This is a genomic window from Megamonas hypermegale (genome assembly GCF_900187035.1).
GTDB classification, from domain to species: Bacteria; Bacillota; Negativicutes; order Selenomonadales; family Selenomonadaceae; genus Megamonas; species Megamonas hypermegale.
The window spans coordinates 692,057-749,727 of the sequence record NZ_LT906446.1 but is presented as its reverse complement, the minus strand read 5'-3'; the positions used below and the strand labels follow the sequence as shown (position 1 = coordinate 749,727).

General features: G+C 31.8%; 57 protein-coding genes, 1 pseudogene and 1 CRISPR repeat array (2 of these 59 running past the window's edge). Of the genes and pseudogenes, 17 read left to right on the top strand and 41 right to left on the bottom strand.

Features of this window, described 5'->3' with window-relative positions:
• The 7 genes in view from CKV65_RS03540 to CKV65_RS03510 are tightly spaced (at most 52 nt apart) and all read right to left on the bottom strand, a layout consistent with a single transcriptional unit that may run on beyond the window.
• Positions 1–354, bottom strand: partial view of a polyprenyl synthetase family protein gene (locus tag CKV65_RS03540; protein WP_027889637.1) — the start only. The gene continues 525 nt to the left of window position 1, outside the view; 354 of the gene's 879 nt are visible here — the first part of the coding sequence; its start codon is at positions 352–354; the stop codon falls past the left edge of the window.
• A gap of 4 nt (positions 355–358) precedes the next feature.
• The gene (xseB, locus tag CKV65_RS03535) at positions 359–598 is read right to left on the bottom strand and encodes an exodeoxyribonuclease VII small subunit (protein WP_027889638.1); all 240 of its coding nucleotides are present in this window, start codon (positions 596–598) and stop codon (positions 359–361) included.
• Positions 599–617: 19 nt separating this feature from the next.
• Positions 618–1,826, bottom strand: a complete 1,209-nt coding sequence (gene xseA, locus CKV65_RS03530; RefSeq protein WP_027889639.1) for an exodeoxyribonuclease VII large subunit — start codon at positions 1,824–1,826, stop codon at positions 618–620.
• Between the two features lie 52 nt (positions 1,827–1,878).
• Positions 1,879–2,274 carry a transcription antitermination factor NusB gene (gene nusB / locus CKV65_RS03525; protein WP_027889640.1) on the bottom strand — a complete coding sequence of 132 codons (396 nt, stop codon included), beginning with the start codon at positions 2,272–2,274 and terminating at the stop codon, positions 1,879–1,881.
• 19 nt (positions 2,275–2,293) lie between these two features.
• On the bottom strand, positions 2,294–2,548 hold the full coding sequence (locus CKV65_RS03520) for a DUF2273 domain-containing protein (RefSeq protein WP_027889641.1): 255 nt from the start codon (positions 2,546–2,548) through the stop codon (positions 2,294–2,296).
• Positions 2,549–2,567: 19 nt separating this feature from the next.
• Positions 2,568–3,143, bottom strand: a complete 576-nt coding sequence (amaP, locus tag CKV65_RS03515; protein ID WP_027889642.1) for an alkaline shock response membrane anchor protein AmaP — start codon at positions 3,141–3,143, stop codon at positions 2,568–2,570.
• A gap of 14 nt (positions 3,144–3,157) precedes the next feature.
• Positions 3,158–3,550 (bottom strand): Asp23/Gls24 family envelope stress response protein, encoded by a 393-nt coding sequence (locus tag CKV65_RS03510; RefSeq protein ID WP_027889643.1) that lies wholly within the window; start codon positions 3,548–3,550, stop codon positions 3,158–3,160.
• 336 nt (positions 3,551–3,886) lie between these two features.
• Between CKV65_RS03510 and hrcA the strand changes: the two genes are divergently transcribed.
• From hrcA to dnaJ, 4 genes are all read left to right on the top strand, one after another.
• Positions 3,887–4,912, top strand: coding sequence for a heat-inducible transcriptional repressor HrcA (gene hrcA / locus CKV65_RS03505; protein ID WP_027889644.1), 1,026 nt, complete (start codon positions 3,887–3,889; stop codon positions 4,910–4,912).
• 41 nt (positions 4,913–4,953) lie between these two features.
• The gene (grpE, locus tag CKV65_RS03500) at positions 4,954–5,544 is read left to right on the top strand and encodes a nucleotide exchange factor GrpE (protein ID WP_027889645.1); all 591 of its coding nucleotides are present in this window, start codon (positions 4,954–4,956) and stop codon (positions 5,542–5,544) included.
• 76 nt (positions 5,545–5,620) lie between these two features.
• A complete protein-coding gene (gene dnaK, locus CKV65_RS03495; protein ID WP_027889646.1) occupies positions 5,621–7,477 on the top strand; it encodes a molecular chaperone DnaK in 1,857 nt (618 codons plus the stop codon).
• 101 nt (positions 7,478–7,578) lie between these two features.
• Positions 7,579–8,724 carry a molecular chaperone DnaJ gene (dnaJ, locus tag CKV65_RS03490; RefSeq protein ID WP_051177578.1) on the top strand — a complete coding sequence of 382 codons (1,146 nt, stop codon included), beginning with the start codon at positions 7,579–7,581 and terminating at the stop codon, positions 8,722–8,724.
• A 90-nt stretch (positions 8,725–8,814) separates the two neighbouring features.
• Here the strand turns inward: dnaJ and CKV65_RS03485 are convergent, their stop codons facing one another.
• The 3 genes from CKV65_RS03485 to CKV65_RS03475 all read right to left on the bottom strand — a co-directional run bounded on the left by CKV65_RS03485 (position 8,815) and on the right by CKV65_RS03475 (position 11,950).
• Entirely contained in the window at positions 8,815–9,687 is an 873-nt protein-coding gene (locus tag CKV65_RS03485; RefSeq protein ID WP_095197684.1) for an IS3 family transposase, read from the bottom strand.
• Positions 9,663–10,169, bottom strand: a complete 507-nt coding sequence (locus CKV65_RS03480) for a helix-turn-helix domain-containing protein (protein ID WP_157738444.1) — start codon at positions 10,167–10,169, stop codon at positions 9,663–9,665. The genes CKV65_RS03485 and CKV65_RS03480 overlap by 25 nt, the downstream gene beginning before the upstream one ends.
• Positions 10,170–10,252: 83 nt before the next feature.
• Positions 10,253–11,950: a DUF262 domain-containing protein gene (locus CKV65_RS03475; RefSeq protein ID WP_036255025.1), complete on the bottom strand. Its 1,698-nt coding sequence runs from the start codon at positions 11,948–11,950 to the stop codon at positions 10,253–10,255.
• A gap of 215 nt (positions 11,951–12,165) precedes the next feature.
• Here CKV65_RS03475 and CKV65_RS03470 point away from each other — a divergent pair, with 215 nt between their 5' ends.
• From CKV65_RS03470 to CKV65_RS03435, 8 genes are all read left to right on the top strand, one after another.
• A complete protein-coding gene (locus CKV65_RS03470; RefSeq protein ID WP_027890920.1) occupies positions 12,166–14,169 on the top strand; it encodes a phospholipase D-like domain-containing protein in 2,004 nt (667 codons plus the stop codon).
• Positions 14,170–14,329: 160 nt separating this feature from the next.
• Complete coding sequence (locus tag CKV65_RS03465; protein WP_027890919.1) at positions 14,330–14,668, top strand: hypothetical protein; 339 nt, start codon at positions 14,330–14,332, stop codon at positions 14,666–14,668.
• A gap of 219 nt (positions 14,669–14,887) precedes the next feature.
• A CRISPR array of direct repeats spans positions 14,888–16,497; the repeat unit is 30 nt; unit sequence GATTAACCTTAACAAGAGTTGTATTTGAAT.
• Positions 16,498–16,563: 66 nt separating this feature from the next.
• Positions 16,564–16,785: a hypothetical protein gene (locus CKV65_RS03460; protein WP_027890918.1), complete on the top strand. Its 222-nt coding sequence runs from the start codon at positions 16,564–16,566 to the stop codon at positions 16,783–16,785.
• A 317-nt stretch (positions 16,786–17,102) separates the two neighbouring features.
• Positions 17,103–18,083: a 5-bromo-4-chloroindolyl phosphate hydrolysis family protein gene (locus CKV65_RS03455; protein WP_027890917.1), complete on the top strand. Its 981-nt coding sequence runs from the start codon at positions 17,103–17,105 to the stop codon at positions 18,081–18,083.
• Positions 18,084–18,102: 19 nt separating this feature from the next.
• On the top strand, positions 18,103–19,257 hold the full coding sequence (locus tag CKV65_RS03450) for a toxic anion resistance protein (RefSeq protein WP_027890916.1): 1,155 nt from the start codon (positions 18,103–18,105) through the stop codon (positions 19,255–19,257).
• Between the two features lie 190 nt (positions 19,258–19,447).
• Positions 19,448–21,505: an elongation factor G gene (fusA, locus tag CKV65_RS03445; protein WP_027890915.1), complete on the top strand. Its 2,058-nt coding sequence runs from the start codon at positions 19,448–19,450 to the stop codon at positions 21,503–21,505.
• A gap of 223 nt (positions 21,506–21,728) precedes the next feature.
• A complete protein-coding gene (locus CKV65_RS03440) occupies positions 21,729–22,538 on the top strand; it encodes a MerR family transcriptional regulator (protein ID WP_027890914.1) in 810 nt (269 codons plus the stop codon).
• Positions 22,539–22,675: 137 nt separating this feature from the next.
• Positions 22,676–23,218, top strand: a complete 543-nt coding sequence (locus CKV65_RS03435; protein WP_027890913.1) for an ECF transporter S component — start codon at positions 22,676–22,678, stop codon at positions 23,216–23,218.
• A 59-nt stretch (positions 23,219–23,277) separates the two neighbouring features.
• Here the strand turns inward: CKV65_RS03435 and CKV65_RS03430 are convergent, their stop codons facing one another.
• From CKV65_RS03430 to CKV65_RS03415, 4 genes are all read right to left on the bottom strand, one after another.
• Positions 23,278–24,087 carry a DUF805 domain-containing protein gene (locus CKV65_RS03430; RefSeq protein ID WP_027890912.1) on the bottom strand — a complete coding sequence of 270 codons (810 nt, stop codon included), beginning with the start codon at positions 24,085–24,087 and terminating at the stop codon, positions 23,278–23,280.
• Positions 24,088–24,167: 80 nt separating this feature from the next.
• Complete coding sequence (gene fabV / locus CKV65_RS03425) at positions 24,168–25,340, bottom strand: enoyl-ACP reductase FabV (protein WP_027890911.1); 1,173 nt, start codon at positions 25,338–25,340, stop codon at positions 24,168–24,170.
• A 207-nt stretch (positions 25,341–25,547) separates the two neighbouring features.
• Positions 25,548–25,910, bottom strand: coding sequence for a hypothetical protein (locus CKV65_RS03420; RefSeq protein ID WP_027890910.1), 363 nt, complete (start codon positions 25,908–25,910; stop codon positions 25,548–25,550).
• Between the two features lie 15 nt (positions 25,911–25,925).
• Positions 25,926–26,369 carry a hypothetical protein gene (locus CKV65_RS03415; RefSeq protein ID WP_027890909.1) on the bottom strand — a complete coding sequence of 148 codons (444 nt, stop codon included), beginning with the start codon at positions 26,367–26,369 and terminating at the stop codon, positions 25,926–25,928.
• 169 nt (positions 26,370–26,538) lie between these two features.
• On the opposite strand from CKV65_RS03415, the gene CKV65_RS03410 reads away from it, so the two are divergent.
• Positions 26,539–27,045, top strand: coding sequence for a helix-turn-helix domain-containing protein (locus CKV65_RS03410; protein WP_169711911.1), 507 nt, complete (start codon positions 26,539–26,541; stop codon positions 27,043–27,045).
• Positions 27,021–27,893: an IS3 family transposase gene (locus tag CKV65_RS03405; RefSeq protein ID WP_095197681.1), complete on the top strand. Its 873-nt coding sequence runs from the start codon at positions 27,021–27,023 to the stop codon at positions 27,891–27,893. The genes CKV65_RS03410 and CKV65_RS03405 overlap by 25 nt, the downstream gene beginning before the upstream one ends.
• A 54-nt stretch (positions 27,894–27,947) precedes the next feature.
• On the opposite strand, the gene CKV65_RS03400 is transcribed toward CKV65_RS03405, so the two are convergent.
• From CKV65_RS03400 to CKV65_RS03380, 5 genes are all read right to left on the bottom strand, one after another.
• The gene (locus tag CKV65_RS03400) at positions 27,948–29,099 is read right to left on the bottom strand and encodes a S41 family peptidase (RefSeq protein ID WP_027889730.1); all 1,152 of its coding nucleotides are present in this window, start codon (positions 29,097–29,099) and stop codon (positions 27,948–27,950) included.
• Between the two features lie 25 nt (positions 29,100–29,124).
• Entirely contained in the window at positions 29,125–30,216 is a 1,092-nt protein-coding gene (locus CKV65_RS03395; RefSeq protein WP_036254462.1) for a murein hydrolase activator EnvC family protein, read from the bottom strand.
• Between the two features lie 13 nt (positions 30,217–30,229).
• Positions 30,230–31,117, bottom strand: a complete 888-nt coding sequence (gene ftsX, locus CKV65_RS03390; RefSeq protein WP_027889728.1) for a permease-like cell division protein FtsX — start codon at positions 31,115–31,117, stop codon at positions 30,230–30,232.
• Positions 31,107–31,793 (bottom strand): cell division ATP-binding protein FtsE, encoded by a 687-nt coding sequence (ftsE, locus tag CKV65_RS03385; RefSeq protein WP_027889727.1) that lies wholly within the window; start codon positions 31,791–31,793, stop codon positions 31,107–31,109. Before ftsE ends, ftsX begins: the two co-directional genes overlap by 11 nt.
• A 111-nt stretch (positions 31,794–31,904) precedes the next feature.
• A complete protein-coding gene (locus CKV65_RS03380; RefSeq protein WP_027889726.1) occupies positions 31,905–32,777 on the bottom strand; it encodes a methionyl aminopeptidase in 873 nt (290 codons plus the stop codon).
• 195 nt (positions 32,778–32,972) lie between these two features.
• Between CKV65_RS03380 and hpf the strand changes: the two genes are divergently transcribed.
• On the top strand, positions 32,973–33,518 hold the full coding sequence (hpf, locus tag CKV65_RS03375) for a ribosome hibernation-promoting factor, HPF/YfiA family (RefSeq protein WP_027889725.1): 546 nt from the start codon (positions 32,973–32,975) through the stop codon (positions 33,516–33,518).
• 59 nt (positions 33,519–33,577) lie between these two features.
• On the opposite strand, the pseudogene CKV65_RS10900 reads toward hpf, so the two are convergent.
• From CKV65_RS10900 to CKV65_RS03305, 17 genes and pseudogenes are all read right to left on the bottom strand, one after another.
• Positions 33,578–33,794, bottom strand: a pseudogene (locus tag CKV65_RS10900) (IS3 family transposase); the annotation flags it as partial.
• Between the two features lie 110 nt (positions 33,795–33,904).
• Entirely contained in the window at positions 33,905–36,442 is a 2,538-nt protein-coding gene (locus tag CKV65_RS03370; protein WP_027889724.1) for an autotransporter outer membrane beta-barrel domain-containing protein, read from the bottom strand.
• A 224-nt stretch (positions 36,443–36,666) separates the two neighbouring features.
• Positions 36,667–37,119, bottom strand: coding sequence for an N-acetyltransferase (locus CKV65_RS03365; protein ID WP_027889723.1), 453 nt, complete (start codon positions 37,117–37,119; stop codon positions 36,667–36,669).
• Between the two features lie 23 nt (positions 37,120–37,142).
• A complete protein-coding gene (nth, locus tag CKV65_RS03360) occupies positions 37,143–37,781 on the bottom strand; it encodes an endonuclease III (protein WP_027889722.1) in 639 nt (212 codons plus the stop codon).
• Positions 37,782–37,870: 89 nt separating this feature from the next.
• A complete protein-coding gene (locus CKV65_RS03355) occupies positions 37,871–38,716 on the bottom strand; it encodes a metal ABC transporter permease (protein ID WP_027889721.1) in 846 nt (281 codons plus the stop codon).
• Positions 38,717–39,502, bottom strand: coding sequence for a metal ABC transporter ATP-binding protein (locus CKV65_RS03350; RefSeq protein ID WP_027889720.1), 786 nt, complete (start codon positions 39,500–39,502; stop codon positions 38,717–38,719).
• Between the two features lie 102 nt (positions 39,503–39,604).
• Positions 39,605–39,766, bottom strand: a complete 162-nt coding sequence (rd, locus tag CKV65_RS03345; RefSeq protein ID WP_027889719.1) for a rubredoxin — start codon at positions 39,764–39,766, stop codon at positions 39,605–39,607.
• A 138-nt stretch (positions 39,767–39,904) separates the two neighbouring features.
• Positions 39,905–42,925 (bottom strand): type III restriction-modification system endonuclease, encoded by a 3,021-nt coding sequence (locus CKV65_RS03340; protein ID WP_027889718.1) that lies wholly within the window; start codon positions 42,923–42,925, stop codon positions 39,905–39,907.
• A gap of 15 nt (positions 42,926–42,940) precedes the next feature.
• Positions 42,941–44,536 (bottom strand): site-specific DNA-methyltransferase, encoded by a 1,596-nt coding sequence (locus CKV65_RS03335; RefSeq protein WP_197695391.1) that lies wholly within the window; start codon positions 44,534–44,536, stop codon positions 42,941–42,943.
• 61 nt (positions 44,537–44,597) lie between these two features.
• Positions 44,598–44,789, bottom strand: a complete 192-nt coding sequence (locus CKV65_RS10850; RefSeq protein WP_197695389.1) for a hypothetical protein — start codon at positions 44,787–44,789, stop codon at positions 44,598–44,600.
• 136 nt (positions 44,790–44,925) lie between these two features.
• A complete protein-coding gene (locus tag CKV65_RS03330) occupies positions 44,926–48,699 on the bottom strand; it encodes a YobI family P-loop NTPase (protein WP_231922710.1) in 3,774 nt (1,257 codons plus the stop codon).
• A 15-nt stretch (positions 48,700–48,714) separates the two neighbouring features.
• Entirely contained in the window at positions 48,715–49,101 is a 387-nt protein-coding gene (locus tag CKV65_RS03325) for a DUF4391 domain-containing protein (RefSeq protein WP_051177585.1), read from the bottom strand.
• The gene (locus CKV65_RS10770; RefSeq protein ID WP_155909551.1) at positions 49,067–49,240 is read right to left on the bottom strand and encodes a phospholipase D-like domain-containing protein; all 174 of its coding nucleotides are present in this window, start codon (positions 49,238–49,240) and stop codon (positions 49,067–49,069) included. Before CKV65_RS10770 ends, CKV65_RS03325 begins: the two co-directional genes overlap by 35 nt.
• A 31-nt stretch (positions 49,241–49,271) precedes the next feature.
• Entirely contained in the window at positions 49,272–49,772 is a 501-nt protein-coding gene (locus CKV65_RS03320) for a hypothetical protein (RefSeq protein WP_027889716.1), read from the bottom strand.
• A 129-nt stretch (positions 49,773–49,901) separates the two neighbouring features.
• A complete protein-coding gene (locus CKV65_RS03315; protein WP_027889715.1) occupies positions 49,902–50,774 on the bottom strand; it encodes a PHP domain-containing protein in 873 nt (290 codons plus the stop codon).
• A 15-nt stretch (positions 50,775–50,789) separates the two neighbouring features.
• Complete coding sequence (uvrC, locus tag CKV65_RS03310) at positions 50,790–52,607, bottom strand: excinuclease ABC subunit UvrC (RefSeq protein WP_027889714.1); 1,818 nt, start codon at positions 52,605–52,607, stop codon at positions 50,790–50,792.
• A 17-nt stretch (positions 52,608–52,624) separates the two neighbouring features.
• Positions 52,625–53,389: a YdcF family protein gene (locus CKV65_RS03305; RefSeq protein ID WP_027889713.1), complete on the bottom strand. Its 765-nt coding sequence runs from the start codon at positions 53,387–53,389 to the stop codon at positions 52,625–52,627.
• Between the two features lie 111 nt (positions 53,390–53,500).
• Here CKV65_RS03305 and CKV65_RS03300 point away from each other — a divergent pair, with 111 nt between their 5' ends.
• On the top strand, positions 53,501–53,956 hold the full coding sequence (locus tag CKV65_RS03300) for a MarR family winged helix-turn-helix transcriptional regulator (RefSeq protein WP_231922709.1): 456 nt from the start codon (positions 53,501–53,503) through the stop codon (positions 53,954–53,956).
• A 60-nt stretch (positions 53,957–54,016) separates the two neighbouring features.
• On the opposite strand, the gene CKV65_RS03295 is transcribed toward CKV65_RS03300, so the two are convergent.
• From CKV65_RS03295 to CKV65_RS10800, 5 genes are all read right to left on the bottom strand, one after another.
• A complete protein-coding gene (locus CKV65_RS03295; protein ID WP_027889711.1) occupies positions 54,017–54,676 on the bottom strand; it encodes a coenzyme F420-0:L-glutamate ligase in 660 nt (219 codons plus the stop codon).
• A 49-nt stretch (positions 54,677–54,725) separates the two neighbouring features.
• Entirely contained in the window at positions 54,726–55,274 is a 549-nt protein-coding gene (locus tag CKV65_RS03290) for a hypothetical protein (RefSeq protein WP_027889710.1), read from the bottom strand.
• Positions 55,275–55,292: 18 nt separating this feature from the next.
• Positions 55,293–56,105, bottom strand: coding sequence for a glutamate racemase (gene murI / locus CKV65_RS03285; RefSeq protein ID WP_027889709.1), 813 nt, complete (start codon positions 56,103–56,105; stop codon positions 55,293–55,295).
• A 31-nt stretch (positions 56,106–56,136) separates the two neighbouring features.
• Positions 56,137–56,544, bottom strand: coding sequence for an acyl-CoA thioesterase (locus CKV65_RS03280; protein WP_027889708.1), 408 nt, complete (start codon positions 56,542–56,544; stop codon positions 56,137–56,139).
• Between the two features lie 117 nt (positions 56,545–56,661).
• Entirely contained in the window at positions 56,662–56,817 is a 156-nt protein-coding gene (locus CKV65_RS10800) for a hypothetical protein (protein WP_169449328.1), read from the bottom strand.
• Between the two features lie 250 nt (positions 56,818–57,067).
• Between CKV65_RS10800 and secA the strand changes: the two genes are divergently transcribed.
• Positions 57,068–57,671, top strand: the 5' portion of a protein-coding gene (gene secA, locus CKV65_RS03275) for a preprotein translocase subunit SecA (RefSeq protein WP_027889707.1). The gene runs 1,910 nt beyond the window's last position; only the first 604 of its 2,514 coding nucleotides appear in the window; the start codon lies at positions 57,068–57,070; the stop codon falls past the right edge of the window.

The window sequence follows — 57,671 nt, the reverse complement described above, 5'->3', positions numbered from 1 at the left end:
TGTAAGCAGTGCATCACCTGCTAGAACAGCTACACCATCACCAAATACCTTATGATTAGTCAACTTTCCTCTACGATAATCATCATTATCCATAGCTGGTAAATCATCATGAATTAGCGAATACGTATGAATCATTTCAATAGAAGTCGCTAAATGCACAAAATTTTCACCATTTGCTCCCACTGCATCAGCTGCCGCCATCAATAAAACAGGGCGTAATCTTTTTCCACCTGCCATTAAACTGTAATTCATGGATTTTGCCAAAGTAGAATTTAAAGCATCTTGTTCTAAATAAATACTATCGAGTTCCTTATTTACTAATTCGATTTTTCTTTGTAAATATTCTCTCATCATCTATTTATTCACCTTCTAAATTTAATTTTGTTTCAACTATCTTATTATCTTTATCTACAGTTATTTCAGTATTGATTATCTGTTCTGCTCTACTTAACTCAGATAAACAAAACGCAGATAATTTCATTCCTTCATTATATTTATCTATCAATTCATTTAATGGAATATCTCCAGTTTCCAACTGTTGTACAATTTCTTCTAAAGATTCCATAGCATTTTCAAAAGTTAATTTTTTTCTACCCATAAAAATTCCCCAAAATATATCATTTATCCTGCTTGTCTATATCAATTACCTTTACCTTTATTGTACCGTCAGCTAAAACTATTTGCAAAAAATCATTTTGCTGTACATCTTTTACCGATTTTATAAATTGATTTTGCTTCTTCGTTAAACTATAACCGCGTTTTAATATATTAATAGGATTTAATGTCTGTAATTTTTCATTTAATAACGTTGCTTGATGAAGTTTATCTTTAAAGCTTATTTGCGCACTTTTATATAACCGTTCTATCAATAAGTCCATTTGCTGTTGCTTTGATATCAATAATTTATCTTTATGCATTAGCAAACTATTTTGTAAAAGCATTTGTAATTGACTTTTTTTGCTTTCAATTTGTTTATAGTATTTATAATTGAGCTCTTTTTGCAAAGTATCTATATAATTGATTAAACCATCACGTTCCGGAACAGCAAGTTCTGCCGCCTGTGAAGGTGTAGCAGCTCGCACATCACTGACTAAATCTGATAGCGAATAGTCTGTTTCATGACCGACAGCCGATATTACAGGGATTTTGGAATTAAAAATAGCTCTAACGACTTTTTCCTCATTAAAAGCCCATAAATCTTCCATAGAACCACCGCCACGACCAACGATAAGCACATCTACAGGATATTTTTCATTAAAAAAATTTATACCTTCACAAATCTGTGTGCTTGCTTCTTCGCCTTGAACTAATACAGAGTAAAGAACTATTTTAACCAAAGGATTACGCCTTTTCGCTACATGACAGATATCTCTAATGACAGCACCTGTACGAGAAGTTACCACACCTATTTTTTTAGGATAAAAGGGCAATGGCTTTTTATATTTACTATCAAAAAGTCCTTCTTTGCTCAATTTTTCCTTCAATTGTTCTAAAGCAAGGCTTAATTCACCGATGCCTTCAGGCACTAATCCTTGCACGTATAATTGATATGCACCATCTCGCTCATATATGGAGACATATCCCTTTGCAATGACTTTCATTCCATTTTGAGGAGCAAATCTCAGTCTCATAGCGAATGAGCGAAATGCCACACATTTAATACTAGCGGAGGTATCTTTTAAAGTAAAATAGCAGTGCCCTGAAGTATGAACCTTGAAGTTAGAAATTTCACCTCTTATCATCACACTATTTAGGATAATATCATCTTCAAAACGCTGCTTTATATATTTATTTAATTGACTTACAGTATAGATTTTATCCGACATTTTTAGCCTCGCATAAAAAATGCCAGGCTAATCAGCCTGGCAATAAATAGTGTTATTTAATCATTGAACCTAAAATACCATTAACAAAACGGGCAGAATCATCTGTACCAAATTTTTTTGCCAACTCAACAGCTTCATTGATTGCTATATTAGGCACTAATTTATCTGAACTGAAATTCATTTCAAATATAGCTAAACGAACAATATTTCTGTCAATGCCTGACATGCGTTCAACTTTCCAATCTTTGGATTTATCTGCTATCATTTTATCAATAGCTTCTAAGTTTTCTCTAGTACCATTAACTAATAAATTTACATAATCACAGTCACCAGATGAAATTTTTGTATGCTCTAAAGCATGATTTATAGCTTCTTCATTACTGCTTGCATTAAAATCCAATTGAAACAGTGACTGCAATGCGATTTCTCTCGCTTGTCTGCGACTCATAAATATATTTTATCTCCTTTTACCAACGACGAGAAAATGGTGATAACAATCGTTGAATTCGATAAACTAGGTCTTCAAAAAATTCACTATCGCTCTTATCTATTTTGTTACCGATAAACAGTCCTAGTCCCATACAGATTATCACAAATAATGTAGAAAAGAAACCGAATACCAATATAGATAATGCAATAATAAAACCTATAACAATACCAATTGTTCTACCACAATGCTCTTTTAGTTGATATTTAATAAAATTTAAGATATCTTCCTTCATTGTGCCACCTCTAAAACTTTTATACTACGTGTCTTTTGCCTTCAGAAGGATCATCCGATATACTCTTAACATCTATCTCTATTTTAGTATTTTCAATACCAATGTATTTAGATAAATAATCATTAAGACGATATCTGATATCATCACTTATTGTTACGATATTATACGTTTCACTAACAACTAAACGCAATTTAAAACTAGGTATTAAAGTTTTATCCTTGGTAGCTGCCTTAGTCATTTTTATTCTAACTTTTACGTCGCGGACGCCTGCAGTGGAAACGGCAATCTTATCAGCCATATTCTTTAAAGCCACTAAAGAGATACGCACTTGTCCCATTTTTCCTTGCACTATAACAGCTTCGTTAGCTGTTACATCATTGCTGTGCGAAGAAATACTCTGTAACCATAGATATAAACTACAGATTAACACGACGATAGCTACGGCAAGTGTTTCCCATCTACTGCATAAATATAAGAATTCATTCCAAACTTGCGCATCAGAAAAAATTCTTGTATATAACGCTATTACTAGAAGTGAAACAGCACCAAATGCCAAGGCGTAAAAGAATAGGATGATACGATTTATAACGTTCATACTAAGCCTCTTTCTTAGCGGACACGTACTTCTTCTTCTTTTACATCTTCAGGGAAGCCTACACCCTGTACATGAACGTTTACTTCTACAGTATTAAGACCTGTCATATTTTCAATGGCATTTTTTACACTTTCCTGTACATTAAGAGCAACGTCTGGAATACGTGAACCATATTTTACGATAATATATAAATCCACAGCTGCTTCTTTTTCGCCAACTTCAACTTTTACACCTTTAGAGAAATTCTTACGACCAAGTGTTTCTGCAATACCACTTGCAATGCCGCCGCTCATGCCAGCAACACCTTCAACTTCTGTAGCTGCGAGACCAGCAATAATGCTAACAACTTCGTCAGCAATACGGATAGTACCTAATTCGTTACTTGTTCCTTTTGTAGTTTCAGACATAATTAAATCCTCCTTTAAAACTAAAATAGTTTAGTTTTCATGTTAAACTAATTATAACAAATAATTTATAAATATAAAAGGGAAAAATATTTTCTTTTATGAAAGTTCATATAATATAAGAAGATGCCTTATTTATTAATATCCTAGCCATTTTCTTTTCCCATCACAAAATAAATTCTATCTATGCACCCTGCATTTTTATTTATAAAACTGCCTAATATAAAGTTTTTAGAAAAATTATTAAAAAAACCTTGACTTTTTGTCCTAATAGTGCTACTCTCTTAATTAGAAGTTAGCACTCACTAATATAGAGTGCTAACAACAGGGGTGAAAAAAATGCTAGATGAAAGAAAACAACGCATTCTCCGAGCCATTGTAGATGATTATATATCTACAGCAGAGCCTATCGGCTCCCGAACAATCGCCAAAAAATACGGTTTGGGAATTAGCCCTGCTACTATTCGTAATGAAATGGCTGATTTGGAAACGCTTGGTTATATCAAGCATCTCCATACATCATCGGGGCGCATCCCTTCATCAAAAGGTTATCGTTTTTATGTAGATGACCTCTTAACGTTGGAACAATTGTCGGAGGATGAGAAAAATCTTATCAACCATTGGTATGCCACTAAAGCACGTTCAGTAGAAGGAATTTTTCGTGAAACAAGTCGCATAATTTCTCAATTAACCAAAAATATTTCTTTAGTTTTGGCACCGCAATTATCTCAAACAGCTTTCAGATATCTACGTTTTCTGCCACTCGACAGCTCTCATGTCATAGCAATTATAATGACAGATGCAGGCTTTATTAATAATAAGGTTATCGCAGTTCCAAGCGGTGTAACTTTTAAGGATTTTGAAAACATCGCGAATGTTTTTAACTCTTATTTAAAGGGTCGCAATCTTCGTGATATCAGCATGGCTTCAATTCGCAAAATTCGTGGTGAAACAGTAAATACCACAGTGTTCAATGCCATAATCAATATAATTGATGAGGCTATGGCTCAAGACAAAAAAAATCGCCTTTATTTAGGCGGAGCTGGACAACTGATGGAACAACCAGAATTTCACAATATAGATAATGTAAAACGAATTTTATCCATGCTAGAGCAAGAAACCTTACTTTGTAACATCTTACAAGAACAACGCAACAAAGGATTAGCTGTTACGATTGGGCAAGAAAATAAATATAATGATATAAAAGATTGCAGTATCATAAGTGTAACATATCATTTAGATGGCAAACCCGTTGCAACCTTAGCTGTTTTAGGTCCGACGCGTATGGATTACGGCAAAATTATTTCATTGCTAGAATTTATGAATACAAATCTTGCCGATATATTTCATCGCTTACATTTGTAGCTGAAATAGCTATTTTAAAATATAAGAAGGTGGTTTAATTTATGACATCTCCAGAAGAAAATAAAAATACAGTAGCCAAAGAAACAGAAGTTAATGAAAATGTCACTGATACTACTGCTGATAATACTGATAATGATGCCAAAGAATCTCCTGCTGAACAAGCAACTGATGATTTAGAAGCTATAAAAAAAGAACTTGAAGCTCAAAAAGCTTTATTACAGGAAAGTGAAGAACATTACAAAAGACTGCAAGCAGATTTTATGAACTTCCGTCGTCGTAATGAAAAAGAACGCGAAGATTTATCCAGTGTAATTCTTCAAGGTCTTATAAAAGATTTACTTCCTATCATAGATAATTTTGAACGTGCTCTTGCTGTTGAAGAAGCCAAGGGCAGTCCACTTCACGATGGTATTTCCATGGTTTACAATCAGCTTATTACTTCTCTTCAGAAAAATGGTCTTGAAGAAATTAAAGCTGTCGGTGAAAAATTCGACCCTAATTTCCATCAAGCAGTAATGCGTGTAGAAGACCCTGAAAAAGAAGATAATACAGTTGAAGAAGTATTACAAAAAGGTTACATGGTACAAGGACGAGTAATTCGCCCAAGTATGGTAAAGGTTGTAGCTAACTAATCAATAGTTAGTTTAAATATTAATATTTGATAACACTTATATTTATATATAGATGTTTTTTTAGGAGGAATTTTAAATGTCCAAAGTAATTGGTATTGACTTAGGTACTACTAACTCTGTAGTAGCTGTTATGGAAGGCGGCGAACCTACCGTTATCACAAATCCAGAAGGTAGCAGACTTACTCCTTCAGTTGTAGGTTTCACAAAAGATGGTGAACGCCTCATCGGTCAGCTTGCAAAACGTCAAGCCGTATCCAATCCAGATAGAACAATCGCTTCAATCAAACGTCATATGGGTGAAGTTGATTATAAAGTAAATATTGATGGTAAATCTTATACACCACCTGAAATTTCTGCTATGATTTTACAGAAATTAAAAGGCGATGCTGAAAAATATCTCGGCGAAACAGTAACTCAAGCAGTTATCACTGTTCCTGCTTACTTCAACGATAGCCAGCGTCAAGCAACTAAAGACGCAGGTAAAATCGCAGGTCTTGATGTACTTCGTATCGTAAACGAACCAACAGCAGCAGCTCTTGCTTATGGTCTTGATAAAGGCGAAAACGGCACAATCCTCGTATTCGACCTTGGCGGTGGTACATTTGATGTATCTATCTTAAACCTCGATGATGGTATGTTCCAGGTTGTTGCTACAAATGGTAACACTCATTTAGGTGGCGATGACTTCGATAACGCTGTTATGAACTGGATGGTTGAAGAATTCAAAAAATCCAACGGCATTGATTTATCTCAAGATAAAATGGCTGCTCAGCGTCTTAAAGAAGCTGCTGAAAAAGCAAAAATCGAATTATCCAGTATGACTTCTACTAACATCAACTTACCATTCATCACAGCTGATGCTACTGGTCCTAAACATCTTGATTTAACACTTACTCGTGCTAAATTCGATGAACTCACAGCAGACCTCGTTGAAGCAACTGTTGAACCAACTCGTAAAGCAATGGCAGATGCTGGACTCTCTGCTTCTGAAATTGATAAAATCATCCTCGTTGGTGGTTCTTCTCGTATCCCAGCTGTACAAGAAGCTATTAGAAAATACTTCGGTAAAGAACCTAGCCATGGTGTAAACCCTGATGAATGCGTTGCAGTAGGTGCAGCTATTCAGGCTGGTATCTTATCCGGTGAACTCAATGATAAAAACATCGTATTACTCGATGTAACTCCACTTTCTCTTGGTATCGAAACTCTCGGCGGTATCTGCACTCGCATGATTGAAAGAAATACTGCAATTCCTACATCTAAGAGCCAAGTATTCTCCACTGCAGCAGATAATCAGCCAGCTGTTACAATTCGCGTATTCCAGGGCGAACGTGAAATGGCTGCTGACAACAAATTACTCGGTACTTTCGAATTAACTGATATTCCACCAGCTCCAAGAGGAGTTCCTCAGATTCAGGTTACATTTGATATCGACTCCAACGGTATCGTTCATGTATCCGCAAAAGACCTCGGTACTGGTAAAGAACAAAATATCACAATCAAATCCGATAGCGGCATGAGCAAAGAAGATATCGACCGCATGGTTAAAGAAGCTCAAGCTCATGAAGCAGAAGATAAAAAACGTAAAGAAGCTGTAGAAACAAGAAATAATGCAGATGCTTTAGTATTCCAAGCAGAAAAAACTATTAAAGATTTAGGCGATAAAGCTGACGCTGGTACTGTTTCTAAAGTTAAAGACGGCATCGAAGGCGTTAAAACTGCATTAAAAGGTAATGACACTGAAGCAATCAAAAAAGCTATGGAAGAATTACAAAAACCACTTTATGAATTAAGTGCAGCAGCTTATCAACAAGCTCAACAGGCACAACAACAAGCAGGCGGCGCTAATGCTGGTGCAGGTGCACAACAACAAAGCCAACCAAAAGATGATGGCACTGTTGATGCTGAATTCAAAGATGTAACAGACAAATAATAATTAGAGAAATTCAATTTGCATAACTCCAGTTAACTCTTATTAGCTGGAGTTATGTCAATTAAGCATAAATTTTCGTTATTAAATTCAGGTGGTGCAAAGTGAGTACAAAACGCGATTATTATGAAGTGTTAGGCGTTGATAAAAATGCTTCAGAAGCAGAAATAAAGAAAGCTTTCCGTAAAATGGTTTTAAAATACCACCCAGACCGCAATCGTGATAATCCAAAAGAAGCCGAAGAAAAGATGAAAGAAGTAAACGAAGCTTACAGCGTATTATCCGATCCGAAGAAGAAAGCACAGTACGACCAATTTGGTCATGCAGCTTTTGACGGAACAGCCGGTGCTGGTGCAGGCGGTTTCGACGGCTTTGGTGGATTTAGTCAAGGCGGTGGCTTTGATGGCTTTGGCGATATCTTCGATATGTTCTTTGGCAGTGGTGGCGGTCCTCGCGGTGGCGCACGCAAACGTGGCCCAGAACGCGGTGCTGACCTTCGCTATAATTTGACAATCACATTTGAAGAAGCTGCTTTTGGTAAAACAGAAACACTTAACATTCCAAGAACACAACAATGTCCAGACTGCCACGGTACTGGTGCAGCTGCTGGTTCACATCCAGAAACTTGCCCAGATTGCCATGGTACAGGTACAGTACAATCCGTACAAAATACGCCATTTGGTCGCATGGTTAACCAACATCCTTGCTCTCGTTGCAGTGGTACTGGTCAAATCATCAAAAATCCATGTAAAACTTGTGGCGGTAAAGGCGTAAAATCCATTCGTTCTAAAGTTGAAGTTAAAATCCCAGCAGGTGTTGATACAGGCAACCGTATCCGCGTAGCTGGTGAAGGTGATGCAGGTGTTCGCGGTGGTTCTACTGGTGACTTATATGTATATATTACAGTAAAACCAGACAAGTTCTTCCAGCGTGAAGGCTCCGAAGTAATTTGTGAAATGCCAATCACTTTTGTTCAGGCAGCTCTCGGCGATACTATCGAAGTACCTACTCTCGATGGTAAAGTAGAAATGAAAATACCAGCAGGCATACAATCTGGTACAGTTATGCGCTTAAGAGGTAAAGGTATTCCTTATCTCAGAAGCACAGGACGCGGTGACCAACATGTACGTATCAAAGTTTTAACACCGCAAAAACTCACAGAAAGACAAAAAGAATTGTTGCGTGAATTTGCAGGTATGACAGATGATAAAACTGCTACTGGAACTGGAAAAACTAAAAAAAAACAATAATCAGTGAACTAAAAGATAAATTCGATAATTTCTTTAAATAAACGAAAAGAACAGATTAATGATATGCACCCAAAATATTGGACATATTAATTAAGCTATTAATTGAGACTTAGTTCTGTATTCTACGGGACTAAGTCCTTTTAGTTTTATCTTTATTCGTTTTGTATTATAATATTTTATATAAGATTTTAACTCTTTTATAAAATCTTCAACGGATTTAAATTTTTTTAAATAGAACAATTCGCTTTTTAGCAAACCAAAGAAATTTTCTATTACGGCATTATCTAAGCAATTTCCTTTTCGGCTCATGCTTTGGATAATGCCTTTTTCTTTTAATAACTCCTGATATCTTCTATTCTGATACTGCCATCCTTGGTCTGAATGTAGAATTATTCCTTTTGTTTCTTTTATCTTTCTTGTTGCATCTTTTACCATATCTAATACTTGCTTTAGTATTGGTCTTTTCGATATTTTATAACTTATTATTTCTCCGTTATATAAATCTATTATTGGTGATAAATATATTTTTTCATTGCATAATGCAAATTCTGTTACATCTGTTGCCCATTTTTCGTTTGGTTTTTCTGCTTTGAAATTTCTATTTAATATATTTTTAGCTATTTTCCCTTCTTGCCCTCTATATGATTTATATTTCTTTGCTCTTACTTTACATGTTAAATTTTCTTCTTTCATCAATCTCATAACTACTTTATGATTGACTTTTATTCCTTGTTTATGCAGCTGCAAAGTTACTCTTCTATATCCATATCTTCCATGATTTTTATTACAAATATTATGAATTAATGTTTTTAATCCTTTATATTTGTCTTCTTTTGATAATTTTTTTAATGCATCATAATATGTGCTTTTAGCTAATTTTGTATAGTTTAATAGGGCTTTTAGAGTATATTTTTTCCTTAATTTAGCAATTACTAGAACTAGTGTCTTCCTTCCTTTTCCCATTGCTTCATTAAGGCATGCCACTTTTTTAATAGGTCATTTTCCATCCTTAATTGATAATTTTCTTGTTCTAATTTTTCAACATAAGAAAGTTCTTTTTTAGGTTTGTTAACTTTGTTTTTAGATTTTTTCATAGATGGTCTACCTCGTTTCTTAGCAAGCAAACCAGAAAATCCATAAGAGCTATACAACTTTTCCCATGTAGAAATTGTACCAGTATTAGGAATGGAAAATTTGGCTGCTGTTTGATTTAATGATAAATGATGTAGCCATTTATATTCAATAACTTTTTGTTTAAAGATAGGAGTATATTTACGATTTTTATGAAGAAGTTGTGAGATGCCACCATTTTCATAATGAAATATCCATCTACGAAGAGGAGCTGTATTTGGCATGTTTAGAATTTTAGCTACATGATAAATAGAATCTCCTTTTAAAACCATTTTAATTGCTTTAACTTTAAATTCATTTGAGTATTTAGTCATAAAAAAACTGCACCTCCAAAAGTTGTTTTTTTGTCCAACTTTTGGGGTGCAGTTCATTTTAATCTGTTCTTTTTATTTTATATTCATTTGTTTTTAAAAACGGGATACGACCAGATTTTAAGTATTAAATCTGTCAATAAACTTGTTCGTTGTTGAATGCTCTTCTTGTTCCAAGCTTCACAACTTGCAACATATTGATTTAATTTTAAATGACTGTGTTTAAAACCATTTTCACCATTTAATTTTTCTTCAAAAGACTTATTGCCCATTTCACTATTGTAACCTGTAAGCGTGAGATTGCCCAAAGTATGCAAATAAATCTTTTGTACTTCTCGCCAATTTTCACCAAGCATTTTTTGCCAAGTCGTATTGAGTTCTGGCGATTGAGGCATTATGTGTTCAATGGTGTAATTGTCCCGCACAATATCAATCGGTTCTTTATGATAATAATTTTCGAGCATTTCCAAAAGATAATTTTTTAATCTAAAATGATAGATATCCTTTGTTTGCAATTTTTCTCGCACTTCATAATCTGTTGGAAAAGCTCTGTATGCAGTCTTTAGAATATATTCTTTCAATACGCTATTTACATAATCTTGTTTATTGATTTTGTTGTAAAAAACAGCGAAAGTTTTATTCAATGAATTTGTTGGAATTTCGCATATGGCACGCCGCACAATATAACTAATCGTCGTTTTTATGATTAAAATAAAATCTTCTTTAGCTAAATTTTTTTGTTCATAATCATGGTATAATTGCAAGAAAAATGGATACGCTACATGGCAATCTATCATTCTAATTTGTCGCCAGTACATGCGCAAATCTTTATCTTTTTCTCTATCCAATTCTATAGCAGCATAATATTTAGCATAGATGAAAATTTCCTTTAAAATATCCTCTTTCGTCAAATTCTGCTCTATATAATAGCGCTTGAATTGTTCATATACATCATTTACTTTACAAATATGACCGTTATTCTGTTTTATCGTCAAAAAATCACGGATAAAATAATCAAATTTTTCCAGATAAGCATATTGACCAAAAGCGTCTTCCATCGGCTTCCAATATGTCGTATAAAGTCTATTTTGTTCCCTTGTGGATAAATCCATCAATAAATAATTGCGCAATAAATCCGATTGAGCTAAATCTTTCCCAGTGGAATTCATGCTTTCAAAAATGAGCTGTGGATTATCCTTATCTTTATCAAGTGAAATCGCTACTAAACTCAAATTTAAAATTCCCAGAAAAATGCTATTTAAATCATCAGCACATTTTTCTATTTGCTGATAAAAATACTCATAGCAATTCATTATTCTTTTTGATGGCGTATTCACTGTAAATTCTGTCTGCTCTAATAATTTTATATACGTTTCTCTATCTTGTGCATTCAATAGCAATTTATATTTATCATCGCCCATTTCATCGCTATTGAGCAAGAATTGATTGTCTATCTTTTTCGTTTTTATCAAATTCGTTTCTACATCATTTTTTTGAACATATCTCTTTAAAGCACATAAGAGCAATGATAATGTTGTAAGGCGCTGCTGCCCATCAATCAACATTAATTGTTGCGGTCTTCCAGCAGGCGTTCCCATATCTATATATACAATCGAACCGATAAAATGTGTCCGTTCTCTTGTAAATTTGCTCGCACGTTGTATATCAGTCCATAACTGCTTAAATTGCTTTTTCTCCCAACTGAAATTGCGTTGAAAAATCGGTATAATAAATTGACGGGACGTATTTAAAATCTTTTGTAGTGTAGCTTCTCCAGCTTTCAAATTCTACATCTCCTCATATTATTTAATTAAGTCAATAATCAGTACAATGTATATATTATAACGCAAAATTTATTTAAAATATGCTTATCTTTGTATTTTAAGCGGTGTTATGTTAAAATAATATCGTCTACAAAGCCTTATATAATAAGGTTTTTTTATTATTGAAATCATTTTCCCATATATTTATAAATTAACGACAACAAGGAGGCACTTTTATGGCTCACCGCAAAACTAAACAACATACAGTAAATGTCATAACAGCTAATTTTACAGCCCCAACTAATATCTCTTATCTTGATTTATTTGAAGGTTATGATGAACTTTACGCTATCAACTTCATCACTAATCTTGATTTTTTAGCAGAAATCATGCAGTTTTTCACTAAAATAGAAATAATATTCGGCAACCCTTCGATTATTCCGACTCGCTTGGATACGACTTTTGCCATGCAACGCGATGCTTTATACGAACTATATAAAAATGAACATTATGAACAACTCGCTCAGCGCATAAATGATGATAGTTTAAAATTTTTCTTAGCTGATGCACCGCTTTATCCAGAAAAATTATTTTGCTTAAAAAATAAAGAAGGCAAAACGCGTGTAATTTTAGGCTCTAGCAATTTTGACCAATTACCATCTAACTGCGACAAAAACGCTTCTATTATTTGCTTTGATGATGAAGTTGCTTATACTTATTACATTGATTTATTTGAACAATTTAAAAATGAACATAGCTATATCTTAGACAAAACAGCAGCGCAAACAACTTTTGAAGATAAGCAAATTTTGGAAAATCTGCCTATTTTACACAAAGCTGAAGCGGATAGTGAACATATTTATCAATCTGCCCCTAAATCCACTATCGTAAAAATGACTGAATACATGGCAGATATTGACCGCTTAGCTAAAGACTTCGTAGAATTGCCAAAAGCTGACCGCAAAGGACAATCTCGCATAACCTTTGATAAAATTGATACGATTAAGACAAAAACACTGGATAATATGGCAGCGCGCCGTGCTAAATTTGAAAAATTCATGCCACAACTCGTCATTGAACCAGATAAAGAGCGCGCTTTTTACAATGACCGCGAATACAATTTGCACCCCCTTCGCGCTGATATTAAACAAGATGCCGAACTTTATCTCAAATACATGGAAGGCTTTGACACTGCTGTACCAAGTAAAAATGTTCAGCCACTCAAATTTGAATACTTTAAATTGATGTCATGGTGCTTCTTATCCCCATTTTTAGCGCGCATTCGCACTACCATTCGCGAAGCCACTGTTACAGATGAAGTATTCACTTATCCAATAGTTGCGCTTTTATGCGGTCAATCCAACGCAGGCAAAACAATTTACGCTTCACTTTTAATAAAAATGATGACTGATTCATCTTTATATAAAGCATTTGGACAAAGTAACTTCACAAAAACGCGCACAGACGCATTATTATCCGATATAAAGGGATTGCCAATTTTAATCGATGATATAACGCAAACTCAATTCACGAACAATAGCGGTAATATCATTAAACAAGAAGAACGCGTCATTCGCGAAAACAAACCTGAAAACTTAAATTATTATCCAGCTATGTTGCTCACAGCTAATAAAGATTTAAATAGCTTAAAAAATGAATTGACAAAACGTATGGTTATATTCCATGTAAATGCTAGCTGGAACAATGAATTCACTCGCCAGCAAAAAAGCCCATGCTCTGAAATAATCAAAAAGATGCGCAATGCTTTTTACAGTGAATATCTTCGCCGCATAATGCCTCATATTAATGAATATTTGAGCGAAATAACCGATATCGGTTCTAGCACCACTGATTTATACAACACTAGTTCAGAAGTTATTTTGTCCATATTCAAAGATTGCAGATTGGATATTCCATCTTATATGCGCCCGTTGACAATGAAAGATTACTTCGATAGCAAAGCTGTTAATGAAATCATGATAAAATTCTTCCAGCGTCAATACCGCTTAAACCGCGATTTCTTTGAAATCAACAAGAAAAATAATCAATTGATTTTTGAAGATAAAAGCTCTTCCACTGTAGGAAAAATGACTCCAATGAAAATTGTAGAGTCCTTACCTCCAGAACTAGAAGCTGATGTCGTTGGCGATAAAATCATCATGCGCTTAGATAGTGCTATCAATTTCTTTGGTATCAACTTTAAAGAACAAAGCCTTTTAGGAAAATTATTTAATCGTTAATATCTATTTATTATAAAATCATCATAACAGAGCATTTTTTGCAATATTTTTCATCATTTTAGCAAAGTTTTTTTCAAATCCATAGATTATAATATAATCAATTTCTGGAAAGCAAATAATCAAATTGAAATAAAAACTTTTTATTATGGAGGAACGCACAATGCCTACTATAATGACAAAATATAAATATAACGACAATCTTTTCTTAATTTATAATACAAACTTATTAAACAATAATTTTTCTGCTGATGAATTACAATGCTTATCCCGTGATATACAAACTGATTACATCATCATTTTTAACGGTGGTAAAATCAATTTTTATAATGCACAAGGCGAAGAAATTTCCGCTGATACAGATATGAATAAAATCGCTTTATACCATCAAACTAAAGATGTAAATATCGATATCACCCGCGAAATCGAAGTTCGCTTCACTGATTCTTATATCAATCGTATTATGACTAGCAATAATATATTTCAATCTTATATAGCTTGAAAACGATAAACTAAAAGAGCCTTTAAAGGCTCTTTTTTTATGCATTTTACCAGCCATAAAATAAACCTCTTATGCTAAAACCCTTTAGTTATAGGCGTTTATCGCTTTTTTTTAATAAATATGAAAAGATAACCAATCACTTGGTAAAAATAGATAAAAACATTGATAAATAAGGCTTTTTAGGATATACTAGAAAAAAGAAATCCAATATTTACATGGGATTAACCTTAACAAGAGTTGTATTTGAATATTAATTCTGTAGCCGTAGAAGCCTTTTCAGCGTTTGATTAACCTTAACAAGAGTTGTATTTGAATTAATAATTACCACCCATTATGCAGCTATACTATCAGATTAACCTTAACAAGAGTTGTATTTGAATTAATCTCGCTGTTGGTTTGCGTCTGAAAAAGAAAAAAGATTAACCTTAACAAGAGTTGTATTTGAATGCTGTTCCTGTAATAGGTAATGTAGGTGGTAGTTTGATTAACCTTAACAAGAGTTGTATTTGAATCTGGATAAGATTTATAAGAATGAAGAACTATATGAGATTAACCTTAACAAGAGTTGTATTTGAATCAGGCAAACATTGATAGAGCGTTATTATTAGAATTTGATTAACCTTAACAAGAGTTGTATTTGAATCCTAAAATAAAGAAATTGCGTTCTGTAGCTGGTGGGATTAACCTTAACAAGAGTTGTATTTGAATGGAGGCTCATTATCAATATTAACATCTTCTTGATTAGATTAACCTTAACAAGAGTTGTATTTGAATTCATCAGCAGCAGTATAATAAGTAATAATTGCCTCTGATTAACCTTAACAAGAGTTGTATTTGAATTCATTTTTGCTTAATCGTGCAAATACACTTGCTAGTGATTAACCTTAACAAGAGTTGTATTTGAATTACAAATTCTCTATCCACTCATTATCCATTTTTATTGATTAACCTTAACAAGAGTTGTATTTGAATCTATTTCTTGTGTTAGTGGTGTTTGTCTGTAGATTAGATTAACCTTAACAAGAGTTGTATTTGAATGGAAATGGAAAGACTCAGAAAAATTCATAGACCATGGATTAACCTTAACAAGAGTTGTATTTGAATTTGTTTAAATCTAATTTATAAATCATTGCAAAATTTGATTAACCTTAACAAGAGTTGTATTTGAATTTTTCTTGAATGTGCTGCTAGAACCATAACCATAAAGATTAACCTTAACAAGAGTTGTATTTGAATTGTATTTAGCAAGGTTAGGGTCGACAAGATTTTCTTGATTAACCTTAACAAGAGTTGTATTTGAATACAAAAAACGCCAACACAAGCAGAAGTTAACGAAGCGATTAACCTTAACAAGAGTTGTATTTGAATCTGTTAAAAATTGTGCTGCCGAAGATTTAGAAACCTGATTAACCTTAACAAGAGTTGTATTTGAATATGGGGAATTAATAATATAAATTATGCAACATCCAAGATTAACCTTAACAAGAGTTGTATTTGAATGTCATCAAGATGTTAATTTCTTTGACTGATACAACGATTAACCTTAACAAGAGTTGTATTTGAATTTTTCCGAACAAATAAGGATTGAAACGATAAACACCGATTAACCTTAACAAGAGTTGTATTTGAATATAGTGCAAAAGATAGATAGATACTATCCAAGTTCGCGATTAACTTTAACAAGAGTTGTATTTGAATTAACTCAAGAATTAAAAAACTACTGGACTGCTCACGATTAACTTTAACAAGAGTTGTATTTAAATCCATAATTAAAGCAATGTAGTATATAATATAAACAAAATTAACCTTAGCAAGAGTTGTTTTTGAATTTTTCTAGCCATTTATATATAATTGTTATATTAACAAATTATATATAAAAAATACGAGGTGTTATAATGGAAAATGTAACAGATATTAGGAAAGTTATAATGGATATATGTTACCAAGATGGTATTACACGTAGAAAAATACTAGCAACGTATAATGAAAAATATAATAAAAAAATGTTAGAATCTGTGTTTAACAAAATGATAAATAGTAATAATATTAAGTTTAATACCTTAGTAGATATATTAGATAGTATCGGTTATAAAATAGATATAAAGAAAAAAATCTAATAATTTTATTGGATTTTATGAATACTTTATATGGCATTTTTTATTATCATATTATTAACAATAACAACTATTATTTATACAAAAAAACTACTGGAAGTATAATATTTATTTTTATAAGTATTGTACTTCTATTTTTTTATATAGTTTTGTTATAATCTCATTAAAATTAGATTAAGTTTAGATTATATTTTGCGTTAAACGTAGAAAAGCATATTAAGGGTTTTGTATAATAGGCGTATAAGTAAAATTATATAAGCAGGATTTTTCCATAAGTATTTAGAATTTAACATATATATTAATGAAGGAGAATTTTTATCATGTTTACTTTTATATCAATAATAATTGTGCTTTTCTTCGTTGCGGCATTTGCTGGATTTTTAACTGGCTTAAATATTTTAAATGATTTTTTGCCACTTATCGCTATAGCTTTTGGTGCTGGAGTCGTTTCTTACGCTATATTTAAGCCTAAAGATAAAAAATTAAAGTTGGATTTAGATGACAATGATAATAATAAAATGCTTGAAGAAAGTTTTGAAAACGCTCTTGAGGATTATAATTATATTAAAAGTTCAACTAAATATATCAAAGATACTGAACTTAAACGATTAATCCAAAATATGCAAAAAACAGCATGGAATATTTTAACTTATTTGCAAAAACATCCAGAAAAAATTCCTACAGCTAGACGTTTTATTGATTATTATCAAGACTCGGCTGCTGGACTTTTGGAAAAATATATCGAAATTGAAAACACTCAGCTCACAACAGATAATGTACGTGAAATTAAAGAACGTACAAAAGAAACATTATATGGCCTCAACAATGCTTACACTGAACAATTTGAAAAAATCATTAATGAACAATTATTGAATATGGATGCTGAATTAAAAGTCATGGAGCAATCCATAAAGGCTGATGGTTATACTACAGAAAAAACAACACCAAAAAATTCTCAAGACATTCCATCTATAGATAATCTTGATTCATTCTGTGGAAAACGCAAAGGACGTCATAATATGGGCTTTAACCAAATGAAAAAACATATGTCTAATGTTCCTCAAGCATTATTTGAAAGTAGTAACACTTCCATTTTAAAGCGCAAACTTACTGCTGGCGCACTAGGAATTTTCTTTGGTAGTTTTGGTGCTCATAAATTTTATTTAGGCAAAACTTTCTGGGGTGTTTTATATTTACTATTCTGCTGGACAGGCATTCCTTTTATTGTCGGTCTTGTAGAAGGTGTTCGTTATATTTTCATGAGTCAAGATGAATTTTTTGACAAATATATTTCAAAATGATAAATAGGGGTTGATTTTTATGGCAGATATTAGTTTAGATGATTTATTAAAAGCAAAAGAACGAGAATTCAATGCCCAAACACAGACACAAATTCAAACTGTAGAACCGAGCAAAGAAATAGCTAAAGTTACACAACAAACAGAACTCATTTCACCAGAAGACCGTAAACGTATTGATGAAATAAAAAACGCCATTGATTTAACTGATTCACAGGCTTCTGTCCAATACGGTGTCAACGCTCAAAGAAATATCGCTGAATTCTCAGATACAATTTTAAATAACATTCGCAGCAAAGATAGTGGCTACGTAGGCGAATTGCTCAGCAATCTCGTAGTGAAAGTAAAAGGTTTTGAAGTTGATGGTAGCAGTAATGGTAGCTTTATTAAAAAAATACCAATTCTCGGCTCACTCGTCGGTAAAGCTCAAAATATGATGGCTGAATACGATAAATTATCCGTTCAAGTGGATAAAATTCAAGCTGAATTGGATAAAGCACGCATGGTAATGCTCAAAGACATCGTTATGTTTGATACCATGTACGATAAAAACGTAGAATACTTTAAAGAATTACAGCTGTATATAAGAGCTGGCGAAGAAAAAATTCAAGAATTGCAAACACAGACAATTCCTAGATTGCGCCAAGAAGCCGCTAATTTACAAAATCAAATGGCAGTACAACTCGTCAGCGATTTTGAAAATGCTGTAAGTCGCTTTGAAAAGAAAGTCCATGACTTAAAACTCAGCAAAACAATTGCCATTCAAACAGCTCCTCAAATTCGTCTAATTCAAAATAATGATAAAGTACTTGTGGATAAAGTGCAAAGTGCTATCTTTAACACAATTCCACTTTGGAAAAGTCAGATTGTCATAGCGCTTGGTTTATCCCGCCAACAAAAAGTTTTGCAAATGCAACGTGAAATCACCAACACAACAAATGAACTTTTGCGTCGCAATGCAGAAATGCTCAAACAAAGCACACTTGAAACGGCTCGCGAAACAGAACGTGGCATCGTTGATATTGAAACAGTAAAAAAAGTCAATGATGATTTAATCAGCACTATTGAAGAAACGATTAAAATTCAGCAAGAAGGACGCCAAAAACGCAAAGCTGCTGAAGCTGAACTCGTTCAAATTGAAGACCGCTTAAAACAAACATTATTAGCTCATAGATAAAATTCGTTATTTTAATGAATATCAAGCTTCATGAAAAGTAAAATTACTCTTTCATGAAGCTTTTTTATTACCATAAAAACAGATATTTTAAAAATATTTTTAACAAATTAAAGGTAATTAGCAATTTTCAGAGAATATTTATAAATATAGATAAATTGAAAAAGATTTTATATCCAGGAGGGATTTTTATATGACAGAATTTAATAGTATTCAATTGAGAAACTTAGCTTTAGTAGGACACGGAAAATCTGGAAAAACATTGATTGCAGAAAACTGTTTATTTAAAAGTGGCACTGTTAATCGTGTTGGTAAATCAGAAGACGGAACATCTGTCCTCGATTATGAACCAGAAGAAATCAAACGCAAAATGACGATTGACACTTCACTTGCCTCTTGCCAATGGCAGGGTTATAAAATAAACTTGTTGGATACTCCTGGATATCCTGATTTTACAGGAGAGGTAAAATCCGCTTTAATGGCTTGTGAAGCTGCTATTGTAGTAGTATCTGCTGTTTCTGGTGTAGAAGTTGAAACTGATAAAGCATGGCAATATGCAGAAGAACTTTCTCTTCCTCGTGCAATTTTTATCAATAAAATGGATAGAGAACATGCTGATTTCAATAAAGTTGTAGAAGAACTTCGCGCTAAATACGGTAAAGGCGTTGTACCTATTCAGCTTCCAATCGGTAGTGAAGACAGCTTCCAAGGTGTAGCAGACCTCATCACAATGAATACAAAAGTTTTAATTAAAAATAAAGATTTGATTTATGAAATTCCAGAATATATGGAAGAAGAAGTCGATGAAGCTCGCCATATGCTCATGGAAACTTGTGCGGAATTCAATGATGAACTTTTGGAAAAATATTTAGAAGGCGAAGAAATAACTGAAACAGAAGTTGCTGCAGCATTGATTGAAGGTATCGTAAATGCACGTATTTTCCCTGTACTTTGCGGTAGTGCTGCAAAAGGTATCGGCTTTAGACAACTCATGAACAGTATTGTTGAATATATGCCTACTCCATATTTCCGTTCTTCTATGGGCGTAAATCCAAAAACAAATGAACTCATCGAACGCAATACAGAAGATGCATTCTCTGGTTATGTATTTAAAACAGTAGTTGACCAATTTATCGGTCGTATAAGCTATTTGAAAGTTTTATCTGGAACATTGCAAGAAAATGCCATGGTATACAATAGCGTATGCGATAAAACTGAACGCGTAGCTAATTTCTATACTGCTTGTGGTAAAAATCAGCAAGCACAAAAAATCGCTCATGCTGGCGATATCGTGATTGTAACTAAATTACAATCCACAAAAACAGGCGACACTCTTTGCGATGCTCAAAGCCCTATTCGCTATGAACCAGTTGAATTTGCTGATTCTATGTTTACAATGGCAATCAAAGCTGATAAGAAAACTGATGAAGATAAAATCGGTAACGCATTAAATCGTTTGATTGATGAAGACCCTACATTGAAATTAGAAAAAAATACAGAAACTGGCGATTTATTAATCAGCGGCGTTGGCGAAGCTCATTTGGATATCGCATTAGAAAAACTTTTAAATAAATTCGGCGTAACTGCTAAACTTTATAAACCAGAAATCGCTTATCGCGAAACAATTCGTGGCACTAGCAAAGTTGAAGGTAAACACAAAAAACAAAGTGGTGGTCACGGTCAATATGGCGATGTATGGCTTGAATTCTCACCTGGTGAACAGGGCAGTGGCGTTACATTTACAGAAACTATCGTAGGCGGTGCTGTACCACGTCAATACATTCCAGCTGTAGAAAAAGGCGTGCGCGAAACATTGCAAAATGGTATTTTAGCTGGCTATCCAATGGTGGATATCAAAGTAAATTTATATGATGGTTCTTATCATACAGTAGACTCTTCTGAAATGGCATTTAAAACAGCAGCAGCTATTGCAATTAAAAAAGGTGTTCCAGAAGCAAAACCTGTACTTTTAGAACCATATTGCAATTTGAAAATTACTATTCCAGAATACTACATGGGCGATGTAATCAGTGGTATCAATACAAAACGTGGCCGTATTTTGAGCACAGAAAGTCCTTCCCATTCTGTATGTATCATTGAAGCACAAGTACCACAAGCTGAACTTTATAAATATGCTACAGACCTTCGTTCTGCAACACAGGGACGCGGTAGCTACACAATGACCTTCTCTCATTATGAAGAAGTTCCAGCTAAAATCAGCGAAAAAATTGTAGCAGAAAGAAATAAATAATAATTAAATATAATAAAGGATATGTAGAGCTACAACTTTGCATATCCTTTTTTTATAAGACTTATTTGTAAAAAATAACGTTCATTTTATTAAAATTTTATTAAATAGGAGCAAATAAAAATATATGGTATAATGCTTTATTAGTGATAAAAATTCATGGAAGTTATATTGTAACTTCCATTTTTTAGGGTTTAACAAAAAATGTACAGAAAGGATAAATACCATGTCGCAAACGTATTTTAAAACAGGAGAATTTGCCAAACTGTGCAATACAACAAAAGATACATTATTTCATTACGATACTATCGGTTTATTAAAGCCAGCCAAGGTTGGCGAAAATGGCTATAGATATTATTCTGTCAATCAAGCTTATTTATTTGATATGATATCGCTTTTAAAAGAAGTTGGCATGAATTTAATAGAAATAAAAAATTATATGGATAAAAGAAATACCACTATTTTTCTAAATATGCTCAAAGAAAAAGATAAGAAAATGCGCGAAGAGATTGAGCGATTAAAACGATTGCGCAGTTTACTAAAAAACACCATAAATATCACACAAAATGCTTTTGATGTAGAAACGGATAAAATATCTTTCGTCAATAGAGAAGAAGAATATTTTATCGTTACACCAGGTGAAGAAAAATATACAGAAAAATTAGTTTGTGAAGCTATCTTCAACCATATAAACTACTGTGTAAAACACAATTATTCGTATACATTTATGATTGGAGAAATTATCAGTAAAGAAAATATCGATAATAAAACTTTTAAAACAACTTTTTATAGTACAAAGATAGATAAAAAAGTAAATAGCAAACAACTGCATACAAAGCCAGCGGGAAAATATGCAGTCAAATACGTTTATGGTTCATATAGCGATTTAATCGAAAAATACATGATTTTTATTGATGAACTTACTCAAAGTGGCTATAAAGTCATCGGCAATATATATGAAGAAGATTTACTAAATTATTTATCTGAAGCAGATTTCAATGATTATTTAATGAAAATAGAAGTTCAAATCGCTTAATGTTGCCAATACAAGACAAAATATATTATTATATATTTTATAAAGCTTTATGATAAAAATTTTATTATTTATGAATAAGTGATAATTATTGTATAAAATATAAATTGATTTTATCATTTTATGTTAGGAGATTTTAAATGTTAACAAATAAAACACGTACTTTAACTGGCATGGGAATGCTTACCGCATTATCTTTAGTGTTAATCTTATTGATTAATTTTCCTATTTTGCCAGCCGTTCCTTTTATGAAATATGACCCAGCAGATATTCCGATATTGATTGGTACTTTTTTATTCGGCACTAGCGGTGGTCTTATTTTAACCGTTCTTGTATCAGTTATACAGGGACTTTTCATCAGCGGTGATGGTGGTCCAATCGGTGTTTTAATGCATATCCTTGCAACTGGCAGTTTCGTGTTTGTTGCAGGTATGATTTATCAACGAACTAGAACAAAAATGGCAGCACTTATCTCGCTTATTTGCGGTGCTTTGACAATGACTGTGGTAATGGTAATTTGCAATTTGATATTTACACCGCTTTTCTTAGGCGCACCGATGGGAAAAGTTGTTGAACTTTTATTACCTGCAATCATTCCATTTAATTTAATTAAAGCAGGTGTAAATGCCATTATAACTTGGTTTGTATATAAACCTATTTCTCGCTTCATTCATAATATGTAATAAAATAAAAAAACTTGCTTTGGGCTAACTTTGGTTAACTTTAAAAGCAAGTTTTTTCTTTAATTATCTCTAACTAAAGGGCTTTTGCCGTACTTATTTTCTTTAATTGAGCCTTTTATAAATATTAGTATAATTGTCAATACGATATAGCCATATGGCAAAATAATGCCGAGTATACTCCACCAACCAGATAAATTTAAATCGTGTAAACGACGTATGAGTAAAAATCGCAAAGGCATAGTGATAAAAATATACGCAGTAAACAAATAATACATCAACAAGATTTCACCGCTAGAAACTATATCCATATATAAAGCGGCTGGATTTACCATGAAAAATACATAATAAATTGAAAATCCAATAATACCGCATACGATTAAAAATATTAAATACAGTATTAAAGGTTTGCGATTAACTCTCCCTACAGTCGAGAAAAATTTTTGTTCAAGAATATCCATCATATCTAAACTTTTAGGTAGAGGATTTTCACTAAAATTCTCATCGTAATCATCATCAAGCGGACTTGCACCATATTTATTATCACCTGCACTACCTTTAAAAAAGATTAAATAAAGCAGTAAAGCAATATTTATAAGTGGCAAAATATAATATATGACAAAAAGAGCCGATTTATTTAAATCATGCAACCGTTTAACACTTAAAAAAATACCTGGAAGCATGGCTAATTCTATTATTATAAAAGTTATACTGGAGATGATTTCCACAATAAAACCACTTCTAGTAAAGTTTAATAAAATCGTAGGAATAGCAAGCAATATACAAAGCAAAATAAATGCAAAAACATATTGTACAAATATTTTACGATTTATACGACCTGCTGTAGATAAAAACTGTTGTTCAAGTGTCATGGTTTCATCTCCTCATGTGTTGTATTATACGTTTTCATATGTAAAAAACGGAACTATATTATAATAGTCCCGTTTTTTTATTATTTTACTAAATCGATTTCAATATCTGGATTTACATCTGCATCATAATCTACGTTATCGAAACCAAAACCAAATAAGTTGTAGAAATCATTCCAATAGCCTTCAACATCAGCATATTGTTTTAAATTATCATTGTTTACAATATCCCAATATTTGAAGATTGTTTCCTGAACATCATCGCGCATTTCTAAATCATCGATGCGTATACGTCCTTCATCATCTTTTACTGGGTTATCTTTAGATAAATATTCATGCCATAAGCGGGACATCTGTTGAATAGTTCCTTCATGAACATTTTTATCTTTCATTACACGATACATTACTGCAACATATAAAGGTACAATAGGAATAGCAGAGCTAGACTGTGTTACCAATGCTTTATTTACAGAAATAACGGCATTAAAGCCTTCTTTGCGTAAGTTTTCAGCTGTTTTATATAAATCTTGTTTAGCAGCACCGATAGTGCCTTCATAATATATTGGATAAGTGATTTTTGAACCAATATAGGAATATGCAATGCTCAAAGCGTTTGGTGCAAGTACGTCTGCATCTTTTAATGCGTGCATCCAATCTGCCCAGTCTTCGCCACCCATAACTTTAATAGTTGCTTCAACTTCTTCAGGAGTTGCTGGAGGAAGTGTGGCTTCGGTAACTTCATTTGTTTTTAAGTTAAGAGTTTTAGCTGTAAATGGTTTATCTACTGTTTTAAGTACGGAAGAGTACATAGTACCATCAGCTGTAGTGCGACGTGGAGCAGCAAGAGAATAAACTATCATGTCGATTTGACCAAAATCTTTTTTGATTAATTCGATAGTTTTTGCTTTGATTTCTTGTGAAAAAGCATCGCCATTTATAGTTTTAGCATAAAGTCCATCAGCTTTAGCTATTTCTTCAAAAGCTGCTGTATTGTACCAGCCAGCTGTAGCAGTGCGTTTTCCATGAGCTGGTTTATCGAAAATAATACCGATAGTAGAAGCTCCGCTACCATAAGCAGCACAAATACGAGATGCTAATCCGTAACCAGTGGATGCGCCGATTACCAATACACGTTTACCCAAATCAACTTTAGGCTGATTTTTTACATATTCGATTTGACGGCGAACATTTTCTTTACAGCCTTCAGGATGAGAAGTCAAACATATAAAATCTTTTACTCTTGGCTTAATAATCATATATAAATCCCCTTTACTTAGAGTATCTAAGTTTTTTGTGCATATAGTATATTAATACACTATAGCATAGTATTACATTCATTATATCACATTTTAGATATTTAGCTATATATTTTACTTTTCTTTATTTAATAGAATTTTAATATTTTTTAGTAAAAAGACTTAATATAAATTAACATTTGTCTAATAAATTATTTATATATTTATCTATTTATTATGCTGAATTATTCTTTCTACAAAATCGCTCGGCTTATTAGTAATCATACTATTAACCTTATTTGTCATATCAATATAAGTATTTATTCTATCAAGTAATGGTTTTGGATTTTCGATATTTTCCAAATCACTTAAAGATATAACATGATATTCTGTTATTGTAGATGAACAAACTTTTTTGTTACAAGATTTTTTGTATTCGTTTACATTAGTTTCGATATTATATGATATAGCTTCTTTTATACCATTCGCATATCTGTCATTTAAATATTTTAATAAAATAGAAATATATTTATATACTTTTTCTAAGTATGCAAAAGTTCTTTCCCGATTAGCATAAAATCCCTTATGCACTACATTATTTCTAAATTAAACATCACCTTGTGTGAATTTTACTTCACGCTCAATTACATCATCTAAATCCCCAAATTTAGAGAAATAAACTACATAAAATGTACCTAATTGGTTTTCAGACCTAGATTTTACTTTTTTCCAATATTTTTCATATAAAGCTATATTTTCTTTGCAATTATTATTAAGCCATACCGCTTGCACAAAAAATTCTCTAAAACGCTCAAGAGCTGAAGCACAATGCATTACAGCCGCACTGTAATCATCATTTATATAGCTAAAACAAGCCATATCGAATTTTAATTCAAATCTTTGAATTTGCTGTATCAATATGAATTCGTGACCTTTATCACATTTAAATGAATATACACATTCATCATTTTGTTCTTGTATTACAAAATTAAAATTAGGTATACCCGTTTCTTTAAAGCACTCTACACAAGGAGCCATTACTTTTTTCATAAAATCACCACCAAATATAAAATACAATAATATTGTACATTTCTATCATTTATATTTCAATTATCTTAATAAATATAGCCCTATACATCACAATAAAAAAAGCGATAGTAAAATGAACTGCACCCCAAAAGTTGGACAAAAAAACAACTTTTGGAGGTGCAGTTTTTTTATGACTAAATACTCAAATGAATTTAAAGTTAAAGCAATTAAAATGGTTTTAAAAGGAGATTCTATTTCTCATGTATCTAAAATTCTAAACATGCCAAATACAGCTTCTCTTCGTAGATGGATATTTCATTATGAAAATGGTGGCATCTCACAACTTCTTCATAAAAATCGTAAATATACTCCTATCTTTAAACAAAAAGTTATTGAATATAAATGGCTACATCATTTATCATTAAATCAAACAGCAGCCAAATTTTCCATTCCTAATACTGGTACAATTTCTACATGGGAAAAATTGTATAGCTCTTATGGATTTTCTGGCTTAGTTTCTAAGAAACGAGGTAGACCATCTATGAAAAAATCTAAAAACAAAGTTAACAAACCTAAAAAAGAACTTTCTTATGTTGAACAATTGGAACAAGAAAATTATCAATTAAGGATGGAAAATGACCTATTAAAAAAGTGGCATGCCTTAATGAAGCAATGGGAAAAGGAAGGAAGACACTAGTTTTAGTAATTGCTAAATTAAGGAAAAAATATACTCTAAAAGCCCTATTAAACTATACAAAATTAGCTAAAAGCACATATTATGATGCATTAAAAAATTTATCAAAAGAAGACAAATATAAAGGATTAAAAACATTAATTCATAATATTTGTAATAAAAATCATGGAAGATATGGATATAGAAGAGTAACTATGCAGCTGCATAAACAAGGAATAAAAGTCAATCATAAAGTAGTTATGAGATTGATGAAAGAAGAAAATTTAACATGCAAAGTAAGAGCAAAGAAATATAAATCATATAGAGGGCAAGAAGGGAAAATAGCTAAAAATATATTAAATAGAAATTTCAAAGCAGAAAAACCAAACGAAAAATGGGCAACAGATGTAACAGAATTTGCATTATGTAATGAAAAAATATATTTATCACCAATAATAGATTTATATAACGGAGAAATAATATGTTATAAAATATCGAAAAGACTAATACTAAAGCAAGTATTAGATATGGTAGAAGATGCAACAAGAAAGATAAAAGAAACAAAAGGGATAATTCTACACTCAGACCAAGGATGGCAGTATCAGAATAGAAGATATCAGGAGTTATTAAAAGAAAAAGGCATTATCCAAAGCATGAGCCGAAAAGGAAACTGCTTAGATAATGCCGTAATAGAAAATTTCTTTGGTTTGCTAAAAAGCGAATTGTTCTATTTAAAAAAATTTAAATCCGTTGAAGATTTTATAAAAGAGTTAAAATCTTATATAAAATATTATAATACAAAACGGATAAAGATAAAACTAAAAGGACTTAGTCCCGTAGAATACAGAACTAAGTCTCAATTAATAGCTTAATTAATATGTCCAATATTTTGGGTGCATATCAAAAAACTACCGCTTTTTTATAAACTATTGATTATTTATCTGTTGACTTATTACTTCTTTTGCTTTATCAAGCTGTGTATCAACTGTAGAACCTTCATCTAATTTGACTTCTATATCTGGCGTGATACCTACACCATCAATGGAGCGACCACTTGGCGTATAATATTTGGCAATTGTCAATTTTACTGCATCATCATCCATCATTGGTAAAATCGTCTGTACAGAACCTTTTCCATATGAAGTTTCGCCGATTATCACACCTGATTTTGTATCTTGTATAGCGCCTGATAAAATTTCTGAAGCACTTGCACTGTTTTTATTGATTAAAACAGCTACAGGATACGGTACTTGTTCTAAATCAGAGCTATAAACTTCTTTATTTCCATCTTTATCCACAATTGAAACAATATCGCCTTTTGGTACAAGATTTTTAGCAATATCAACGCATGCACCTAAAAGTCCACCTGGATTATTTCGTAAATCAAGCACTAAACCTTGCATACCTTGATTTTGTAAATCAGTATATGCGTCCATAAATTCCTGTGCTGTATCTTCAGAGAATGAAACAATCTGAATGTAGCCGATATTGTTATCGAGCATTTCATGACCAACTGTTTTAAGCTTGATATTATCACGAGTAATTGTATAATCTTGCTGAGTGCCATCGCGCATGATTGTAAGTACTACATCAGTTCCTGGTTCACCACGCACATGAGCTGCCACTTCATCAAAAGCCATTTCTGTGACAGGTGTTCCATCTACTGCTATTATCTGGTCGCCTTCGGCAAGTCCAGCTTTTTGACCAGGAGAGTCTTCCATTACAGCGACAATATTAATATTTTTATTATTATCCATTCCCATTACCACGCCAATGCCTGCAAAAGAACCTTGTGTTTGTTCTTTTAGACTTTGATACATCTTAGGAGAGAGATAATTAGAATGTGGGTCGCCTAAAGATTTTACCATTCCATCAATAGCGCCATCTATTAAATTAACATCATCTGTTTGATTTACATATTTAAGTTCAATAAAACGATATGCTGTTACAAAACGCATGAGATTGAAAAATCCCTGCTGATTGAAACCAAGTAAATAATAAATAACGCCCAATGTTGATAAGGAAGAAAAAATCGCTATCAACAAAGCTATTATTATATTTCTCAATATTTTATTCATTTTTATCACCAAAATTATAGATTAATCAAAGATAGCCATATGGGCTTGTCGGTTCACCGTTTACGCGCACTTCAAAATGACAATGTGGCCCTGTAGAGTTACCCGTTGAACCGCAATGTGCAATGGTCTGTCCTTGTGATACGGCTTGACCTTCACTGACTGTGAGCGATTGATTATGCCCGTACAATGTAGAAATGCCATTGCCATGGTCTATTATGACTGTATTGCCGTAGCCACTAATCCAGCCAGCATAAGTGACTGTGCCAGAATCTGCTGCTGCGATATTAAGCCCATAATCACCGCCAATATCAATGCCACTATGAAAACGAGCATTTCCATAAATCGGATGTGTACGCCAGCCAAATTCTGAAGTCACTGGCCCACCTAATGGCCAAATCATTTGCCCTGTACCCATTACAGTAGAAGGGCTATGGTTTTGCAACATTCGCGTTATATTAGCTGATGCCGCCATTATTTCTTGATAAGCTTTTTCAGATGTTTCTTTATCGTATTTCAGCCTATCCATCATCTTATCTAACGCGTCTTTTTTTCTATCCATTACTAATTTTTTATGCAAGGCATCATCATATAATTTTTCTGTTTCTTTCTTATCTTTTTCTAATTGTTTCTTTGTTTCAACGATTGTATTGCGTTCATCATTAATCTTAGTGATTAAATCATAATCATAACGCAAAATTCGCTTTATCAAATCCATTCGTGTAAGAAAATCAGAAAAATCCTTAGCACCAAACAATATATCTAAATAGGAAATTTGCCCATGCATGTAAATATTACGCACTCGCTTTTGCAAATACTTTCTATTTTCCTTTAATGAAGCCTCTGTCTTTTCTAATTTTTCCTCATTCTCTTTAATCTGAGCATTAGCATCATCAAGTTTTGTCTTTACTTCATTATATTCAGCATTGGCAGTATCTAAATCATCTTGCATAGCGCGCATTTTTTCCGAAACTTCATCTATTTTCTTATTTGCTTCGTCTATCTTTTGTCGTTCAGCCTGTGCCTTTTCATTCAATTCATCTTGTCGTTCTCCTAAAGTCTGAGCAAAAGTCGTATTCATCAGAGAACATATCAACATAAAGATTATAAAAATTCTCATCAACTATTGCTCCTTAAACTCTAAGAAATCTTTTAAGCGAGATAAGGCTTCCTACTGCACCGATAACAATACCACTTATAAGCACTGCCAAAACAATATAATTAATAAAAGGATATTGTGGAATTAATGGGAAAAATGCCATTGCATCGTAAATTTCCTGTGATATTTGCGCATAAATCATAATTAATAAAAATGCTGCAATACTGCCACCGATAAAGCCTAGTGCAATACCTTCTAATAAAAACGGCCAGCGAATGAACCAATCAGTCGCGCCAACATATTTCATTATAGCAATTTCTTTACGTCGTGCAAATACGGTCAAACGGATTGTATTAGAAATTATAAATATTGCCGCAGCTAATAACAGAATTATCAAAGCTACTCCGACAATTCTAATCAAATGAGTCAAATTAAAAATATGGTTTATTATATCTTGACTGTATGATACGCTTTCAACCGTAAATAAAGTCTGCGCTACATCTGCCACTTCTTTAACTTGCTCTGGTGTCGTCACCACGACTGAAAATGAGTCTGGCAATGGATTAGTATTGTCTAAGGCATCTAATAAAAACTGTTGGTCACCCAAACGGTCTTTAAAATTCTTCATTGCTTCATCGCGCGTTATATATTTTACGCTCTGCGTGCCTTCAATATTTTCTAAAACCCGTTTTGTTTCATCTAAATCTTCTTTATTGATATCATCTTTTAAATATACACTGACTTGTACCTGTGACTCTAAAGTATTAGCCAATTTATTTAAATTCAATACCGCAATAGAGAAAAATCCTAAAATGAACAATGATAATACTACTGTCAATATTGAAGCTAACGTCATCCAAGTGTTGCGCTTAAACGAGAGGTATACTTCCTTGATAAAATACTCACTCGTGCTAAATTTCATCGTCATAACCTCCCTGTGCCACATCACGGATAATCTTTCCATCGGAAATCGCTATAACACGGCGTTGCATAGTATCTACGATATCTTTATTATGCGTTGCCATGACAATTGTTGTGCCTGACTGATTAATGCGATGAAAAATTTCCATAATACCCCAAGTCGTTTCTGGGTCAAGATTGCCTGTAGGTTCATCGGCTATAACGATAGAAGGCTGATTGACAATAGCTCTAGCGATAGCCACGCGCTGTTGTTCTCCGCCAGATAATTGACTAGGAAAACAGCGATATTTTTCTTTTAAGCCTACTACATCTAAAACACTGATTACACTGCGCTGAATTAAACGGCGCGGTGCTTCGATAACGCGCATTGCAAAGGCAACATTTTCATAAACCGTTTTGTTCGGCAATAAGCGATAATCCTGAAATACAATGCCCAGACTGCGTCTTAAATACGGTACATCTTTATTTTTCATTTTGGAAATATTATATCCATTAACTTTTACTGTACCAGAACTAGGCAAAGTTTCTCGCAATAATAAACGCATAAAAGTGGATTTACCGGCTCCACTTGGCCCAACTATAAAAACAAATTCACCTTTATTAATTGTTATATTAACATCATCTAAAGCCAAAGCATCATTTTCATATTTTTTAGAAACATGTTCCATTGTTATCATTGGCTGTGTCATCACAAAACTCCTTTTGTCAAATATAGTATAAAAATGCTTCCTGAACAAAATAAAATTTCAGGAAGCATTTCTTTTGCAATTAATAAACCGAAAATCAGATTAATAAGCTAAAATTTCTGTACCTGTTTCTGTAATCAATACAGTTTTTTCCCATTGAGCAGATAATGAACCATCTTTTGTATAAATAGTCCAATTATCAAGTGGGTCGATTACTACATCTTTTTTACCCATATTAATCATTGGTTCTACTGTTAAAACCATACCAGGAACGAGAAGCATACCCGTATTTTGTTTGCCAAAATGAGCGACAAATGGTTCTTCATGGAATTCTTTACCTACGCCATGACCGCCTAATACTTCAACTATGGAATAGCCATTTTTATGAGCGTAATACTGAATTGCAGCACCTACATCACCGATAAAACCCCATGGTTTAAGTGCTTTAATACCGAGTTCCATACATTCTTTTGTCACTTCAACTAATTTTTTAGCTTTAGGTGAAACATCACCAATCATAAACATACGAGAAGCATCAGCATAATAACCATCAAGAATTGTAGTTACATCGACATTTACGATATCGCCATCTTTTAAGACGATGTCGCGACTTGGAATACCATGGCAAACTACATTATTGATTGATACGCAAATGCTTTTTGGATAGCCTTCATAATTGAGACATGCAGGAATACCGCCATGTTCTACAATATAATTATGCGCTAATAAATTTACTGTTTCCGTATCCATTCCAGCGCAGATATTTTCAGCAATTAAATCGAGTGCACCATTATTTATAATGCCACTTTTTCTGATACCTTCAATATCTTTTTCATTTTTGATAATCTGACGTGGAGGACGGCATTGACCTCTAAATTTTTTTAATTTGATTGAATTTAAACGTTCATCAAAACTTTTATGGCATTCGGCATACTGTTTGCCACTGCCACACCAACATAAATCTGTATCTAACATTTGTTTATCTCTCCTATTCTATAGGATATTATATAGCTTTTTATTTCATTTGCAAATATTAATCTTGATAAGAACTTTCTCATAAAAATAAAATATAAATATAAATTTTTTAAAAAATTTATAAAAAACAGCAGGAATACATTTCTCTATGTAGAATATATATAACTAAAGATACAGAAAAGGGGATGAATGCATATGGCAACATTCACTATTAGAGGCAAAAACATTGAAGTCACTCCTGCACTTCACGACTATGTAGAAAAGAAAATAGGAAAAGTAACAAAGTACTTCGATAATGTCGGAGAAATTACCGTCCTTCTTACAGTATCAAAAGACCGTCATATTGTAGAAGTTACTGTACCTGTTCAGGGTATTTTACTTCGTGGACAGGAAGCAACTATGGATATGTATACATCTATAGATTTAGTTATCGAAAAAATTGAACGCCAAATTCGTAAATATAAAACTAAATTGGAAAGACGTTTCCGCGAAGGCAGCATGAAAACTGAATTGATGTCTCAGGGCGCAGGCTCCGGTAAACATGCAGAAGATGAAGACGCTGTTATCATCAAAACAAAACGTTTTATAGTTAAACCTATGGATGTTCAAGAAGCTATAATGCAAATGAATTTATTAAACCACGATTTCTTTGTATATCGCGACGATAAAACAGAAGACGTTAATGTTGTTTACAGACGTAAAGATGGCAAATATGGCTTAATCGAATCCGGTGTACAATAATATAATACGATAAAAAACTGAACATATGTGATATGCACCCAAAATATTGGACATATTAATTAAGCTACTAAATAGGACTTAGTTCTGTGTTTTACGGGACTAAGTCCTTTTAGTTTTATCTTTATTCATTTATAAAATCTTCAACAGATTTAAATTTTTTTAATAGATTAATTCTATTTTTAATAAACCAAAGAAATTTTCTATTACGGCATTATCTAAGCAAGTTTTCTTTCGGCTCATGCTTTGGATAATGCCTTTTTCTTTTAAGTTCATTTGAATATTTAATTATATAAAAACTGCACCCAAAAAATTGTTTTTATATCCAACTTTTTGGGTGCAATTCATAGAGCTTTTTATGATTTATTACTTAAATATATTAATTTAAATTAAAATGCCCAACGAATACCTCCATTTACTTGCCAATCTTTATTAATGTCGCCACCAAATCCACGTGTTACATCACCATAGAAAGTAACGTCTTCAGATAATTTAATATTACCACCAACACCTACTTCAAACCATGTATCACTATAGTCTGCATTTCTAGATAAAAATTCACTACTTCCACTGGCTTTACTTTCAAGTATTAAATTTCGTGTTCCTGCAAATTCATGATACATATCAGCTTTTAAATAAATATTATTTCCATTTTCTGCTTGTTTACCTACTGTAAAACCTAAACGAGTAATAACACTATTTAATCCATCAACATTCCCTGTTGCACCACGATTTGTAGTATAGTCAAAACTTGCTAATCTACCAATAGTTAATTGTGCTTGTGGTTCAATATAAAAATTATTATCATAATTATAACGTTTACCGTATTCAGCACTTAAACTGTACGCATTATGTTTATAATTTGTACTATCTGCATAATCTCCATAAGAATTTAATTCTGTATCAAATTGACCTATACGTGCTGTTAAATTTGTATATGCATCATCATCATTATTCCATACTGCATATACACTAAGTGCAGTTAATTTATCATTGCTACCGCCATTTACATATTTACTTTTACCAGTACCATAATCGATAGCTACACCATAAATAGATTTTGTATCAGCTTGTTTATCATATCCCAATTGGAATAAATTATAATCACTGTCAAAAGCACTGTTATCAAAACTACCATCAAGATATCTAGCCCATAATCCCATATCATTTATATTGCTATTATGCAACTCACCCAAACGAGAACGCATACTATCATTTGTATTTCTCCACATTGCATAAGCATTATCTGTAGCATCTAATAAAACTCTAGTATCATTATTTATATTTTTTTCTACACTAGTTAAAAGCCATTCATTTTTATCCAATCCATATTTATCACCACGAACAATAGATGGGTCATACTCATATAATCCGCCAGCATTGTATTTTTCACCTTTAAATTCTAAATTACCACTTTTATCTACTACTAGAACTTGATATTTACCTGGTTCTATTTTAGAGAAATTTTCCCCACTAGCGTCTTTTACTTGTATATAATGTGTGCCTTTTTCAGCTTCATTAATTATAATCTTATCATTATTTTGTGTCGCCTCATTTTTCAATTCTGCTAATGTTTTACTTTCATCATTTTTGTCAAATGTCATACCATTTTCCAAATCCGTATCTAAAATAAAATGAGCATTTGAACCTTTCATCTTTTGAATATTTAAAGTTTCATAAGAGGCGTTATTTATTGTATTAACAGTTCTTAATTTATTAGAGGCTTCTTGTGTTAATACAATATTTCCACCATTAGCTGTAAATGTACCTGTTAATTCATATACTCCACCTGTATTAGCAAATGACAACGTTCCTGAATTAATTGTAGTATCTTGTACAATAGCACCTTCATTTACATATAATAAACCACCATTGATAACAGTGTCTTTAGAAATACCACCTTTTTGTACTATTTGCATTCCAGTGTTCAAGTTCTTTATTGTTCCTGTAGCATCTTGTCCTACAATTTGTACCGCATCTTCCGTCATTTCGTCTTCAATAACAGCTGTTTTATCTCCTTCTAAATTCATTTCAGTATCCAACGTACCTACATTGATAGTTCCACCTTCACCAACTTCAACATTTTCGTCATATTTATCGGTCTGACCTGTCGCTCCCTGTCCAATAACCAGTTTACCATTATCACCGAAATTCTCTACTTGAATAGTTTGTCCTTCTGTCAAAGTAATACTTGTATTTAACTGACCAATAATACCTGTACCACCTTTTTCAACAACTTGTGTATTTACACTATCTTGATTTATTTTATCAATATGACCAATACCATTAGCTTGTACAATTTGTTGTCCACCAGATTGTACATTAGAAACATAGCCAATTGCTCCACTGCCTACAATCTGTGTACCTCCTGATAATACAATATTTACTTTTCCTGTTTGTCCAGAAGTCAATGTGTACTTAGTATCTAAAGTTTCAATAATACCTGTACCACCAGCTTGAATAATTTGGTTTTCTGTGTATTTTTCAACTTTCCCAGTACCACCAGATTTTATAATCTGTTTACCACCTACAATATTTTTTATAGTACCAATACCACCATTTTCAATAATTTGTTCTCCACTATTCAAACTATCAATTGCACCAATTCCCCATACTATCTGAGAACCACCATTTACTATATTTATATTACCTGTAGTATTAGTTAGTATTTGTTGTTGTCCACCAGCCATCGTGTTAATGCTTGCATTTCCTGATGAAATTTTTTGTGTTCCACCATTCATTTTTTCTATTGTTGCATTGCCACCATCAACATATTGAACACCTGCTTGCATATCTTTTATGCTTCCTGTTCCACTTACTATCTGGGAACCACCATTCATTTGCTCTATTGTTCCTGCCGCATCCGCTAATATTTGTTGTTGTCCATTTGTCATAGCACCAATATTAGCACTTCCTGCTGAAACCATTCAAGCTCCATTTATCATAATATTTATTTATGCATCCAATAGGTTACATAACCAATCATTTACAATCTTGCTTACACTCATTACAACCATTACAGATAAGTTTACTAGCACATAAAATATCAAACCATAATTGTTCATATTGGTCTTTTTGCCAACTATATAAACCTCAACTTTTACAAAGACAAAAAAATAAAGCTGACTAATAGCCAGCTTTTATTAATCTATTAAATGTAAAGTTCCATGGCGATTTCGTCGCAATGCGGGAACTTAGGGCAATCGATGCATTCTTTCCATACTTTTTGCGGTAAATTATCTTTTGTAGCGACTTCAAAACCAAGGCTTGCGAAAAATTTATCTTGATAAGTCAAAGTAAATACTCTTCGTACACCTAAAATTTTGCCTTCTTCGAGCAAATGTTTTACAATATTTGCACCAATATGACGACGTAAAGCCTTTTTAGAAACCGCCAATGTGCGTACTTCGGCCAATTCTTCCCAAACTATATGCAACCCGCCAACACCTAAAATTTCACCATTTTCTTCTGCAACATACATATCACGCAATGTTTCATATAATGTATTACGTGAACGCGCTAACATAATTCCATCTTGGGCATAATCATTGACTAATTCAAATATATCCTCAACATCATTAAAAGTAGCTTTACGATAAATCATACAAAACCTCTCCCCTTATATTTTTAAGCATCAATTGCAGCTGATGGGCACAGTTCTTTTAATGGACATTCTCCACACAACGGTTTTCTAGCACGGCAAATTTTTCTACCATGCCATATAAGCCAATGATGTGCATCAGACCATTTTTCCATAGGAATTGCCTTCTGCAACCCTTTCTCTACTTCATTTGGTGTAGCTCCTTCAGCTAAACGCAATCTATTAGATACGCGAAAAACATGTGTATCAACAGCAATCGCTGGTCTATTAAAAGCAATACTCGATACGACATTAGCCGTTTTTCTACCTACACCAGGTAATTTTAACAATTCATCAAAACCGCTTGGCACTTGTCCATTATAATCACTACATAATTTATGACAAGTAGCAATTATATTTTTAGCCTTGTTGCGGAATAATCCACAATCACGGATTTCATTTTCTAAATTTTCTACGCCCATATTTAAAATAGCTTCTGGCGTATTAGCTTTAGCAAATAATCTAGCAGTCGTAACATTTACACGTTTATCTGTGCATTGCGCTGACAAGATTACTGCGATTAATAATTCAAACGGATTATTAAAATTAAGTGCTGATTTTGTGTCTTTATAAGTATTCTCTAAAATAGCCAGCATTTCATCTTTTACTTTTTTTGTAACCTTCATAAAAACCTTATCCCGCCCTAACATAATATAATAAACCCGCGAAATTCAGTATAGCACACAGTTTTTACTAAATCCAGCAAAATATCTGTTTATCTCTGAAAATGCGGTCGCAAAAACAATGTAATAAAAAATATCGCTGCTGCAAAAATAGCAATAGTTGCACCTGTAGCGATATCTGCATAATATGAAATGATTAAACCTAAAAGCCCCGATACGATTGCAAATGAAACGGAAAGTCCATGATATTGACGAGCGTTAACCGCTATGTTTCTAGCAGCAGCGGCAGGCAAAATCAAGAGAGAATTGATGATTAAAAGCCCTACCCACTGAATACTGATGGATACGACAACTGCAACAATAGCAGCAAAAATCATTTCAATATACAGTGTTTTAATGCCACGACTGGCAGCAAAACTATCATTTATGCTTATAATCAATAATTGATTAAATAAGATACACCAAGCGATGATTACGACTAAAAACGTGATGAACAAATACAATAATTCTTCACCGCTTATGCTTAAAATATCACCGATAAAATATGAAGTGTAATTACCGATGTTTCCGCCATGTGACATTAAAATAAGACCTATGGCAATACCCGCCGAAGAAAATACACCGATTATTGTATCCGTTGAAGCACTGCTACGATGTTTAATGTACGTGATAGCACACGCAAATACTATTGAAAATATAATCAGTGAAACGAGAGGCTGCCCACTGCCTAAAAGCACACCGACTGCTACGCCTGTAAAAGCACCATGACCGAGTGAATCTGAAAAAAATGCCATGCGATTGCTAACAACCATTGTACTTAAAATACCTAAAAGCGGAGTAACCATTAGTATCGCTAAAAAAGCATTTTTCATAAAAGTATGTCCAAGCCATGCAAATGGCAAAATCGTATCTATTACAGAATAAATTGTATCGAGCATTTATTCGACCTCCTCCCTATCTGGAACTATAATCGTGCCAAATATATCTTTCGTTTCCTTGCGATTAAATACTTCCTTAGGAGTTCCATGACAAATAACTTTTTTATTCAACAGCACTACTTGGTCAGCATATTCTGCCACAAGTGGCAAATCATGCGATACAAGCACAATCGCCATATCTTCTTTTTCTCTGAGTTCCGATAAAATTTCATAAAACAATTTCAATCCATTATGGTCAACGCCAGATACTGGTTCATCTAAAAACAGTAAATCAGGCATCGGATTTAAAGCCAGTGAAAGCAAAACGCGTTGCATTTCTCCGCCAGATAAAGCGCCCAGTCTTCTATCTATTAAATGCTGTGCTTTTACTCTTGCTAAGCTTTCTAAAACCATTGGACGATATTTTTTCATATTACATAACCAAATAGGACGGCGTGACAAACATGCACAGAAAAAATCCATTACACTTGTCGGCGAAGTTCTATCAAAACGCAAGTATTGAGGCACATAACCGATTACAGGATGACCTGTGTGTTTGCCTTTAGCATCGACATAATGCAATTTCCCTGTATGCGGAAATTCTCCCAAAATACAGCGAAGCAAAGTCGATTTACCTGCTCCATTAGGGCCGATAATTGCTGTTAATTGTCCACAATGAATATGAAGATTTATGTCTTCAAAAATTTTCGTTTCACCTGCATGTGCAGAAAAATGTTCGATTTTAGTACAACACAATTTAGCGCAATCATCACTCGTTGCATTATGATGATATTTTCGTTTAAACAAAATTCTTACCTCACATTAAAATATTTTATAATACAAGAAACGCAGTATACCAAAAGGTAATACTGCGTTTTACTTTCAAACTTAATAGATTGCAAACAAAAATTATTCTTGTTCTTCAAACTGGTCTTTGCCTACACCACAAAGAGGGCAAACAAAATCGTCTGGTAAATCTTCAAAAGATACACCAGGAGCTAAATCGTAATCTGGATCGCCGAGTTCTTCATCATAAACCCAACCACATACAGTGCAAACCCATTTTTTCATAATAAGAAAACCTCCAATATAATTATTTTAAGTTAGCATAGTGCTAAATAGAATTCATTAATACCATAGCTATATAATATAATTAATATTACTATTTGTCAACAATAATTATTATTTATATTCATTTTTAAATATCATTCAACTTTTCAATACTTCAAGTAATTTATCATAGCTATCTATTACATCATATACGACATCACCTTTACTAATTGCAGCAAAATGTTTTCTTGCACATTTAATTTTCGTATCTTCAATTAAACGAAGCTGTAAAGATGACATAGAACCTTTTGTTTCTGCTACAAAATAAATATGTTTAACTGTTCCTTCATAAAAAGCAATAGCCCAATCAGGATTGTATTTACCTACTGGAGTTGAAATAAAGAAGCTATTCGGTAATTTTACATATACAGCTACATTTCTATCTGTATCTAAGTCTTCGGCAAATTTTCTTTCAATATTTGAATCATACACAACATAATCATATAAATGCTTATTTACTTTAATTGAATTTACATCGCGTTTTCCTTTAACCATATTATCATTAAATATATCTATATCGTAATGATTATTTGTTGATTCATAACTAATATGTTCAATCACTGTTGTAGCCTTTGCATCATTTATTATTCTTGCAGCTTTAATAATAAATTCTTCAGGATTATTCTTAAACATATTAAATACATTTTTCTCAATACCTGTCAAAATGGCTATAATATCTTTGCGCGTGAGATTAGTTTCTTTTACTAATTTGCCAACTAAATCATATTTTACTGCATTATTAACTTTGGAATATCTTTGACTGTTATATGATTTAGTATCTTCTTTTACAAAAGTCTTTCCTTCTAATAAATCTTCTTTTGATTCAATTCTATCAGTTTGACTGCCCGTCTCAATTTTAAAATAAATATTAGCTACTCTTAAATTAACATTTAAATTTGAAATAGCTTTTTTTATCAATTCATTAGTATTAAAATGAACTTCATACACTGTTTTTGTATTTATTTTTGACCAAAGAGCTTTAAATTCTGGCATAGCCATTTTATTTTTATCGAGTTTTAAATCTACATCATAATCTCTAGCGTTTTCAATAGGAAGTGAACGTTTTTCATCGTAAACAGAATTAATAATGTTTATAATTTCTGGTGCATACTCTTGTACTTCTTCTGATAATTTAATTTCTTTATTATCCAAATCAGTATGATATTTATCCGTTAATATGCCTTTTTTATCAATATACTTGCTAATAACTAAGTCAAACCACATGCTATGTGCCATATCTTTATCTATAACAAGCTTATCACCATTGATATTCTCGATGATTTTACCCACAAATAAATCTTCTGTAATAACGCTTGGTCTATCAATATTTTCAGCAATTTCAGTTTGTAAACCACGCGCAAAACTATCATAACTTTCACTAGCAATAATAGTCAGCACATTTACATTATGAACATCTCTGTCCAATACAGCTTCATCCATACGTTCACCATTTTTATTAACACATAAACGCAGTCCGCGTCCTACTTCTTGGCGTTTGCGAACATCACTATTACTTTGCTTTAATGTACAAATCTGAAATACATTTGGATTATCCCAGCCTTCTTTTAATGCTGAATGAGAGAAGATAAATCGTACAGGTTCTTCAAAAGATAATAAACGTTCTTTATCCTTCATGATTAAATCATATACATCTACATCATCAGATATTTTTTCTTTCTTTGATATCTTTCCGTTAATCATATGCCCTTTTTTATCTACAGAAAAATATCCTGCATGCGTCCTTTTTACATCAATACTATCAAGATACTTCAAATATTCTTCATCATAAAATTCTAGCTGTAAATGATTTATGATATTTGTGTACTCTTCTTCAAACATTTTAGCAAAGATGCCATTTTGTGCTTGTCCTGCTTCATCATACCATTTATAATGAGCTACTTCATCAATAAAGAATAATGATAATACTTTTATTCCTTTGCGGAATAAATGGCGTTCTCTCTCAATATGTGAAAGAATTGTTTCACGAATTTGAACACGGCGTATTTGTTCTTCATTCATTTCTCCAATTGCTTTATCTACATAAACCCTTTTACCATTTAAAAGTTCAATATATTCATCTTTACCATTAATTTCTTTTACTACATAACCATCTTTATACTCATCCAGATTACCCGAGTTTTCATAAAGATTATAACCTTCACCTACGGTTACACTATTACGTATAACTCCATTTGCTTTTTTCACATCAAATTCAATTATAGCCTTTGGAGCAGCTTTTGATAGTTTTATTTTATCTAAATATAAATAGCCTTCCGTTCCAGTAGTTCCACTTTGAGTAATGCCTTTAACAGTAATTTTCTTTACTAATTTTTGATTATACGCATCTATCGCATCTAATTTATAAACCATATTATAAATGCTATTTTTTTTATGCGTAGCAGAATAGCGCAAAGTAAACAATGGATTAAAATCTTTTAATGCTTCTTTTGTTTTCTTTCCTTCAACAGATTGAGGTTCATCTATGATTAAAATAGGATTGGTTTCTGCTATAACTTCAATTGGTACACGTGAGCGAAATTCATCCAATTCCATATAAATACGGCGCGCATCTTTACCGTTGGCATTAAAAGCTTGTGAATTTATTATCATTACATTTATTGAACTACTAGTTGCAAAATCTTCTAAACGCGCTATTTGTTTTGAGTTATAGATAAAAAAATCAATTTTTTTATTATATTCCATTGCAAAATGGTCTTGTGTAACTTGAAAAGTTTTATACACACCTTCACGTATAGCAATAGATGGAACGATTACTATAAACTTACTCCAACCATATCTTTTATTAAGTTCAAATATAGTTTTTATATAAGTATAAGTTTTACCTACACCTGTTTCCATTTCAATGGTGAAATTATATCGTCCTTCTAATTTTTTAGATGGCACAATCATATTTTTTCTTTGGATATCTTGTACCCTAGATAAAATAATATCATCGTTTAATTCAATTTTTTTATTTTTCCATCCCATATCATCCAAAGTAGGACTATTTCCACTATCCACTTTATATTGGAATACACCATATGGTTGTCCCATAAATATATCGCAAACAGCATTTGCAGCATCCTGCTGAAATTTTTGATGTTTAAATTGCAGTTTCATCTATTCATCACCCCATTATATAACCTTTATTTCAGTATCTGGAGCAATCATTTTAAAACGTTCAGCTACATTTATTTTGCTAGGTGTATCGATAAAACAGCTATCACGAAATACTACTCTTAAAGCTTGTAATTTTGCAATTTCATCTATAGTTTCCATATCTAAATCTTTTTCAAAACAAGCTACTAAATCACCATCATTATAGATATGCACTTTATGTCCATTGATATCTTTTGTAATATACGGTTTATCCAGCTCTACGCCCCAATCTAATAAACAACCGAATAACAAATCTAAATCCGTTCTATCTTTTTTTATATTTTCCTCTAAATTAGATAACATTTGTTGGTCGTATTCATCAATGCTATAGTATACGTCTTTCATATTGCTATCATCTAATTTTAAAACTCTAAAGCCAATATCTAAATCTTGCCCATTAAGCCCTGCTTCTTCTTTTATTTTTTCACCAGCACGGCGAATACGTTCTTTGCCGATTTCACAAATATTTTTATAACCCGCCTTAAAAGCCTCACTCTTTTCATCTGTTTTCTCTGGCAACTGTACCATAATAAACTTACGTTTACCGCCATCTTCTGCATTTAACTGCATAACAGCATGAGCAGTTGTTGCTGAACCACTAAAAAAATCTATAATTATTCCGCTACTTTTTATCAATAAATTTATAAAATATTTTATTAAATCAACTGGTTTTGAAAAACTAAAACTACTACTCATATTCAAAGCTTTTAATATTTTAGCTCCATTAGCTGTTGTTCCTACATTATCCAATATCAAACTACCAAAGGGAATATATGATATACTATCTGGAAATATTCTGTATATATTATATTTCCCATTTTTATTTACTAACTCTAAATAACCCTCTTTTAATAACTTTTTAGCAGTATCTTCACCTACTCTCCATCTTCCTTCTGTTCTATCTTCTTTTATTGGAAATATCTCTTTACCTTCTATATTTATAGGATAAAACATTGATGGTCTGTCTTCTTTTCTATCAGCAACACCCCATTGTCTTAAATTTTCTTTTCTTCCTTGAGATTTATTCTCTATCATTTTTATTTTAGTTAAATTTATTTTTTTAGCATAACATATTATATATTCATGTAAAGTAGCTATTTTAGTACCAGTTCCCACTTTTCCTAATTTAGATTTCCAAACAAAATTACAGATAAAATTATTTTCACCAAAAATTTCATCACAAATTTTCTTTAAATTTTCTTGCTCACTATCATCAATTGAAATAAAAATCAAACCATCATCAGCCAATAAATTTTTAGCTAATATTAACCTAGGATAAATCATTGAACACCAATCAGAATGAAATCTACCATTAGTATCTGTATTTTTAAATAACCGTTCATTATTTTCATTAAAAGTACCTTTAGCTTCCTCATATTCATCTGTTGTCTGGAAAAAATTATCCTTATAAATAAAGTCATTACCGGTATTATATGGTGGGTCTATATATATCATTTTCACTTTATTGAAGTAACTATTTTGCAATAATTTAAGTACATCTAAATTATCGCCTTCAATATAGAGGTTTTCTGTATTATCCCAGTCTTTACTTTCTTCAATACATGGACGCAAAGTTTTACGAATAGGTCTATTAGCTTCTACTTTAGCATCTTTTTTACCTACCCAAGTAAACTCATAACGTTCCGCTGTACCCCCCCCCGATTATCTTATGTGAAAAATTTTGCAGCAACTTATCTCTATCTACAACTTTCTGTAATTTACCATTTTCATCTCTAGCTTCTGTAATGCAATCAGGAAATAATTTTTCTATCTTTTCCACGTTTTTAGCCACTATATCCATGGACTCCATTCGCATTTTCTCCATAATTCAAACCTCCATACTTTGTTTTATTTCTACATAAAAAAGCCACTATCTCAACTTTATTTAATTGAGAATAGTGGCTTCTTCTTCCGTTCAAAATCCAACTAATTATTATATCATTTTTTCATTAAAAAATCTATTACCTTTGTTGTTTGTTAACTTTTATTCTAAATAAAAGTTGTTCTTTATCATATATATTTTTATTAGAAATATAATTTATTTTTTGCAAATAAATACATAATCGTTCATTTTTACTATTTATAGGTAAATGTATATCACGTCTTTTTTCTCTATTTGATAATTCTTTATATTCACCATCCATTTTTGAAAAAATCTTTTCTAATTCATCAGCATTAAATAAATTTAAATGTCTTACTAACAATGTTAATTTTAATTTATTATCTATTTCATCAAATACAATTTTAAATAAATCTTTCGTTAGAGTAATATTCATGTTAAAAATTGCTCTTATCAAATTTTCATTCATAAAATTTTTACCATAATAATTTACTATTTTTTGACAAAATACTTTATCTGTCCTTCCCGTTTCTTCCAGCAAATTATTAAATATATCTTCATCAATCTGAAATATTTCTATATTATCAATAAAGTTATCTTTATCTGATAATATATATAACGTTGCCATTTCTACAGACACATCTTTTATCTTGTCAAAACATTCTTTATTTAAAGGTATATATTTATTTTGTATCAAAATTTTAAGTTTTTCTTGGTTCATTGAAGCAAAATCCAATTCTAAATCATTAAAAATAAGTCTTACATACGATATATATTTTTCAAAAATATTATTATCTATATCGCTAAATGATAAGTCTTTTATAAATTTTTCTTCAACAAAACTTCTGTCACTATTTAAGATTGCATCACATTCTGTAGATAAAAAATCTATTAATGCCTCATCTAATCCATTTTCTGAAAATTGTTTCCAATATTGAATAACATTTTCAAAATTAGCATTAATTTTTCTATGTTTTAGTAATAATAACCAATATTTATTTTCACAAACAGATATATTTTTTAACTTAAAAATTTCATGCACTATAATTTTTTCTACTAAATCCATATCATCGCTACATTTAATCATTAAGACTAAAATATATTTTTCATCATCATAGTTATTATCGTTACTCAATATAACTTCTTTTACATATTCTTCAATATTAGCGAAAACATTATCTATTAAACAATCATATCCAGAAGTCATTATCATTGTATAGTTTTTCCTATTTAAATCACTTTCTGTTATTTCACTGTTTTTGTATACAAGAATAGTATCTATCATATATTTATTGATATTGTAATAGTTATTATCAAATACAAAATCCAAAAGTTTTTTATCAACTCCCGCTATATTCAACTTATAAAAATGTATTTCTAATTTCTCGATTATCTTTTCCAAATAATTAATATTCACATCTTTAAGTTGTATCAATATGTCTTCATTTTCTTCAAAAAATTGTTCAAATGCTTTATCTTTATTTAAATTAAGCAATTCTTCTACTTTTAAACTTTCACATAACCATTTAAAATATTCTATTTGTCTATTATATGTCAATGCTGCTTTTTCAGTTAAAAAAATCCACATATTTTCCCATTTTAAAGCTAATAAATTTATAAATTTCTTTCTGTTATTATTCTTCCTTACAAAAGCATCTATAAAAGACCAACTTTCTTTTTCCTCATCTGCTAATTGTTGTATAAAATTATCTAATTTATTCTTATCAATTTCTTTACTACTATTTGATAATAAATACTCTAATAAGTAAAAATTATAAACTTCTTTTTGCTTAAAATCTCTTATATTTAATCTATCAACTATACCTCTTAATCTAGTCAATTTATAATCAAATGACTGAACCTCTCTATTTCTTATGTTAAGAATAAAGTTCATATCATCTTTTGTTATACTATCTCCTTTAAAATAGTTAATATACATACTATAATCTTCATTAATATAACCATATCTTAACATAAAGACTAAGACTTTATTACTTCTAACATTATCAGATAGAACTTCTTTAACATCATTTCTATCAATTAATTCTTTTAAAGATAATATTGATATATTTTGTAACTGTTTATTTAATTCTTCTAAATCTTGATGTATGCCTTCCTTTTTCTTATCTTCTAATAATTTTAAAGCTGTCCATCTTTTAGCATAACTTTCTAACAATACTTTTAACTCATTAGAATTTATATCTTTCCGTTTATTATCGTAACTACTATTAGCATAATAAATAGTATAAATACTCTTATCCTCATAAATATCTTTTAAATTAAAATTATCATCTAATATTTCTTCTATTATATAAAGATAATTTCTATATCCGTTATATCTTTCTATTCTACGAACTGAACCTTTCCAATCAACTAAATGACCACAAAAAGCATATTTTATTTCTTTAGTACTCTTTAAACAATCTTCTTTTACTAATATAATTTGTTCTTCTAATTCATTTATATCTTCTCTAATTTTTTCAGTTCTTTTTTCTATAAATGATTGTTTATCTTTAAATGCTTGCTTAACAATACCTTCATCTTGTTCATTTTGAAGTTCAGCAAAATCTTTTGGATATAAATTTTTAAATATTATCAATGATAACATTTTTTCATCTACAAGTTTTATGCTATCTGAATCTTTTAATGTTCTTTTATAAATCTTAAATTCATTAAAAATATTATATAAAACTCGCATATCTGATACGAATGGTGCTACATCTTTTATATATTCCTTCGATATATTACATTCAGCATTATTTTCAAATTCCTTTAAAAAAACATCTTCTGAATTACTTGCATTGATTATTGGAACGACAGGTATAATATAATCAAAAAATTTAGTGCGTTCTTCTTTATTATGGAATAATTCATCTTTTACTGCATAAACAAATTTTACGGGTTTCTCTAAGCCTTCATAATTATTTATGATAAAATTCAAATCTCTTAACTCTATGAATATATCATTGTTTTCTAGTCTATCTAAATCCTCAAAAAATACAACTTCATATCCTGTTGCTTCAAAAAAATACAAAATTTCATCTATATTTTTATTAAAAATAGATTTTTCATCAATCGCTTCACTCCCAAGAGTAGCATTAGAAAATAATTTTATTTCTTTCAGTTTTAATTTAATCATACCTTGTTTTATTATACTAGCAAGTATTATCATTTCTAATAATACTAAGCATGGTATTATTACGTGTGTCCAAAATTCAGGAATACCTAAATCAATTAAAAAATTAATACAATTAATCACTTTTTCCCTTAAAACATCTGGAAAAACTAATACGCTTCCGATTGAACAAAACACATTAATGCAGAAAATCCATGCAAAAATATACTTATAGCTCATTTTTTCTATCTTGTTATATCTGCTTTGTGGCAACATATTCTTTTTTACTTTATAAAAAAATTGTTTTAATATTACATTTTCTATTTTTTCTAAAGGTATCTCTTCTTTTTCCCCATCATCTTGAGATTTCCCTTCGCTACTATTAAAAGTTGCCATAGATATAAATGTATATTTTAAACTAGGATGTTTCTTTACATATGTCTTTATAACACTACTTTTCCCAGCCCCATAAGGAGCAGTAATAGCTATATTTTTTATATCTTTATGCTTAATAGCCCAATCCAGAGCATCAATATATTCATCTCCATTTTCCATATCATCTATTGGAGATAACTTTTTATACTTCTCTAAATCAGGCTTATCTATTATATTATTAAATTTATCTATTAAATAAGTTGCTTTTTTATTGATTATATTTAATACAGATAATGCAAATTTTATTACAAACTCTTTTAAATAAAATCTATTTATCAAATAAGTTACTTTTTTACTAATCGCATTCCGTATAGATAATGCAATTTTTATTATAAAATCCTTCATCTAAACTTCTTCACCTCAATTTTTATTTATTATTTTCCTCAATCTTTTTAATTCATTATTAAGCTCTACTTTTCGATTAAACTGTTTTTCTTTACGAATTTTTGCTTGTAATACTTTTATCTGTTTTTCTATTTGTTTCTTTTCTTCTGCTTGTTCAATATCTTCTTTTAAATTTGTATTCTCGTCTGCGCTTAATTCAGCTCCTGCAATTTGTCGCACAAAATTTTCATATACAGCATTCATATCTAAGCCCTCCAATTTACATGGAAGGCTTTCTTCATCTACCCATGCAGTATGATAATACTGATTTACTTTTACAGTATCATGTATTATCTCTTTATAACTAATCCAAGCTTGATATTTTCCTTCAAACTTTAATAAAAATAAATTTAAAACTATCAACTTTCTCTAATTGCTTTTTTAACTCATTATAAGCATATATTGAAAAACAGGACGCTGCTATTGAAACTTTACTGCCCTTTTTTATTTGTTGAATTAAATCATCTTTAAGTTTCTCTGTAATATTATTAAATATCTTCATCTCTTAACCTCTTAATATCTATATGTATTGATTATATACTTTCTAATTTTTGTTCTATACGTTTAGTAGGAAATTTATACGCTTTGTTTCTTTCTCTAGACGTACCTTTAAATAATAAAAAAGTTGATGAACTTTTTTTCAATCCAATTGTAATTGATGTTTTATTGGTTACTTTTAAAAATTCCTCATATTTAAGTATCGCTATTTTACTTTTATTCAAAGGTTTTTGTTCACATAATAAACAGATGAAAATAGGATATTTTTCATTATATTTTTTCAATAAATCTCTATCTTTATCTAAAAAACTAAATGTCCAACTTCTATAATTTTCAGTTTCACTATTGCAATTAGTAGTATATTTAAAAAATAATATGTATTCTCCTTTTGCTTCACTTGTAAGTATTTTATAAATTTGTCTATGCTCCACATCTTCTTTACTTATCAAAGTGGGGGAACATCCTGGATTTTTTAATATAAATGTATCCAAAATTGCTCCATAATAAAAATATCGTTGTTGCATTTGAATTGCCATATTTATTCACCTTCTATTATTTATACGATTAATTATATAATAAAAATGAATATCTGTTAATTTACATCAAATATTTTTAACATAACAAAAAAGCTATTATGAATTTATCATAATAGCTTTTTATAATTCTTATTTTCGTCTTTCTTCTATTTTCTGGCAGATATTTATATAAAATTCATCTGGTACATTCATATTATTATTCGTTCCTGTACCGAGTTCAACTGATGGACGATTTGCTCCATGGAAATCTGTTCCGCCAGTTGGCAATAAGTTATATTTCTCAATCATATAATGCGCAAAAGCTCTATCATCATCAGTATAATTTGGATAATATGCTTCCATGCCATCTAAGCCCATTTCATGCAGATATTTTATATGGTATTCTTGTTCAGCTCTATTATTATTGATAAAACCAATTTTTTTATGAAAATGTGCCAATGATGTCACAGCACCTGCCATTTTCATTTGGGCTATTGCATCTTCTGCTTTTGGATTTTCAACAATGCCTAATTTTAATTTGCGAAAAGCCGGGTCAATGTATTTATCCCATAAATATTGAATATCTCCCACAGCTGATTGATTAGTTACTAAATAGCGCAAGATTGCATATTTATCCATACCATCACCTGAAACGTACGGCTGAACTTTTTCTATAGAAATATCCAAACCTTGCTTATGCAAATAATCTATTACATTTGCAATGGAAGATTCTTTTTTATAGCGCAATTCTTTATAAAAGTTTTTAAAAGCTTCACTATTTTGGTCAAAACCAAGCGCTACGACATGAATTTGATGGTTGTCATAATTAAGGCTCATTTCCATACCGTTTATAAAGTTAATTTTATATGCTTTGCTGGCAATTTTCGCTGCTGTATTGCCAAAAATTGTGTCATGGTCAGTCAAAGCAAAAGCAAACATACCTTTTTGACTTGCTAATTTTGCGATTTCTGCTGGCGCATATGTACCATCAGACATTGTAGAGTGTACATGTAAGTCTATCATAAAATAACCCCCTAATCATATTTTTTTGCTTATTAATTCATGTGTACGGAAAAAATTATAAATAGATTTAGCTATATTTTCACTGATACCTGGAACAGAAGATAGCTCTTCTACTGTTGCATTTTTTATATTGGAGATATTTTCAAAGCGGTCAAATAAAGCTTTGCGCCGTTTTGCACCAACTCCAGCTATATTATCTAGCAGTGATACTTTATTGCGCTTAGTGCGCAAATTGCGGTGATAAGTGATAGCAAAGCGATGTGCTTCATCGCGAATTTGTTGCACTAGGTACAATGCATCGGATTGGCGCGGTAAAATCACAGGTTCAGAGGAATGTTCTGTAAAGATGTATTCAAATTGTTTAGCAAGCCCCACTACTGGCACAGTCAAATGACCTGCACCGCGAATTATTTCCAGTGCGGAGCTTAGTTGTCCTTTACCGCCATCAATGATAATCAAGTCCGGCATCTCTTTTGCCGTTGCTTTGCCATATCTGCGCATTGTGACTTCACGCATAGACATAAAATCATCTGGTTTTCCTTCGGTAGAATTTATCTTAAAACGGCGATACGACTCTTTATCTGGCTTGCCATCTTGAAACACCACCATTGAAGCTACTGTTTCTGAACCTTGAATATGCGATATATCGAAGCATTCCATGCGCATAGGTGGCTTCGTCAAATGTAGATATTTTTGTAAATCATATACAGCGCCTATGCTGCGTGCCATTTTATCTTTTAATTTATTTTCTTGGTCTTGCAGATATTTAACGGCGTTTTCATTTGCCATCTCTACAATATCTTTTTTTACACCGCGTTTTGGCGTGATTATTTTAGTTTTAACGCTTTTTTCTTCTGCTAACCATTTTTCTAGTAAAGCTGTTTCTTTAATATCCTGTGGCAATAATATTTCTGCTGGTATGAATACTGCATCATTGTAATACTGCTTTAAAAATGCACTGAGAGCATTTTCTTTATTATCTTCCATATCGCCTGTCATCAAGAATTGATTTCTACCTAATATTTTACCACTGCGTACAAAAAATACTTGCATACAAATGCCATATGGTGAAGTAGCCATACCGATAGCATCCATATTTCCCGTATCTGTCAATATTTTTTGCTTTTCTGTAACTTGTCTTATAGATAATAGCTGGTCGCGAATTTTTCCTGCCATCTCAAATTCTAAATTCTGCGCTAAATTTTGCATTTTAGCTGTTAAATTTTTCTCTATATCTTCTGTTTTTCCCTCTAAGAATAAACAAACAGAATGCACCATTTCATTGTACACATCTTCTTTTACGAGCCTAGCGCAAGGAGCTAAACAGCGTTTTATATGATATTCAAGGCAAGGTCTTTCACCTAAGTGCTTACAAGTGCGAAGTGGAAATAAACGGCGCAAAAGTTTTACTGTTTCTTTCATAGCTGTTATATTCGTATACGGGCCAAAGTATTTACTACCATCTTTGATAACGCGCCTTGTCGTGGTCAAACGCGGATATTGTTCATTCAATGTTATTTTTAAATAAGGATACGTTTTATCATCACGCAACATGATATTGTATTTAGGGTGATGCTTTTTTATCAAATTACATTCTAAAATCAGAGCTTCGAGTTCATTGTCCGTGATAATCGTTTCAAAATCTTCAATATGCGAAACCATTGCTATTGTCTTAGCTGAATGATTGCGCGAAGACTGAAAATACTGGCGAACGCGATTTTTTAATTTTATCGCTTTACCAACATAAATGATTTGACCGCGCTTGTTTTTCATCAAATAAACACCCGGTTTTTCTGGTAAAAGTTTTAATTTTTCTGCTACTACATCATTCATTAAAGCACCTACTTTTACTATTGTAAATGAAGTCTTAACGCTAATATACCCATGTATTCTCTAATCGCCATACAAGAATTATTGAATGCACCATTAGCTGGAATAAAATTAAAAATGCTCCAAGCTAATTCACCGCTAAGCTGATAATCCGTAACGTATGGCACTGGATTTATGCCTTCGCGCTCGAAAATCATCATAGAGCGAGGCATATGAAAGCCTGATGTTATTAAAATCGGCTTTGTAAAATTATTTCCCTGCATAATCACTTTACTATTGCGCGCATTCTCTACAGTGTTGCGACTTTGATTTTCCAAGAGCATCATATTTTCCGGCATGCCCATGCCTTTAAAAATTCGCTGCTCGATATCTGCTTCTCTACCTGTGTCTTCAAAAACTTTGCCACCAGACAAGATTACAGGTATATCAAGTTCATTTTGCAGGCGCATAACTGTAATCATGCGATTTGCTACATAACCGCTGACTTGTCCATCACCATCAATATCAGCAATATTATTGATAGCACCACCGCCTAACATAATTATGACATCTGGATTTTGCGCTTTCAATTCTTCTATTGAATAGTTCGTATACGTATTTTCTAGTGGTTTCATTAAATGAAATGCTGTAAATTGCATTGACAATATATAAAACAATAAGATAATCCCAGTTAAAATGAATTTGCCTTTTATTTTTTTCCAATACAAATAGATGTTAAACAAAATCAAAAGGGATATGATGCCACCTGGTGGCATTATAAATGAATAAAATACTTTATAAAGCATGTTTTTACTCCTTTTTTTCAATATAGTATAATTAAAAAACAAAATATCAAATATTTCAACAAAAATTTCTCATTATATTGTATAATTATTTATTATATATCCAAATAGAGGGTGATTACCATTAGTATAAGTGAAGAAAAATTAGAACAAGCCTCTAAATTGGTACATCAGCTTTATCAGACGACACGAGCCATGAGTAAAAGTATCAATAGAGCGCTAGATAGTACCAACATTTACGGTTCTGAATGGATAATCTTAAAGACCATTCGCACACAGGGAACCATGACTCAAACCGTTTTGGCTAATTGTTTAAACATTGAGCCAGCAGCTATTTCCAAGACTTTACGCCAATTAGAAAAGAAACATTTAATAACTCGTCAAAGTGGTACGGATAAACGTGAAAAATACATATATCTAACTCCATTAGCTTTGGAACAATATGATACTTGGCATCAAATTATAAAACAAAATAGCAAGCGTGTATTTGAAGCTGTCAATGAAAGTGAACAAGCGACTTTGATGAAACTTCTTGGTAAAATTCGCCAACATATCAACGATGATAATTAAAAAAAAGACCAATCTACACTTTAATTATTTTAAGTATAGATTGGTCTTTTTTCGTATTATTTAAGCATTAGCTTCTTGATACTGTTTAAAGTTTTTAATAATCGCAATTGGTGTTTTCTGTGAAGCATTACCAAAAGGATTATCAATCAATAATTTTGCTACTAAAGCACCATTACAACCATCAGTTACATCTACGATACGAGAACGTTTTAAATCGTTTACATCGGCGATGACTGCACCAAAACAACCAAGACGTGATTTTAAATTATTTACAACTTCTTTTGTATTTTCAGGACCATATACGATGGATTTATCAAATGGTGGCATAGTACCTGTTACATCATCAATCAATGCAGTTTGACGACCTGCAATTTTATAGAAAACACCAGATTTGCCAACGAGTTTTGCTAAAAAGCCGATGAATAAACCAGCTGCTACACGGAAATGACCTTCTTTAACCATCAAGGATTCCATGCCGTGTGGTGTAGCAAGACTGCCGTAATCTGGAATAAAACGACAACAAAATTGTGCCATAGAAGAGATTTTTAAATCTTCTGGGCGAATGTAAAGACCTTGTGTTATAGCTACAACGCTTTCAGCTACAGTGATTACATCATTTTCGCCAATTTTACCTTTGGTATATTTTTCAATTGTATCTACAATATCATCTTTTTTAGTAAGGATACGTGTAGGAATTGGTATAATTTTTACTTCTGACATGATTTACCTCTTACCTTTCTGTTCATTTTTCATTATCATTCAACGAAAATCAATCTGCAAGTTTGATACCAGCTAAATCAGCAATTTCTTCTGCTGTGAGTACCACTGTTTCTTTAGAAATTTTCCAAGGATAACGTGCAGCATGCTGGTAAACAATATCAAGCGGTAAATCAACCATATTAGTAAGTGTCTTTTTAATATCATTGTTTTTGCGGTCAATGAGTTTTACGCGAATAACGATATCAATGCTTTCTTTTTTCTGAATTAAAACAGATTCAAAATAATCATCTTCACGTGGAACGCCTTTAAGTTCTGCTTTAGCTTCAACTTTTACACCATCGAATTGTTCAAATGGCAAAAGTGGGCGCACATAGCAGTCCATAATAGTAGCACACTGTTTGCCTTCATTGGCAACATTTATAGTAGTGCTAAATGAAATACTATCTTGAGTGATTTCATCTACTGTAAATGGAGTGTGTTCATCAGCTTTCATGTTGACGATAGCATCACCGATAAAGCGAATGATAGCTTCGTTTAATAACATTAAAACTAATAAGATAATAAGAACCCATAAAACAATTGTGATTAGAAAATCCACATCAATGCCTCCAATTTGTTATTTTGCAAATATAGTTAAATCCACACCTGTAATAGGTGGAATATCACTACCTAAAATCAGTTTTGCCATTTCAGCTGTATTTTTTTGCTGGGCAGAAAAACAGATTTCCAAAGAACCTTGATGATTTTGGGTATTTAATAAATTCTTTTGGCGCAAAATATCTACTGCATTTTTAGCTGTTTCAAATGCTGGGTCAATCAAGGCAACATCTGTTCCAAAATATTTGGCAAGAACTTTGCGAATGATTGGATAATGCGTACAACCTAAAATCAAAGCATGAATATCTGCGTCTTCAAATTTTTTAGCATAATATTTAACAGCAGCTTCTATTTCAGGGCCTTCAATGCAGCCACGTTCAATGAGTGGCACAAATTTTGGACACGGCATACCATAAACTTTTATATTTTTATCTATAGCAGCCGCCGTATTTCTGTGCAAACCTTTATTGATAGTTGCTGCTGTAGCAATAACACCAATATGTTTATTAGCCGCTGCCCTTACAGCTGGAACAATAGATGGATTCATTGGAACGAGTGTAAATGGTGTTGTATCTTTAACAAGTGGATAACCATATGAAGTCATTGTATTACATGCACAAACAGCCATTTTAACATCACGTTGTGCAAAATATTCCATGAACTGTTTTAAAAATAATGTGATTTCTTCCGGTGTGCGACCACCATATGGTGCTCTAGCACAATCTCCGACAAATATAAAATTTTCATTCGGCAACAAACGGCGCAGTGCTTTGAGTACAGTAAGCCCTCCTAGCCCTGAATCAAAGACACCTATTGGTGAATTGCTATCCATAAAATAAACTGCTCCTTAATCTTTTTTTATATCAATTTAATGCAGCACGCATTTTCGTATAATATTTTTCTGGTAAACGAGTAATATGCCCAGTTTTTTTGCTGGTAAATACATTTTGAGTGAAACCTTCAACTAATAAAGTATTATCACTATCACGATAAATTTTATAACTAAATTCCATTTTTACCTTAGTTAAAGCAACTGGTGTTGTTTCAATGCGCAAAACATCATCAAATTTTCCTGAAGCAATATATTTACATTTTACTTCTGTAATTGGAAAAACATAACCATCATCCATCATTTCACCTAAAGTGATGCCAATTCGTCTGAGAAAGTCTACACGACCGATTTCAAACCAACGAATATAATTTGAATGATGTACTACAGCCATTGCATCTGTATCATAAAAATTAACACGATGAATAGTGGTACCAACCATAAAATCATCTCCAAAATAAGATAAACGACCGCTTTATAGCGGAATAGACTAGAGTTCATTATACTAATAAATTAAATGCATTTCAAGATTATTTTCGCAAATAATCCTCAACAGCCTTTATCTGCCAGGTCGTCTTAAACGATATGATACCTTCGCTTCTTTTTTCGTAAAATATACCCATAAATCACAAGCAGTACAAAAAAATCTGCCTTTCGCTTCAGGACGAACTACATTACCGAGCTTTCTACGACAAACAGGACATTTTATATCCATAAAAATCATCTCTTTTCTTCTTATTATATACCCATCTATTAAAAAGTATTTTATACAATATGTATTATGATGTTGTCAAATTTAATTTAAATATTAATACATCAAATAAATACATTATTTATTATAAAACCTTTTTTTGTTTAAATATAGATAGTTCTTTGACTTATTGTTTATAGTTTGATAAAATTTGATGTAGTTTTAGTTGCAGAATTTCTTCTGCATTTATAAATATTGTTAGGAGTTGAGATTTTTGTTCGGCTTTATTAAGAAAATTTTAGGCGATAATAATGAAAGTGAAATTCGCCGTATGCGAGGCATCGTTTCCAAAATAAACGATTTGGAACCAAAGATGCAACAGCTGAGCGATGGTTCTCTATATGGAAAAACTGATGAATTTAAAGAACGTATTGCTAATGGCGAAAGTTTAGATAGTATCTTACCGGAAGCTTTTGCAACTGTACGTGAAGCTTCTCGCCGTGTACTCGGTATGCGCCACTATGATGTACAGCTTATCGGTGGTATTTGCCTTCATGAAGGTAAAATTGCTGAAATGTGTACTGGTGAAGGTAAAACCCTCGTTGCTACTTTACCTGTATATTTAAACGCCCTTAAAGGTGAAGGCGTTCATATGATTACTGTCAATGACTATTTGGCAAAACGTGATAGCGAATGGATGGGTAGATTATATCGTTCATTAGGTCTTAGTGTAGGGCTTATAACTCATGATATGGATTTTCCTTCCCGTAAATTTGCTTATAATTGCGATATTACATTCGGTACAAATAATGAATTTGGTTTTGACTATCTTCGTGATAACATGGTTGTTTCTAAAGACCAAATGGTTCAGCGTGATT

Excerpts from the sequence above, each read along its gene's own strand:
- xseB (WP_027889638.1), bottom strand. The coding sequence starts at position 598 with ATGGGTAGAAAAAAATTAACTTTTGAAAATGCTATGGAATCTTTAGAA.
- xseA (WP_027889639.1), bottom strand. The coding sequence starts at position 1,826 with ATGTCGGATAAAATCTATACTGTAAGTCAATTAAATAAATATATAAAG.
- nusB (WP_027889640.1), bottom strand. The coding sequence starts at position 2,274 with ATGAGTCGCAGACAAGCGAGAGAAATCGCATTGCAGTCACTGTTTCAA.
- CKV65_RS03520 (WP_027889641.1), bottom strand. The coding sequence starts at position 2,548 with ATGAAGGAAGATATCTTAAATTTTATTAAATATCAACTAAAAGAGCAT.
- amaP (WP_027889642.1), bottom strand. The coding sequence starts at position 3,143 with ATGAACGTTATAAATCGTATCATCCTATTCTTTTACGCCTTGGCATTT.
- CKV65_RS03510 (WP_027889643.1), bottom strand. The coding sequence starts at position 3,550 with ATGTCTGAAACTACAAAAGGAACAAGTAACGAATTAGGTACTATCCGT.
- hrcA (WP_027889644.1), top strand. The coding sequence starts at position 3,887 with ATGCTAGATGAAAGAAAACAACGCATTCTCCGAGCCATTGTAGATGAT.
- grpE (WP_027889645.1), top strand. The coding sequence starts at position 4,954 with ATGACATCTCCAGAAGAAAATAAAAATACAGTAGCCAAAGAAACAGAA.
- dnaK (WP_027889646.1), top strand. The coding sequence starts at position 5,621 with ATGTCCAAAGTAATTGGTATTGACTTAGGTACTACTAACTCTGTAGTA.
- CKV65_RS03485 (WP_095197684.1), bottom strand. The coding sequence starts at position 9,687 with ATGGGAAAAGGAAGGAAGACACTAGTTCTAGTAATTGCTAAATTAAGG.
- CKV65_RS03480 (WP_157738444.1), bottom strand. The coding sequence starts at position 10,169 with ATGACTAAATACTCAAATGAATTTAAAGTTAAAGCAATTAAAATGGTT.
- CKV65_RS03470 (WP_027890920.1), top strand. The coding sequence starts at position 12,166 with ATGGCTCACCGCAAAACTAAACAACATACAGTAAATGTCATAACAGCT.
- CKV65_RS03465 (WP_027890919.1), top strand. The coding sequence starts at position 14,330 with ATGCCTACTATAATGACAAAATATAAATATAACGACAATCTTTTCTTA.
- CKV65_RS03460 (WP_027890918.1), top strand. The coding sequence starts at position 16,564 with ATGGAAAATGTAACAGATATTAGGAAAGTTATAATGGATATATGTTAC.
- CKV65_RS03455 (WP_027890917.1), top strand. The coding sequence starts at position 17,103 with ATGTTTACTTTTATATCAATAATAATTGTGCTTTTCTTCGTTGCGGCA.
- CKV65_RS03450 (WP_027890916.1), top strand. The coding sequence starts at position 18,103 with ATGGCAGATATTAGTTTAGATGATTTATTAAAAGCAAAAGAACGAGAA.
- fusA (WP_027890915.1), top strand. The coding sequence starts at position 19,448 with ATGACAGAATTTAATAGTATTCAATTGAGAAACTTAGCTTTAGTAGGA.
- CKV65_RS03440 (WP_027890914.1), top strand. The coding sequence starts at position 21,729 with ATGTCGCAAACGTATTTTAAAACAGGAGAATTTGCCAAACTGTGCAAT.
- CKV65_RS03435 (WP_027890913.1), top strand. The coding sequence starts at position 22,676 with ATGTTAACAAATAAAACACGTACTTTAACTGGCATGGGAATGCTTACC.
- CKV65_RS03430 (WP_027890912.1), bottom strand. The coding sequence starts at position 24,087 with ATGACACTTGAACAACAGTTTTTATCTACAGCAGGTCGTATAAATCGT.
- fabV (WP_027890911.1), bottom strand. The coding sequence starts at position 25,340 with ATGATTATTAAGCCAAGAGTAAAAGATTTTATATGTTTGACTTCTCAT.
- CKV65_RS03415 (WP_027890909.1), bottom strand. The coding sequence starts at position 26,369 with ATGAAAAAAGTAATGGCTCCTTGTGTAGAGTGCTTTAAAGAAACGGGT.
- CKV65_RS03410 (WP_169711911.1), top strand. The coding sequence starts at position 26,539 with ATGACTAAATACTCAAATGAATTTAAAGTTAAAGCAATTAAAATGGTT.
- CKV65_RS03405 (WP_095197681.1), top strand. The coding sequence starts at position 27,021 with ATGGGAAAAGGAAGGAAGACACTAGTTTTAGTAATTGCTAAATTAAGG.
- CKV65_RS03400 (WP_027889730.1), bottom strand. The coding sequence starts at position 29,099 with ATGAATAAAATATTGAGAAATATAATAATAGCTTTGTTGATAGCGATT.
- CKV65_RS03395 (WP_036254462.1), bottom strand. The coding sequence starts at position 30,216 with ATGAGAATTTTTATAATCTTTATGTTGATATGTTCTCTGATGAATACG.
- ftsX (WP_027889728.1), bottom strand. The coding sequence starts at position 31,117 with ATGAAATTTAGCACGAGTGAGTATTTTATCAAGGAAGTATACCTCTCG.
- ftsE (WP_027889727.1), bottom strand. The coding sequence starts at position 31,793 with ATGATAACAATGGAACATGTTTCTAAAAAATATGAAAATGATGCTTTG.
- CKV65_RS03380 (WP_027889726.1), bottom strand. The coding sequence starts at position 32,777 with ATGTTAGATACAGATTTATGTTGGTGTGGCAGTGGCAAACAGTATGCC.
- hpf (WP_027889725.1), top strand. The coding sequence starts at position 32,973 with ATGGCAACATTCACTATTAGAGGCAAAAACATTGAAGTCACTCCTGCA.
- CKV65_RS03370 (WP_027889724.1), bottom strand. The coding sequence starts at position 36,442 with ATGGTTTCAGCAGGAAGTGCTAATATTGGTGCTATGACAAATGGACAA.
- CKV65_RS03365 (WP_027889723.1), bottom strand. The coding sequence starts at position 37,119 with ATGATTTATCGTAAAGCTACTTTTAATGATGTTGAGGATATATTTGAA.
- nth (WP_027889722.1), bottom strand. The coding sequence starts at position 37,781 with ATGAAGGTTACAAAAAAAGTAAAAGATGAAATGCTGGCTATTTTAGAG.
- CKV65_RS03355 (WP_027889721.1), bottom strand. The coding sequence starts at position 38,716 with ATGCTCGATACAATTTATTCTGTAATAGATACGATTTTGCCATTTGCA.
- rd (WP_027889719.1), bottom strand. The coding sequence starts at position 39,766 with ATGAAAAAATGGGTTTGCACTGTATGTGGTTGGGTTTATGATGAAGAA.
- CKV65_RS03340 (WP_027889718.1), bottom strand. The coding sequence starts at position 42,925 with ATGAAACTGCAATTTAAACATCAAAAATTTCAGCAGGATGCTGCAAAT.
- CKV65_RS10850 (WP_197695389.1), bottom strand. The coding sequence starts at position 44,789 with ATGGAGAAAATGCGAATGGAGTCCATGGATATAGTGGCTAAAAACGTG.
- CKV65_RS03330 (WP_231922710.1), bottom strand. The coding sequence starts at position 48,699 with ATGAAGGATTTTATAATAAAAATTGCATTATCTATACGGAATGCGATT.
- CKV65_RS10770 (WP_155909551.1), bottom strand. The coding sequence starts at position 49,240 with ATGAAGATATTTAATAATATTACAGAGAAACTTAAAGATGATTTAATT.
- CKV65_RS03320 (WP_027889716.1), bottom strand. The coding sequence starts at position 49,772 with ATGGCAATTCAAATGCAACAACGATATTTTTATTATGGAGCAATTTTG.
- CKV65_RS03315 (WP_027889715.1), bottom strand. The coding sequence starts at position 50,774 with ATGATAGACTTACATGTACACTCTACAATGTCTGATGGTACATATGCG.
- uvrC (WP_027889714.1), bottom strand. The coding sequence starts at position 52,607 with ATGAATGATGTAGTAGCAGAAAAATTAAAACTTTTACCAGAAAAACCG.
- CKV65_RS03305 (WP_027889713.1), bottom strand. The coding sequence starts at position 53,389 with ATGCTTTATAAAGTATTTTATTCATTTATAATGCCACCAGGTGGCATC.
- CKV65_RS03295 (WP_027889711.1), bottom strand. The coding sequence starts at position 54,676 with ATGTCAGAAGTAAAAATTATACCAATTCCTACACGTATCCTTACTAAA.
- murI (WP_027889709.1), bottom strand. The coding sequence starts at position 56,105 with ATGGATAGCAATTCACCAATAGGTGTCTTTGATTCAGGGCTAGGAGGG.
- CKV65_RS03280 (WP_027889708.1), bottom strand. The coding sequence starts at position 56,544 with ATGGTTGGTACCACTATTCATCGTGTTAATTTTTATGATACAGATGCA.
- CKV65_RS10800 (WP_169449328.1), bottom strand. The coding sequence starts at position 56,817 with ATGGATATAAAATGTCCTGTTTGTCGTAGAAAGCTCGGTAATGTAGTT.